Below are 43,982 nucleotides of genomic sequence, written 5' to 3' on the forward strand. Positions count from 1 at the left end.
TGCCCGCCCTACGGGACCGCGGCGCGGGCGGCGGCGGGGGGGAACAACCCTCCCTGGCGCCGCTGCTGCCGGTGGCGGCCCTCGTGGCGGCTTCGGCCGCGCTCGGCCCGGTGTGCCGCTACGAATCCGGGCTGTCCTGCATCGACGTGGCCCGGACCGGGGGCGCGGTGCATCTCTATTCCGACGGGGTCCGGCAGGCCGCCGAAGAGGTCGCGCGCGGCGGCGATGACGGGGACCGGCAACGGGGCCTGATCCTGCCCTACACCGAATGGATCTGGGCCCGGATGCAGGCCGATCTCGGCCCCGCGCCCGCGGTGCTGTTCATCGGGGGCGGCGGCTACACGCTGCCCACGCGGCTTCTGACCGCGCGCCCCGAGGCCGCCGCGCTGGCGGTCGAGATCGACCCGCTGATCACCGAGGTGGTCGAGCGCCACCTGCCCTGGGCGGCCGCGACGATCGCGCAGGCGGGCCATGCGGCCGCCCCCGGCACGCCGCCCCGGCCGGGCGGTCTGGGCATCCACCACGCGGATGGCCGGGTCTATCTGAACGAGGCGGGCGCGCGCTTCGATGCGGCGGTGCTGGATGCCTTCTCCTCGGCCTCGGTGCCTGCGCACCTGGTGACGCTGGAAAGCTTCGCGCAGGTCCGACGGATCGTGGACGGCCCGGTCTACGTGAACCTGATCGACCGCCCGGACGGCCCGCTGGCGCGGGGCACCCATGCGATCCTGACCGAGCTCTATCCGCATGTCCGCGCGGTGCAGGGGCCGCTGAACGCGGGCGGCACGGGCAATATCGTGATCGCGGCCTCGCCGCGCGCGCTGGAGCCGCTGGCCGATTTGCCGCGCGGCTTCGCCGAGACCCGGATCACGCCCGCACGCCCCTTCACCGACGACCGCGGCTGGGCCGGGTATCGCTGAGCGCGCCGCCGCCGGGCGGTCAGGCCGCGAGCTGCTCGGGCGTCATCGCGCCGGTCATCAGCGCCACCGCGTCGGACATGGTGATCGACTTGGGGTCCACCACGCAAAGCCGACGCCCGAGGCGGTGAATGTGGATGCGGTCGGCCACCTCGAAGACATGGGGCATGTTGTGGCTGATCAGCACGACCGGCGTCCCGCGGGCGCGCACGTCCTGGATCAGGTCCAGCACCTTGCGGCTTTCCTTGACGCCAAGCGCCGCCGTCGGCTCGTCGAGGATGATGACCTTCGACCCGAACGCCGCCGCACGGGCCACGGCGACGCCCTGGCGCTGGCCGCCCGAGAGCGTCTCGACCGCCTGGTTGATGTTCTGGATCGTCATCAGGCCCAGTTCCGACAGCTTCTGGCGGGCGAATTCCTCCATCGCCTTCTGGTCGAGCATGCCGAACCACTTGCCCATGATCCCCGGTTTGCGCAGCTCGCGCCCGCAGAACATGTTGTCGGTGATCGAGAGCGCCGGGCTGAGGGCGAGCGTCTGGTAAACGCATTCGATCCCCGCCTCGCGGGCCTGCAGGGGCGAGGCATAGCTGACCTCGCGCCCTTCCAGCGTGATGGTGCCCTCGTCGGGGACGGTCGCACCCGAGATCGCCTTGATGAGCGAGGATTTGCCCGCCCCGTTGTCGCCGATCACGGCCAGGATCTCGCCCGGCATCAGGTCGAAATCGGCATTGTCCAGCGCCGTGACGCGGCCGTAGCGCTTGACGAGGCCACGGGCCTTGAGAAGGGGCTCAGTCATGCCGACACCTTTCTGATCCATTGGTCGATGGCGACCGCGATGATGATGAGCCAGCCGATGGCGAAGACCTGCCAGAGCACGTCCACCCCCGCGAGCCGCAGGCCCGACTGGAAGACCCCCACGATCAGCGCCCCGAACAGCGCCCCCATGATCGAGCCGCGCCCGCCGAAGAGCGAGATGCCCCCGATCACCACGGCGGTGATGCTTTCCAGGTTGCCCTCGTAGAAGCTTTGCGGCGAGATCGAGCCGACCCGCCCGATCGAGGCCCAAGCCGCCAGCGCGCAGATGAAGCCTGCCAGCATGTAGACCTGTCTCAGCGTGCGGTCGGTGCGGATGCCGGCCAGTTCCGCCGCCTCCTTGTCGTCGCCGATCATGTAGACATGGCGGCCCCATGCGGTCTTGTTCAGGACATACCACAGCGCGATGAAGATCACGATCATCAGGACCGTGCCATAGGTCAGCCGGGCCGAGCCTATGGCGATGCTCTGGCCGAAGAATTTCAGAAGCGGCGCCATCTCGTCGATGTCCGAACCGCGGATGGATTGCGCGCCGGACAGGTAGAGGTTCAGCGCGAAGAACACGTTCCACGTGCCCAGCGTGGCGATGAAGGGCGGCAGCTTGACCCGGGTGACGAGCCAGCCGTTCAGGTAGCCCGCGCCGATGCCGCAGGCGAAACCGATCACGAGGGCGACGGGGGCGGGAACGCCCAGCTCGACCGAGAGTTTGCCCGAGATCACGCTGATCAGCACCATGATCGCGGCGACCGACAGGTCGATGCCCGCGGTCAGGATGATGAGCGTCTGCGCCGCGGCAAGGATGCCGATGATCGAGACCTGCTGCATGATGAGCGACAGGTTGAAGGGCGAGAAGAAGCGTTCGCCCGCGATGACGCCGAAGACGGCGATGGAGGCGACAAGTACGATGACGGGCACGAAGGTCGGGTTGGCGTGCAGCACGTGCTGGATCGTGCCCAGCATGCCGCGCGGCGCGTGCTCGAACTCTGCCACGGCAGCGGTGCTGTCCTTCAGACGGGCCTCGTAATCCTGGCCACCGGGGGTTGGGCTGTCAGACATGACGTGCTCTCCGGGCAAAAGGGTGCCATGGCGCAGCCCCGGAGGGCAATGCCGATCACCGCGATGGGAATGGAAAAGGGGTTTTGGGGGGCAGTGGCGGCATGCAGCGCGGGGTGCGCCGCATGCCGCCTTGCATCAGCAGACGATCAGCGGGGGATCAGCCCCAGCACAGCTCCAGCGCCTCTTCCGAGGTGATCGACTCGATCCCGTCGACCGGCTGGTCGGTGACCAGCATCACGCCGGTGTTGTAGAACTCCAGACCGTCGGAGTTGGACGGCATGGTTCCGTCTGCGGCATGGGCGATGATCGCCTCGATCCCCAGCGACGCCATGCGCAGCGGGAACTGCATCGAGGTCGCGCCGATCACGCCGGCCGCCACGTCACGCACGCCGGGGCAACCGCCGTCGACCGACACGATCAGCGCCTGGTCGACAAGGCCGAAGGCGTTGAGCGCCTCGTAGGCGCCTGCGGCGGCGGGCTCGTTGATCGTGTAGACGACATTGATGCCCGAGTTGATCTGGAGAAGGTTCTCCATCGCGGTCCGGCCGCCTTCGGCGTTGCCGTTGGTCACGTCGCTGCCGACGATGCGCGGATCATCCTCGTCGCCGATGTCGGTGGGGTCGTTCACCTCGATGCCGAAGCCGGTCAGGAAGCCCTGGTTGCGCAGGTAATCGACCGAGATTTCCGAGGCGTTCAGATCCAGCGTGGCGATCAGCGCGTCATCGGCGGCATCGCCCAGCGTCGCGGCGGCCCATGCGCCGATCAGGCGGCCGGCCTCGAAGTTGTCGGTGGCAAAGGTCGCGTCTGCGGTGTCGGCGGGCTCGAACGGCGTGTCGAGCGCGATCACCAGAAGGCCCGCGTCGCGCGCCTGGGTGATGACCGGTTCGAGCGCGCGGCTGTCCGACGGCGTGATCAGGATGCCCGAGGCACCGGCAGCGATGCAGGTCTCGACCGCGGCGACCTGGCTTTCGACGTCACCGTCGATGGCGCCGGCATAGGTCTGCAGGGTGATGCCCGCGGCCTCGGCGGCTTCGGTCGCGCCTTCGCGCATCTTGACGAAAAACGGGTTGGTGTCGGTCTTCGTGATCAGGCACGCGGTCACGCCGGCGAGGGCGTCGGCCTGCGCCATGCCGGTGAATGCAACGGCGGCAGCGCCGCCCAGCATGAGCGTCTTGAGGGTCTTGGTCATGGTTTCCTCCCAGAAATACGGTCAGGCGACGAAAGCGCCCTCGCCCCGAAATCATGCGCCTCTCGCCATGGCGCTGTCAATAAATAAATCACTCTTATTTATTAATTGACAGGAAGGTCTGTTCGGGGATGATGTCCGGCGGGGAGGACCGACATGAAGGACGGCTCAGACAGCTTGCGCACCGGGGGGCAGTCCGATGCGCTCGGCACGAACCAATCGGGCATGCGGGCGCAGAACGAACGCCTTGTGCTCACGCTGATCCGACGCCATGGCGCGCTGTCGAAATCCGAGATCGCCCGCCTGACCGGCCTGTCGGTGCAGACCGTGTCGGTGATCATGCGCGCGCTCGAGGACGAGCGCCTGATCCTGCGCGGCGAACCGCAGAGGGGGCGCGTGGGGCAACCCTCGGTTCCGATGCAGCTAAACCCGCGGGGCGCGTTCTTTCACGGGCTCAAGATCGGTCGCCGCTCGGTCGAGATGGTGCTGACAGACTTCCTCGGAAAGATCCTTGCCCGTCGGGTGCGCCAGCACGACTACCCCGATTACGACGCGGTCCTCGCTTTCGCGCTGGACACCGCCGAGGCGCTGGCCGCCTCGCTCTCGGCCGAGGAACGCGGGCGCGTCGCGGGGTTGGGCATCGCCATGCCCTTCGAGATCTGGGGGTGGGCCACGATGATCGGCGTCGATCCCGAGGCCATGACGCCCTGGCGGCAACGCGACATCCAGGCCGAGCTGTCGCAGGGCTTGCACCTGCCCGTGTTCCTGCAGAACGACGCCACCGCCGCCTGCAGCGCGGAACTGGTGTTCGGCACGCAGGAGCAGCCGTCGGATTTCCTGCATGTCTATGTCGCCTTCTTCATCGGCGGCGGTGTCGTGCTGGACGGCCGCCTGTTCCAGGGGCCGACCGGCAACGCGGGCGCGATCGGCTCGATGCCGGTGCCCGACCGGTCGGGCCGGATGCGGCAGCTGATCGACCTCGCCTCGCTGGTGACCCTCGAGCGCCGGCTGAAGGCCGCGGGCGTCGATGCGTCGGACCTCTGGGCTTCGTCCGAGCGGTGGGAGCTGCCGGGCGAGATCGTCGCGGATTGGCTGGACGAGGCCGCCGAGGCCATTGCCCATGCCGTCCACGGGGCGCTTGCCGTGCTGGATGTCTCGGCCGTCAGGATCGACGGCTGGATCCCGCCCGAGGTGCGCCGGGAGCTGACCGACCGGGTCGCGGCCTGCCTGCAGCGGCATGATCTGACCGGGCTCACCCTGCCCGAGATCCAGCAAGGCAGCATCGGGGCCGACGCCCGCGCGCTTGGCGCGGCAAGCCAGCCGCTGCTGGCGCGGTTCCTGGTGGCCTACCTGCGCTGAGCGGGCGGCGGGCGCGGTCAGTTCACCGTGGCCCGGATCGTGATCGTGGCGGTGTTGTTGGGCTCCGTCCCGATGATGCCGTTTTCCACGCGAACAACCGGGGCGCTCGTGACGAAGGCAAACCCCGCTGCGCTTTCGTCCCAGCCCGCGCGCGTGGCGGCGACGAGCGTCAGCTGCGGCGGCAGACTGTCGGCGAGGTCGATGGCGGTCGCCGGAACGGGGCCGTCATTCACGACGGTGACGAGATACTCGATGCAGGCTCCCGGAATGGCGGCGGGATTGACCGGTTCGCTCGGGGGCGTGGCGTTGAAATCCGCGCAGCCCGACCCGTCCTCGGAGAACACCAGCGCGGTCTTGGTCGCGGTCAGCTCGGCCATGCCCTGCAGGGTGATCACCACCTCGTCGGTGGATTGCGCGCCGAAGGCATCGGTGACGGTCAGCCGGAAGGTCAGCGTCTCGGAGGTGCCGCTGGCGGGTTGGCCGGGGGTAAAGCTGGCCTGCGCGGTGGTCGCACCGGTCAGGGTCTGGGTCGTGCCGCCGGTCTGTTCCCAGAGATAGGCGGTGATGTTGTTTTCCGCATCGGTCGATCCGGTGCCGTTCAGGGTGAACTCCAACCCCGCGAAGGCATTGGCATCCGGCCCGGCATTGGCCACGGGCGGCGTGTTGACGACGTAGCGCAAGATCACCACGCCCGATCCGCCATTGCCGCCGGTCGATTGCGTGCCGTTTTCCGCCGCGCGCCCGCCGGCGCCGCCGCCCCCCGTGCCGGGGGTGCCGCTGCCTGCAACCGCGTCATTGGTCGAGGCCCCGCCGCCACCCGCACCGCCCACATTGGGCTGCACACGATCTCCGCGAATGTCGCCACCGCCCGCGCCGCCGCCTGCGTAGAACACCGGCGTGCCGGTGATCGAGGATTGCACACCATCGCCCCCGCGTCCGGCGAGCGTCGTGGACCCGTTGAAGCCCGCCTGCCCCGCGCCACCGCCGCCGCCGCCGGACGAATCCCCGAACCTCCCGGTGCCCGCGCCCCCGGCAAAGCCCTGTCCCAAAGGCGAAGGCTGGCCCACCGTTCCCCCGTGCGAGGCCCCGCCGCCCGAGCCGCCGTTCAACGCATCGCCCACATTCAAACCGGTGGTGTTGAAGGTTCCGCCGCCGCCACCGCCCGCGGCCTCCACGCCGAAGACCGAACTGGGCTCGCCGCTTTGCCCCGAGGAAAAGCTGCTCGGCCAATTCGTGCGACTGTCGCCCGCGCCGCCCAGGCCAACCGCCACGGGATAGTCCCCAGCGGCTTGCGTCACGGTGCCTTGCCGCAAGCCCCCTGCCCCGCCACCGCCGCCCGCGATGGCCCCGCCACCGCCGCCGCCGCCCACGATCAGGTAGTCGACCGTCCGCTCCTGATCGAGGGTGAAGGTGCCGCCCTGCTCGAAGACATGCACCCGGAAGGTCTGCTGCGTCGCCGGGTCGAGATAGTCGAACACGCTGTTGCCGCCCCCCGCAGCCGGGGGGGGTGGGTTGGAGGCCGCCAGAACCGTGACCGAGATGTCGTCGGTGGAGGTCAGGCCAAAGGCATCGGTAACGGTCAGGCGAAAGGTCAGGGTTTCCGAGCTGCCCACAGGGGCACCCGCGACAAAGCTTGCTTGCGCGGTGTTCGGGTTACTGAGCGTGACGTTTGTCCCGGTCACTTGGGTCCACGCATAGCTCTGGATATTGTTCTCGGGGTCGGTCGAGCCAAGGCCGTTCAGCGTGACCGTCGCGCCCTCGGTCACGGTCACGTCAGGCCCCGCATTGGCCGCAGGCGGAGCATTGGCGACATAGCGCAGGATCACGACACCCGCGCGGCCGGGGTTGCGCACCACGCTCGGGCGCGTGATCGCGCTCCCGCCACCGCCCGGATTGGCGGACCCGACGCCCGGCGTGCCATCGGCCAAGTCGCTGGCGGACGAGCCGCCACCGGCATAGGTGACCGCCGTTCCGGTGATCGAACTGACCCGTCCCGGCCCGCCGTTGGTGCCGCTTCCCGGCCCCCCGGCACCGCCACCGCCGCCCCCGGCGTTGATGCTGATGTCGTTTGCGGCACCGTCGAACCCCTGCCCCGCGATGCCGGCACCACCCGACGCGCTTCCCGCGGCCACCACGTTTTGCGATGCGCCACCGCCGCTGCCGCCGGGCAGGCCCTGGTTGAAGTTGTCCGCCCGCCCGCCGCCACCGCCGCCATTGGCCACGATCCCGAAGACCGAGGAATTGCCGCCTGTTACACCCGAATTGTTGAAGGCTGGCGTCGCCGCCCCGCCCGCGCCGACCGTGACCGCGTAGCTTGCCGCCGTGCGGGCAATGGTGCCCTCCAGCATCCCGCCCGCGCCGCCGCCGCCGGTGCCAGCCCCGCCGCCGCCGCCCACGATGAGGTAGTCCACATCGCGGGCCTGGTTCAGGGTGAAACTGCCGCTGCCGTCGAAGCGATGCACACAGAAAACCTGGTTGTTCTGGGTGATCTGGGTCACGGTCCCGCCCGTGGCGATGTTGAGCGTGGCGCAATCGGTTTGCGCCATAGCCGTGCCCCCGCCCAGCGCGCCCCAGATCAGCGCGGCGGACAGGGCGATGCGCCTGAGACCGCGCGGGATCATTGCACCAGTCCCCGCAGGCTGTCGGCGTCGAACTTGAGGCGGAACTGGATGAAGGGCCCCTGCGCCGTGTGGCCCAGCCCGGCAAAATCCGCGTCATGGAAGCCGGTGAAATTGTAGCCGAAGTTGAGCCAGCCATCCTCGAAGGGCGTCGCCCCGAGCGACAGGCCGAAGCTGTAGGACGTGTCCCGGCCTCCGGCGGCATGCAGCGCGGCAAGGTGCAGGCCGATGTCCATGCTCTCGGTCACGTCGCGGCGATATTCCACGCCCAGAAGCGTCAGCAGGTCGGAGACCTCGCCGCTGCTGAGGGTGGCGGAGGTGTGTTTCACCCCGTAGCGCATGTTCAGGAACTCGGTCGCCGACAGGTATTGCGACCGGTAGACCGACGCCAGCGCGGTCGAGCTGGCCACCCCGCCCTCGTCCTCTTGCGACAGGCTGGCCTGCACCAGGGTGATCGGATCGCGCGGGCCGCCCCGGTGGGCCGCGCTCAGGCGCAACTCGGCGCTGCGGCGGGTCTCCTGCCCGGTGGCGCGGGTCGCGCCGAGAAAGGCCTCGCCCCCCACGGCCCAGCTGTCGCCGATCAGCCCGTCGAGCCGCAGTGAAACGTTGCCCGTGGTCTCCCGGTCGGTCAGCCGGGTTTCCAGCGCCAGCCCCGCGCCCCATGTCTCGGTCTCGTGGCCGAGGCCCGCGCGCAGGGTGGTGAAGCTCTCGCCGATGAAGGGATTGCCGATCTCGGTTCCGAAGGGCTCGTAGCTGGGCCGGGCCATCGCCTCGCCCGGCGCGCCCATCGACCATTGCGCATCCACCCCGAGGGTCGCGGTGGTGCCTTGCCCAAGCCCGTAGGCATGATCGCCGCCGACGAACAGCGCCGCGCCGTCCGGGTCGCGCCCCGACGCGCCGAGGCCGTCACCGACCGCCCAGGACAGGCCCGTGCGATAGCTGCGCCCGTCGCGCGGGGTGAACTCGGCGCCGAAGGTCAGGCGATGCGCCTCGGCCTCGGGGCTGCGCATCCGGTCGATGTCGAGCAGGCCGAACATCGAGATCCGCTCGGTCAGCCGGTAGCCCATGCCCAACCGCATCAGGTCGCCCGCCGCCGCCCCCTCGCCCCGCAGGGAGCCCTCGATCCCGAGGGTCTGGGTCAGGCGGTCATCCTCGGAGGTCCATGTCCCGCGGTAGACGAGGCGCAGGTCGTCCTGTCGTTCGGTCGCGGTCCGTCCGGTGACCCGGCGCAGGCCGAGCGATTGGGTCAGGCGCGTGTCGCTGCGGGTCAGCAGGATCTCGGCATCGGTCCCCAGGCGATCGGCCAGCCGGTCCGCCTCGGCCAGGAGGCGCGCCTCGAGCGCGAGGGTCCGGTCGGGGGTCTCTGCATCCTGCCAGAGCCGGTGGCGCAACTCGACGCCCAGCACCGTCGTGTCGAGCGGCTGCTCCGAGGCGGTCAGCCCCACCTGCCCGCGCTGCTGGCGCAGGTAGGCGGAGAGCGTGGTGCCGTCGCGGTCGAGCTCGGCGCGCACTTCGCTGCGCTGCCCGGTCAGCGTGCGATCCGCGAAGCGGCGATGGGCAAGGAGCGTCTCGGCGCTCAGGCGCAGCGCGTCGGTCACCTGGTAGGTCAGGTCCACGCCCGCCAGCGTCACCGTCAGGTCGCGCCCTTCGACCCGCGTGGCCCGCAGCGCCGTGGCCCCCACGCGCAGATCCTGCGTCACCTGCCGTTCGGCGCGGATGCCGGCCATGCTGCCGTTGCGCAGCTCGTCGTCGACCTCGTAGTCGATGACCAGCACATGACGGTCCAGCGCGGGGGTGAAGGCCGGGATCGCGTTGCGCAGGAACAGCTGCCCCGAGGCATGGCTGATGACGTAATCGCGCCCCGCCTGCAGCGTCCGGCTGTCCAGCTCCTCGCTGGCATCGACACGCGACACGGTGACCAGCCGGACATGGGGCGAATGCGGCACGATGTTGCCCTGGCTCAACCGGTAGGGTCCGACCGTGCCGTTCAGCGCGATGCGGTCCTCGACCCGCCGGTTGCGGAGTTCGGCCCCGAAGACCATCACGCGCCAATCCTCGTTCTCGAAGATCGCGCGCGCCCCGGTGACCTGCTGGTTGATCGACACCCCCCCGGCAGTCAGGCCGGTGTTGAAATCGCCGACAAGGAGCTCCGCCCCCTCCCGGCGCAGCCGCAGGTAGAGCGGGAACCGGCTTTGCGCCGCGTTGCCCTGCGCCGAGCGGTCGCCGTAGACGATGTAATCGGCATCCGGGTCGATGCCGTAGAACGCCTCGCCCTGCTCGGCGCTGTCGTAGCGCAGCGTCAAGAGCCACTCGCCGCGGATCACCCCCTCGGCAAAGAGCGACACGCGCCCGGCCAGGGCATTCCCGATCTCGCCCTCGCGGCGCATGTGCCGGCGCACGCTCTCATGCGCCAGCGTGCCCTCGGCCAGCCCCACGAGGACCCAGGGCCGGTCCGGCACCGAGATCGGCACCGCCACGCTCAGCGCGCGCCCCGCAAGCGGGATCGTCAGCCGCGCGGTGCCGCCCTCCAGCGTCGGGGCCATCGGCAGGGTGAGCAGGCCGTTCTCCCCGACCGTGGCCGTGGTGCGCCCCGAAGCGTGCCGCAGCGAGGCGGGGGCAGAGGCGCGCGGCGCGACCTCGGGGACGAAGCCGAAGGGCGCGTCGACCGTGACGCCGACCTGCAGGCCGGGCCGGATCGGGATGCCCTGCGCATCGGTCAGGCGCAGCACGATCCGCGGCTGGCTGCGCCCGTCGCTTTCCAGCAGGCTGGAGCTGCGCACCAGCTCGACCCGGCCGGGCCGGACCCCGAACAGCACCTCGCGGCTGTCGTCCAGCAGGACCGCCCCGTCGGCACCGCGGATCACCAACTCCAGCGTGTTGCGCCCCGGACCGATCCGCACCGCACGGAAGCGCACCAGTTCGCGCCGCCCGTCCGAGGAGCGGATCATCGGCTCGCTGCGGATGGCGGGGACGGGCACGCCGTTGACGCTCAGCTCCGATTGCGCGCCGACGGGGCGCAGCACCACCACGTCGATCGCCTCGGACCGGGGCATGTGGGCGGGGCCCGGCGCCACGAACCCCACCGGGGCATCCGCCCCCGGCCCGTCGAGCCAGGCCAGGTCATAGCGCAGCAGCGGCGACAGGGACGCAGGATCGGGCGCGGCATCGCCCGCCGCATCGCCCGCCGCGGGCGCGGCATCGGGCGCGGCATCGGCCTCGGGCAGCGCGTCGAATTCGAGGTAGAATTCCACCCGCCCCATCATGCCGGGGCGCAGCTCGACGAATTGCGAGATCGCGCTGCCGGTGCTGCGGGTGTTGACGAAACAGGCCACAGGCCGCGCGCCGGGCGGAAGCGTGGTCACATCCATCTGCACCACGCGGGGGCGGCGGTAGATGTCGCGGAAGGTGAAGCGCCCATCGCTGTCGGTCAGGACATATTCCCCGTTTTCCAACAGCACGCGGATGCCCGAGAGATCGGGGGCCACGCCCCCCTCGGGCAGGCCGGAACAGCCGCCCGCGGCAACCTGGCCGAGGATCGCCACCTGCTCCAGCCCCAGCCGGTCGCGCAGGCGCAGGACATGCTCGGCGCTGGCGCGCCGCACGCCCGGCGTGGTGATCGTGCTGCGCGACACCAGCCGCGGCTCGCCCCCCGGCGTGGCCACGATCTGCACGCCGTAGGTGAGGACGCTGGCCTGCCCGGCGGGCCGCGGCGGCAACTCGAAGACCAGCGCGCCCCCGGCGCTGCCCGGACCGGGCGTCACCGGCTGGCCATCGAGGCGCAGGCTGCCCGGCAGGTAGGCCAGGCCCGGCGGCAGGCTGTCGGTGATCGTCAGCGCAAGGCTCTCGGTGCTGGTGACGGTGACGGTGAACTCGACGAACTCGCCGATGCCGGCCTCGGCATGGCTGCCCTCGCGCGTGATCTGCACCGCCGCCAGCGGATCGAGCGGCACATCGATCCGCAGCGGCGGCCCCGGAGCCACCTCGAACGCCTCCAGCCGCGAGCCCTCGGCGAGGGTGAAGGCCCCGCCGGCAAGCTGGGCCAGCGCGGCGTCGCTGCGCGCCGAGGGCCCGGCATGGGTGTCGGAGGGGCCGATCACGAAGCGATAGCGCCCCGGCGCGACATAGGGGAAGCGGAAGCCGCCCGGCTCCATCTGGTAGCTGCGGCCCGAGGCGTCGCTCACGCGGCTTCCGGTCAGGATGCGCGCCGGAAAGGCCGCCTGCATGTCGTCGCCGTAGACGGTGGCGGGCTGGCCCGTGGCATCGTCGACGAGGGTGATCTCGACCCCGTCGAGCGGCTGGCCGGTCACGCTGTCGAACACCACGCCGAACGGGTCGATCGGGCCGACATCCACGTCCACCGCCAGGTCGTTGCGCAGGTTGGTGGCGTCGTTGTACTCGGCCGTGATCACCGAAAGCGCGCGGGTCGCCAGAACCCCGTCCGGCCCGCCGCCCGCGCCATCGGCGGTGTTGATCCAGGCCGAGAACTCGCCCGTGTCCGGCCCGGTCTCGTAGAAGCGCAGCGTCTCGGTGTCGCCGGTGACGGCGTCGGTCAGCGTGACCTCGACGGTCTCGACCGCGGCGGGGTCGAAATTCAGCCCCGGATCGAGCAGGGTGAAGAACACCGGCACGCCCAGCCGGATGCGGTCCGAGCGGACCACCCGCAACGCCGCGCTGCGGTCGATGGGCGCGCCCGTGCCGGTCATGCTGGAGGTGTCGACCGGTTCGGGCAGGGGCACCCAGGTGCCGCCGAAATACTCGCCCTCGGCAAAGACGATGTCGCGGAACGGGCCGGGGCTTAAGCCGGTGTCCAGCTCCCAGGCGGTCAGGACGCCGTTCGAGGTCGGCCGCGCGACGGTGAAGCGCGCCTCGGCGTCCAGCTCGACCGCGCCGTTGCCCCAGGTGATGCGGGCGGTATTGACGATCTCGCTCCCCGGCCGCGCCCCCTGCGCATGCGCCACGGCTGCGCCCATCGCAACGGCACAGGCCACGATGATCGCAGAGAGGATGGCTGACAGGGCACTCCGGCGCATGATCGGCAAGATCCGGGACAGCGGAACGGACAAGACGGCCCCCGCAGTGCCGACCAAAGGCCAGCCGTGCGGGGGCCGTCAGATCAATCGACGGTGACGCGGATGGTGAAGGTCGCCGTTGTGCCCGCGGGCAAGGTGCCGATGGTGGCGGTGACGGTGCCAGACGTGTTTGCGGGTTGGGTGGTCGTGGTTGCCGACGCTGCACCGGTGCCGGTGTAGGCGATGTTGCTCACCCCGGCGAAGGTCACTCCGGAAGGAAGCACATCCTGCAGCTCAATATTCGTCGCCGCCGTAGACGCCACCGCCTCATTGGTCACGGTGATGGTGTATTCCAGACATGCACCGGGGATTGCGGCGAGTGTGGACACGGCAGTCGCCGGATCCGAGGCACACGTGAACGGCGCCGAGGGAAGATTTTCGCTCAAGACCCCCACCGTTTTGGTAGCGGTGATAATCGGCGCAGTGACAAGCAGGCGTGTCTCGTCCTTGTCAGCACCAGTTTCCGCGCCGTCAATTTCTGTATTGGAGAGGCTTGAGTTGGATGCCGCATCCGCGAAGACGGTGTTCACGCCATTCAAACCCTGCGTCCGATCCTCGGTCACAGCGTTCGCGCTACCCGCATCCGTCGCTGTCGCCGTGACCTCGAAGGTATCTTGCAGCCCGTCCATTGCGCTCAGGGGAACATTCGCAACGATCAGCACAAAGTAAGATCCGCCAGCGGCAAGATTCCCCGCATTTGCGGGGTTTGCCGTGTCATAGGGAGTGTCTGAACCCAGCGTAGCATCCGCGCTGATGACCACATAATATTGGCCAAGTGTCGTGGTCGCCGTGGCGCTGTAGGTCAGGCCGAGCGTGCCCCCTGCGGAGATCACGACATCGATATCAAACCCCTGCGTGTCGTTGCCAAGGTTCTCAACCTCGAACGGCAGGACAACCGTATCTTGCCCGGGAACCGCCGCTTGCTGACCCGACCCGGCTTGTGCCGTCACGGCAACGTCGATCTTGCGGTCGACTTGGAATGTCACGGTAGCAGCGTCATCTTGCGTGATGACCGGGGTTCCCGTGCCGCTCTGATAGGTCAGGTCAATGGTGTTGCGGACCTCTGTCCCCGGTGCTGTCTGCGCCGCGGCCATGCCGGTCGCGCCGAGGGTCAGCGCGAGGCCGAGGAGGAGGGATCGAAAGCCTGTCTTTACCACGGGGATACCCCTTCTTACTGGTTACTCTTGGGCGCTGGCGTCAGCGCAGTGTCACGGAATAGGCAATGGTTGCGGCCGCGGCGCTGGCGAGACGCGGCAAGGTGATGCGCAGCTGGCGGATCGTGTCCAGGTCGGCCAGCATCAGGGTTTCCCCCTCGACCACCTCGAAGACCGGGCGGAACAGCTCCGGTGCCTCGGCGTCGGACCAGGCCAGCGCCATGTCCTCGGGGCCGGTGATGGTGAAGGGATCGAGCAGGACCTCGGGCGCGATCTGCGCACCCAGCGACAGGTCGGTCGCGGCCTCGGGCGTGGGGTTGTCCAGCGTGATCTCGTAATGGATGCGGTCGCCCGGCACGATGACGCTGTCCTCCAGCGCGACGCGGGCCATCACCGGGTTGCCGTCCTCGTCCAGTTCGGGCGTGCCGTCCTCGGCCAGCACGGGTTCGAGGGTGAACCCCGTCAGGGTTACCGAAAGCGCGGGGGCGGTGGGTGCCGTCTCGGCCCCCTGCGTCGCGCCCCCCTGCGTCGCGGCCCCCTGCGTCGCGGCGGTCTCCTGCGCGAGGGCACCGCCCGTCAGCACGCCCGTCAGCATGCAGGCCAGCCCGCCCACAAGGCATGCCGCAAGGGCGCTGGGCGCACCCCGACCGCGTCGCGCCTTTTGGTTCTTCCCAAACCGGAGCATGTTCTTCCCTGCCGCGAAAGCCTGCCTCCGGGCGGGTGCATTGCCGGAGGCGCAGACTACATTGTATCCAATGACAAGCGCCTACATCAAAAGTTAACAAAGGTTAAGTGGAATTGAGACATTGCCCGGCCCCACATCTGCGCCCCGGCGGGCATGGCCGACGCGTCCGGTCCGCCGTTGCAGCGGTCATCGGCTGGCTCTGGCTGGGGGCCGCGGCCGCCATGGCGCAGGATGACGTTGCGTCACGACAGGCACCCGGCCTCAGTTTCGGGGCGAATGACGTCGCGTTCCTGAACCTGATGGGCAATCTCGAGGCGCCCCACGGCTTCGACGCGGTGTCGGGCTTTGCGCCCGCGCCCCCGCCAAGGCCCTTGACCGACATGACCCTGTCCGAGGTGATCGCCTACCAGGAACAGCTGCGCGCGATGGGCACGGTGTCTTCGGCGGTCGGGCGATACCAGTTCATCTACCTGACCCTGCGGGACCTGGTGGAGCGGCACGGCATCTCGGGCGAGCTGGTGTTCGACGGCGAGGTGCAGACCTATCTGGCGCGGTTCCTGATGCATGACTGCGGCTTCTACGACCCGCGGACGCCGCCCGCGCCGCTGGCCGATTGCCTTGCGACCATCTGGGCCGCCCTGCCGGTGGTCAGCGGGCCGCGGGCCGGACAGTCGTTTTACGGAGAAGACGGGATCAACCGCGCCCTGACGGAACCGGCGCTGGTGCTGCGGGTGCTGGAAGACCGGTTTCGCTGGTAGCCCGCCGGGGCCACGGCCTGCGGATCATCGGGCCGCAAGGCCCGCGCCCGCGCCCGCGCCCGCCCCCGCGATCCCGACACCGGCTCCCGGCCCCCTGCCCCTACACCAGGCGCGCCTCGGTCGCCGCGCGGAAGTCCTCTTCGGTGACGCCATCGGCCAGCTCGAGCAGCTTCAGCCCGCCGGGGACGACCTCCATCACGCCGAGGTTGGTGATGATCAGGTCCACCACGCCCTTGCCCGTCAGCGGCAGGGTGCATTCCTTCAGGACCTTTGATTCACCGTGCTTGTTGGTGTGGTCCATGACCACGATCACGCGGCCCACGCCTGCCACCAGGTCCATCGCGCCGCCCATGCCCTTCACCAGCTTGCCGGGGATCATCCAGTTGGCCAGATCGCCGTTCTCGGCCACTTCCATCGCGCCGAGGATCGCCATGGCGATCTTGCCGCCGCGGATCATGCCGAAGCTCTGCGCGCTGTCGAAATAGGCGGTGTGGGGCAGCTCGGTGATGGTCTGCTTGCCGGCGTTGATCAGGTCGGGGTCTTCCTCGCCCTCGTAGGGAAACGGCCCCATGCCGAGCATCCCGTTCTCGGATTGCAGCGTCACGGTCATCCCCTCGGGGATGTGGTTCGACACCAGCGTCGGGATGCCGATCCCGAGGTTCACGTACATGCCGTCCTGCAGCTCCCGTGCTGCGCGCGCGGCCATCTGGTTGCGGTCCCAGGGCATTCACACGGCCTCCTTCTGCCGAACGGTTCTTTGCTCGATCCGCTTCTCGTGCTGCCCTCGGATCAGGCGGTGGACATAGATCCCCGGCAGGTGGATCGCGTCGGGGTCGAGCGAGCCTGTCGGCACGATCTCCTCCACCTCCATGATGCAGACCTTCCCGCACATCGCCGCGGGCGGGTTGAAGTTGCGCGCAGTCTTGCGGAAGATCGCGTTGCCCGTCTCGTCCGCCTTCCACGCCTTGACGATGGAAAGGTCCGCGAAGATGCCGCGCTCGAGGATATACTCCTGCCCGTCGAACTCCTTCACCTCCTTGCCCTCGGCGATCACGGTGCCGACGCCGGTCTTGGTGTAGAAGCCCGGAATGCCCGCGCCGCCCGCGCGCATCCGCTCGGCGAGCGTGCCTTGCGGGATGAATTCCAGCTCCAGCTCGCCCGACAGGTATTGCCGCATGAACTCGGCGTTCTCGCCGACGTAGGAGGACATCATTTTCTTCACCTGGCGCGTCGCCAAGAGCTTGCCGAGGCCGAAATCGTCCACGCCTGCGTTGTTCGACGCGACGGTCAGGTCCTTCACGCCCGCCTCGACGATGCCGTCGATCAGAAGCTCGGGGATACCACACAGGCCGAAGCCACCCGATGCGATCAGCATCCCGTCGAACAGAACCCCGTCGAGCGCCTCGGCCGCCGAACCGTAGAGCTTCTTCATGCCGCAACCTCCGCTTCGGCGGGCAGGCGCAGCCCGAGGATCGCGCGCGCCTCTTGCCATGTTGCGACGGGGCGCGCGTTCTTCTCGCACATCTCCACCGCGCGGCGGACAAGCGCGGCATTGGACGGCGCGAGGCGGTCGCGGTCCAGCCGCACGTTGTCCTCGAGCCCCGTGCGCGCATGGCCGCCCGCGGCGATGGCCCATTCGTTGAGCGTGATCTGGTGCTTGCCGATGCCCGCCGCACACCATGGCGCGTCCGGGCCGAACAGGCGGTGAACCGTGCGGATGTAATAGTCGAACACGTCGCGGTCGACGGGCATCGCGTTCTTCACGCCCATGACGAATTGCACATAGGGCGTGCCCTTGAGCTGGCCGCGGTCGGCCATGTCCTTGGCTTTCAGGATATGGCTCAGGTCAAAGGCCTCGATCTCGGGCTTCACGTCATGGGCCAGCATCTCGGCTGCGAGCCAATCCACCAGCTCGGGCGGGTTCTCGTAGACGCGGGTGGGGAAGTTGTTGGAGCCGACAGACAGGGACGCCATGTCGGGGCGGAGCGGAAGCATCGCGCCGCGCGCCTGCCCTGCGCCGGACCGGCCACCGGTCGAGAACTGGACGATCATGCCGGGGCAGTGTTTTTCCAGCCCTTCCTTCAGCCGGGCGAATTTCTCGGGGTCCGAGGAGGGCGTTTCGTCGTCGTTGCGCACATGCGCGTGGACGATACTCGCCCCGGCCTCGAAGGCCTCGTGGGTGCTTTCCACCTGTTCCGACACGGTGATCGGCACGGCGGGGTTGTTCGCCTTGGTCGGCAGCGAGCCGGTGATGGCGACGCAGATGATGCAGGGTTTGGTCATGGCTCTGTGCCTCTCAGGCGGCTGCGGCGCGGGGCCGCGGCATCCGCGCCAGCGCGTCGAGGAAGAAGGGGCGGAACCCCTCGGGGTGTTCGCTCATCGGGAAATGGCCGAGCTCTTCCATCACGGCGAGCGTCGCGCCGGGGATCGCCTCGGCGGTGCGGCGCGCGTCCTCGGGCGTGCAGGTCAGGTCATAGGCCCCGACGAGCAGGTGAACGGGCGTCTTGCCGGTGTCGATCCGGCCCAGCCGGGCAATCAGGCTGTCGTCCCTGGTGTAGAAGCTCAGATCGCCGCGGAAGACGCCGGGGCCGCTTTGCATGAACATCCACAGCGTGTTCCAGCGTTCCACGGGCGGCGCATGGGGCGAGATATTGGCCGAGACCAGTGCCGCGCCCATCTCGCCGCCATGCGCGTCGGGGCGGTGGAACCAGTCGATGTCATACCAGGCGGGCTGGAAATCCGAGGCCTCGATGGCGATGAAGCCCGAGAAACGGTCGGGGTGGAGGGCTGCCAGTTGCAGCGCGATCCGCCCACCCATGGAGCAGCCCGCCAGCACGGGGCGGTCAAGGCCCATGCCCCCGACCACGGCGAGAACCGTCTCGATATAGGCCTCGGTGGTGAGCAGGTATTCCCGGCTTTCCCAGCCCTCGGGCGGGAGGGATTTGCCATGCCACGGCATGTCGAAGGCGATCAGGCGGTTGCCCTCGGTCACGGCGGCGTCGTTCATCAGGTGCCGCCATTGCCGCGTGTCCGCCCCCGCCGTATGCAGGCAGAGGACGGGGCGGCCTGCGCCTGCCTCCTCGATGTAGATGCGGCGCGGGGCGCCCGCGATGGTGACGGTCAGGTAACGACCGGTGATCGGTTCGAAGCTCATGCCGCGCCCTCCTGCCCGGCGCGGGGAAGCGCCATGATTTCCTTGAAGAACCGCAGGTTCTTGACGAGGCAGAGGATATCGCCGTCGATCCGCCCGCGGCCGATTTTCACCAGCCCGAAGATGTCGTGGAAGCCGGGCCGGGGCCGCGCCTGCCAGAACTCGGCCAGCGCCTCGGCATCGGTGCGCAGCGCGAAGCGCCAGGGCGTCTTGCGGCTGGGGCCCTCGGTCACCTCGGCAAGGCGGCCACGGTCGAAGGTCAGGTAGACCTCCTGCCCGTCGATCTCGATCAGCACGGTTTCCGAAAACAGCCGCCCGAGGCGGATCAGATGGGGCGTGGCGTTCAGGCGGTCCTGAACCCCCCGGAAGGTCGTGAGCATTCTGGCCTCCGTCCTTGCGAATTCTCCCGGCCCTGGTGCCACGGCGCGACGGGATGCGGCCATGCCGCCAGCGGTATGAGGCGATACCCGGACGCTGCGGGGCTTTCATTCTCATAATAAGATCATCTTGACATGATACGGTATCACCCGATACCGTGGAAGGCATGGGAAGAGGGGCGGCATCGGGCGCAGGATGTCGGGCAACGGGGGGCACACGGGCCTGTCCCGTGACCCGACGCAACCATGCCAGGAGGAGATTGAAGCCATGGGCATCGTCAACGAACAGAACATCACCGACGTCGTGATCGCGAGCCTCGGCAAGCACGGCGAGATCACCGAGCGCGAGCGCGAGATCGCCACCGCCCTGATCCGCCACCTGCATGGCTTCGTGAAGGATGTGAAGCTTCAGCACCACGAATTCCTCGCGGCTTGCGATTACCTCGCCCGCGCGGGCAAGCTGTGCAACGACAACCGGCAGGAGTTCATCCTGCTCGGCGACATCCTGGGCATCGAGGTGCTGGTCGACATGATGACCAACCCGGTCGAAGGCGGCGAGAGCGAGTCGACCGTGCTGGGGCCGTTCTACCGCGAGAACCCGCCGGTGCTGCCCAAGGGTGCCTCGACCATCCAGAAGCATTACGACAACGAGGAAACCGTGTATTTCGAGGGCTATGTCCGCGACGAGGCGGGCCGCGGCATCGCCGGTGTCACGATGGATGTCTGGGAAGATGCGCCCAACGGCATCTACGAGAACCTCGACCCCGACCAGCCGGAATACAATCTGCGCGGCCGTTTCGAGACGGATGAGACCGGCCATTACGCCTTTGTCGCCGTGCGCCCCGTGCCCTACCCGATCCCGGATGACGAGACCGCGGGCGAGCTGTTGCGCTTCATGGGCCACCACCCGAACCGCCCCGGCCACATGCATTTCATCATCTCGCGCGAGGGCTATCGCCCGCTGATCAGCCAGATCTACGACGCCGACAGCAAGTGGCTCGACGAAGACAGCGTCTTCGCCGTCAAGGAAAGCCTGATCGGCAAGTTCCACCCCGCCGCCAAGGAGCTGGGCACGGACCTGCATTTCACCTTCGACTTCGTCCTGAAGACGGCTGCCGCAGAGCAGGCCGTCGCGGCCGAGTGATCGCCGGAACTCTCCCTGAGACTGGCCCCCGGATTTCCGTCCGGGGGCCTTCTTTTTTGAACATGATGCCCGCAACCACCATGGAGGATGCGCGATGAACTTCCGTCAACTGACCTATTTCATCGCCGTGGCCGAAGAGCTGCATTTCGGCCGCGCCGCCGAGCGGCTGGACATGGCGCAACCCCCGCTCAGTCGCCAGATCAAGCAGCTGGAGGAGGAGCTGGGCGCGATCCTGTTCAACCGCGGCCGCAGCGCCATCACGCTGACGCAGGCGGGCGAGCGCCTGTTGGAGCGGGGAAAGTCGATCCTCGCGCAGTTGGAGGATACGCGGCTCGAGGTGCGCCGCCTGGGCCAGGGGGCCGAGGGGCGGCTCAGGATCGGGTTCGTGGGCTCCGCCACCTTCGGCATCCTGCCCAACATCATCCGGTCCTTCCGCGCGAATTACCCCGAGGTGAACCTGTCGCTGATCCCGATGAACAACGCGCAGCTGCACCGCGCGCTGGTCTCGCGCGAGATCGACGTGGCCTTTGCCCGGCCCGCGCTGAAGGATGCGGAATTCGTCACGCGGGAATTGCTGGAGGAAAAGCTGATCCTCGCCCTGCCCGACGTGGTCGATACCGGCGGTCGCACGGTGGCAAGGCTGGAGCGGCTGGAAACCCACAACCTGATCCTCTACCCGGAATATCCGCGCCCCAGCTACGCGGATTTCGTGCTGAACGCCTGCGAGGCGGCGGGCTTCACCGTTCCCATGCGGGTCTGGTGCATGGACCTGCAGACAGCCCTCAGCCTCGTGTCGGTCGGCGAAGGGGTCTGCATCGTGCCCGAGTCGGTCTCGAACGCGCCGCGCAAGGGGATGAAATTCCTCAAGATCGAGCCCGAGATCGCGCGCACCGCCCTGTCGGTCAGCTATCGGCTGGACGACCAGGGGGTGCATGTCCGCAACTTCGTGCAATTGGCGCAGAAGGTGGCGCGCAAGATCCTGTAGAAGAACGGGCGGCCGCGCGGGCCGCCCTGTGGCTCAGACGCCGAGCCAGCGGTGTTGCACCTCTTCGTCGGCGCGGATCTCGGCCGGGCTGCCGGTCCAGACGACCTGCCCCTTGCTGACCACGGCCACGTCATCGGCCAGCGAGGTGGCGAAGCCGAAATTCTGCTCCACCAGCACCATCGACAGGCCCGCGCGCTTCAGCTCCATCAGCTTGTCGTGGATCAGCTTGACGATGATGGGCGCAAGCCCCTCGGTCGGCTCGTCGAGGATCAGAAGCCGCGGGTTCATCAACAGGCCGCGGGCGATGGCCAGCATCTGCTGCTCGCCGCCCGACAGCTCCGCCCCGCCGTTCTTCATCCGCTCGCCCAGACGCGGGAACAGGTCGACCACGCGGTCGATCGTCCACTCCGCGCCCTTGCCCCCGAAGCGCGCGGCGGCGATCTCGAGGTTCTCGCGCACGGTGAGCGAGGGGAAGATGTCCCGCGTCTCGGGCACATAGGCGATGCCCGATTTCGCCACGTCGAAGGGGCGCGCGGGCATCGCGCGGCCGTCAAAGGTGATCGTGCCGCCCTTGGTCGGCAACAGCCCCATGATGGTCTTGAGCGTCGTCGACTTCCCCGCGCCGTTGCGGCCGAGGATGGCGAGAACCCGGCCCTGTTCGGCGCGCAGGCTCAACCCGTGCAGCACCTGTGTTTCGCCGTAGCCCGACGAGACGGCATCCAGATCAAGCATCTTCCCAACTCCCCAGATAGATGTCCTTGAGCAGCTTCGATCCCCGCGCCTCCTCGGGCAGGCCGTCGAAGACCACCTCGCCGTAATTCAGGACGGTGATCGTGTCGGCCACGGCAAAGGCCAGGTCCATGTCGTGCTCGATGATCAGAAGCGTCAGATCGCGCGGCAGGTTGTTCAGAAGGTCATGGAACCCCTTGGACATCTCGGGCCCCACCCCGCTGGTCGGCTCGTCCATCAGCAGGACAAGCGGACGGGTCGCCAGCGCCACGCCGACCTCGAGCTGGCGGCGCACGCCGTAGCTGATCTCCGACACCTTCGCATGCAGGTGGGGCATCAGGTTCACCTGTTCGGCCACCTCGGCCACGGTGTCCCGGATCTCGGGCTGGCGCAGGCTGTCGGACCAGAGCCGGGTTGCGTGGCCCGTGGGCACGGCGGCGGCCAGCGCGAGGTTCTCCTCGACCGTCAGCCCGTCGAAGAGCGTGTTCTTCTGGTAGCTCCGCGACAGGCCCCTGCGCGCGCGGCGCGGCACCGAAAGCGCCGTCACATCCTCGCCCGCCAGATGCACGCTGCCGCCGTCGGGCGTCAGCTCGCCCACCAGCAGGTTGAAGAGCGTGGTCTTGCCCGCCCCGTTGGGGCCAAGGATCACGCGGCGTTCGCCGCGTTCGAGCTTGAGCGAGACCGAGCGCGTGACATGCACCGCGCCGAAGCTCTTGGTGAGGGAACGCGTCTCAAGCATCGGTCGAAACCTCCTTTTGTGCGGGGCTGCGGGTGGCGTCGGTCAGGCGGCGTTCGATGCGGTCGCCCCAGCGCGCCTCGACCCAGCCGAAGATGCCGTTGGCGCGGCTCATCACGACGGCGATCAGGATGACGCCGACGACGAGGTGCCAATAGGTCGTGACCTCGCCCAGCTCGTGCTTCATCACGACGAAGGCCGCGGCGCCCACCAGCGGGCCGACCAGCGTGCCCAAGCCCCCGAGGATCACGACGACCAGCGCCTCGCCCGAGACGGTCCAGTTCATCAGGCCGGGCGAGATGAACATGATGTGCTGGGCGGCCAGCACCCCCGCGACGCCCGCGATGATGCCCGACAGGCCGAAGACATCAGCCTTGATCCGCCAGGTGTTCAGGCCCAGCGCCTTCATCCGCTTCTCGTTGTGCATGACGCCCGCCAGCGAGCGGCCAAGCCCCGAGCGCAGGATGGCGGTGGCGAAAAGATAGGCGGCGGCCAGGACGGCGAGGCAGAACAGCGCGAAGCTGCGGCTGTCGTTGAGGTCGAGGCCGATGGCGCTCAGGTCGAAGCGGTCGATCCCGCCCATCCCGTCATCGCCCCCGAAGAGTGGCGACTCGAAGACGTAGGAATAGGCCATCTGCCCGAAGGCCAGCGTCGCCATGATGAAGTAGATGCCATGGCTGCGCGCGCAGATTGCGCCGATGATCCAGGCGGCGGCGGCGGTGATCGCCACGGCTCCCAGCGCGGCGAGCCAGGGGTCGAGGTCCGCCAGCACGTTCAGCGCGACGAAGGCATAGGCCCCCACGCCCATCAGCGCGCCGTGGCAGAGCGAGACCATGCCGCCGAAGCCCGCGACAAGATCGAGCGCCAGCACGAGCAGGCAGAGGATCAGGATCTCGATCAGGATCTCGAGGCCGAAGTATCCGGCGGTGAAGGCCTGCATCAGCGCGGCAATGGCGAGGATCGCAAGCACCGCGTAGCGAAGGGGGGTGTGACGGAACATGCGGTTATCCTTTCGCGGGAAACAGGCCCACCGGCTTGATCACGAGGACCGCCGCCAGAAGGGCGTAGATAAGGACCGAGGCGAGTTGCGGGGCCAGCACCGCGCCGAAGGTCTGCACGAAGCCGTAGATCAGCGAGCCCGCGATGGCCCCTTTCAGCGAGCCAAGCCCGCCGATCACGATGACGATCAGCGTGGGGATCAGGATCTGAAGGCCCATGCCCGGCGTCACGCTCAGTAGCGGGGCCGCGACCGCGCCCGCCAGCCCCGCCAGCGCGCAGCCGACGCAGAAGACCACGAAGAACAGCCGTTCCACGTTGATGCCGAGGCAGGCCGCCATCGCGTCATTGTCGACGCCCGCGCGGATCATCGCGCCGATCTGGGTGCGCGCCAGAACAAGCGCCAGCGCGCCAAAGATCGCGGCCCCCAACAGGATGATGAAGAGGCGATAGGCGGGGTAGGACACGCCGAGCAGCTCGACCTGCCCCGACAGCGCGGCAGGCGTGGCAATGGCCAGCGCAAGATCGCCCCAGAGGATGCGGGTGAGATCGAGCAGCGCGAAGATCAGGCCGAAGGTCACGAGAACCTGCGCCATCGGCCCGGATTTCCGCATCCGCTGTATGAGCCCGCCATAGAGGACGACACCGACCAGCGCGACGCCGATGGGCGCGGCAAGGATCGCCACCCAGAACCCCGCCGTGCCCGCGATGGAGGCCGCGATATAGGCCCCCAGCGCGTACAGCGCGCCATGGGCGAGGTTCACGAAATGCATCAGCCCGAAGATGACCGTCAGGCCGATGGAGAGCAGGAAGAGAAGCATGGACAGTTGCAACGCGTTGAGCGTCTGCAAGGTCCAGAACGACAGGTCTTGGGTCATTGGTTCGCCTCGCGTTGCGAATGGGAAAAGGGCCGCCCGGCAGGGATGCGGGCGGCCCTCGGTCCTCAGTTGGTGGGCAGCGACGGCATCACGCAGCCGTTCACCGGGTCCGCCTCGGCGGGCAGTTGCGCCAGAACGGTCTGGGTCATGCCATTGGCACCCTGCACCGTCTCGTAGACGTAGATCGGCTGGACCACGTTGTTGGTGGCCGGGTCGATCGAGAGCGCGCCGCGCGGCCCGTCGAAGCTGACCTGGCGCAGCGCCGCGCCCAGGGTCTCGCGGTCGCGCGCGCCGGTTTCCAGCGCCTCGACCAGCGCGCGGGCCGCGTCATAGCCCTGCACCGCGTATTCCGAGGGCACCCGCCCCATGGCCTCGCGGAAGGCCGCGACGAAGCTTGCGTTCTCCGGGTTGTCGATGGTCGGCACGTAGTGCAGCGCGGTGACGACGCCCTCGGCCGACGCGCCCTGCGCATCGACGTAGAGCTGCGAGGTCAGGAAGCCCGAGCCGTAAAGCGGTAGATCCTCGGCCGCGCCGAAGCTGGCGTATTGGTTGACAAAGGAAATCGCCTCGCCACCCGCGTAGAAGACGAAGAGCGCATCCGCGCCGGAGGCCTGCGCCTGCGCGATATAGGGGCCGAAATCCTGCGTCTGCTGGAAGGGGGTGTAGTCGCTGCCGATGATGGTGCCACCGGCTTCGGTGAAGGCCCCGGTGAAGCCCTCGATCATCTGGCGGCCCGCGGCGTAGTCGGGGGCGAGCGTGTAGACCGTTTCGATCCCCTGCTCGGCCATCCAGCGACCCATCGGGCGGTTCACCTGGCTGTTCGAAAAGGACACGCGGGTGATCCACGGGCTGCACTCCGCGCCGGTGGCGGCGTCATTGCCGGCGTTGGCCACGATCAGCGGCACGCCCGCGCCGTCGACCATGTCGCGCACGGCCCCCAGAACACCCGAGGAGACGACGCCGACGATGGCATCGACGTCATCCTGCAGGATCAGCTTGCGGGTACGGGCAAGGCCGGTCGCGGGCGTCACCTCGGTATCCTCGCGGTGCAGGATGATCTCGACGTCGAGGTCGTTGCCATAGGTCTCGAGGCCGAGGGCAAAGCCCGCCTCGATCTCGTTGCCGAGCGCGGCATAGACGCCCGAAAAGGGCAGAAGCACGCCGATATCGACCTCGTCGGCGAGGGCGGCGGCAGGCAAAGCGAGGGTGGTGGCGGCCGCGAGGGTCGCCAGATTAGCGCGTTTCATTGTGGTGGTTCCTCCGGTTGAATTAGGTGGTCGGCCCCTCCTCCGGGCCTAGCCGAGATCGCCTCCGCCCACCGGCAGGGTCACGCCGGTGATGTAGGAGGCGTCGTCCGACGCCAGGAACAGGATCGGGCCTGCCTGCTCGTCGAGCGTTCCGTATCGTTTCATCAGCGACGACTGGATCGTCTGGTCGACGATGGTGCGATACCAATCCTCGCGCTGTTCCTCTGCCGCGTTGGGGTTGCGCGGCGTGACGCGCGGGGGCGCCTCGGTTCCGCCCGGCGCGGTGGCCACGACGCGGATGCCGCGTTCGGCCACTTCCCAGGCGAGCGACGCGGTGATCGCGTTCACCCCGCCCTTGGCCGCCGCATAGGGCACGCGGTTCAGGCCGCGGGTGGCGATGGACGAGACGTTGACGATCACGCCCTGTTCGCGCGGCAGCATGTGGTCGAGTGCCGCCCTGCAGCAGTAGAGCGTCGGGAAGAGCGAGCGGCGCAGCTCGGCCTCGATCTGCTGCGGCTCGTACTGCTCATAGGGCTTGGCCCAGATCGTGCCGCCGACGTTGTTGACCAAAATGTCGATCCGGCCCCAGTGGCGCACCGCCTCGGCCATGGCCGCTTCGCAGCCCTCCCATGTTTCCAGATCGGCGGCAAAGGCATGGGCCACGCCCCCCTCGGCGCGGATCGCCGCGACCACCTCGTCGCGGTGCTCCGAGCGGTCGACGACCAGCACGGCCGCGCCCTCGGCGGCGGCGCGCTCGGCGACGCGGCGGCCGATGCCTTGGGCGGCACCGGTCACGACCATCACCTTGTCGGCGAAGCGCGTCATGCCGCCGCCGCCTCGGCTTCGGTGGGGTTGAACTTCTCGTAGAAGAAGTTGGCGGGCTCGATCCCCAGCGTTCCGAAATGGGCGCGCACGGCATCGACCATCGGCGGCGGGCCGCAGAGGTAGACATCGACATCGCCGCCCTTCAGATCCTCGGCGGTCAGATGGTCGGTGACGAAGCCCTTCTTGGGGTGGTCATCCTCGGGCGCGCCAAGGATCGTGATGACCTCGACCCCGCCGATGCGGTCGGCCAAGGCCTGCACGCGGTCCAGCTCCACCAGGTCAGCGGCGCGGGTGACGGCGTAGTAAAGCGTCACGGGATGGTCGCTGCCTTGCTCGGCCAGTTGCTCCAGCATCGACAGGAAGGGGGCAAGGCCCGTCCCACCCGCCAGCCACAGCTGGGGCCGCGTGACGGGGCGCAGGTAGAAGGCCCCCATCGGGCCGGTCAGCGTGACCGCATTGCCGGGTGCCGCGCGCTCGGACAGGTAGCCGCTCATCACGCCGCCGGGCAGGTTGCGGATGAGGAAGCTCGCCTCGTCGCTGCCGGGGGCGGAGGAGAAGGAATAGGACCGGTGCGCGCACGTGCCGGGCACGGTGACGTTGACGTATTGGCCGGGCAGAAAGCCCAAGGGCCGCGCCAGTTTCACCCGCAGGCCGAAGGACGTGTCCGACAGGCGGTCCACCCCCAGAACCTCGCCCGCCACCGCCTCGGGCGCGGTCTTGCAGACGGCGGAGGAGGCGGGAACCCGCACCACGCAATCGCTTTGCGGGACCATCTGGCAGGTCAGGACGTAGCCCTCGGCGGCCTCCTCGTCGGACATCGACTCGTCCATGTAGAATTCCAGCTCGTAGTCGCCCTTTTCGGCGAAGCACTTGCAGGTGCCGCAGACCCCGTCGCGGCAATCCATCGGCAGGTTGATCTTTTGCCGGAACGCGGCGTCGCTCACCTTTTCATCATCGTCACAGGTGATGACGCGGGTCACGCCATCCTCGAAGTTGAGCGCGATGGTGTAGCTGGTCATTTGGCAAATTCCTCCCTTGGCCGCGCGGCCCCTCCTCGGGCACACGCGGCGCGGTCAGCCCCGGCAAACGGGGATCAGATGTGGTAGACGTCGATCACGTGATGGATGCGGTCGTTCTTCAGCACCACCTTCTTGTCGGTGATGAGCGGGCGCCCCTCGGACGTGTCGATGGTGTAGAAGGACGTGCCCCAATGCTGGTCCGTCTCGCCGTAGCGGTAGGAGAGCGTCAGCCAGTTGAAGCGCAGCCGGATCGTGGTGCCGTCCCGCTCCAGAACCTCGATGTTCGAGAGGTTGTGGTTCGTCCGCGGCTCGGGCAGCGAGGTGGCCGAGGACCGGTCGGTCTTGATGCGGAAGACGCGGTCCTCGATCCCCTGCCGGTTGGGGTAATACATCAGCGACATCTCGTTCGCCGGGTCTTCGGTCAGCTGGTCCTCGTCATCCCAGGCGGGCATCCAGAAGGGGCAATCCTGGTGGTAGAAGGCCAGCCATGTGTCCCAGTCGCGGTCGTCGAGCGCGCGGGCCTCGGCGTGCAGGAAGGCCTGGATCTCGTCGAAGGACAGATCGGCACGGATGGGGGTGGTGATGGTCATGGTCTGATCCTCCTTCATTCCGCCGCGACGGCGGCGGCAAGGCTGCGTTCGCGGGCGATGGCCTCCGCCATGCGCTCGGTCCACTGGCCGTGCTGGATGACGAAAAGGCCCTCGTCCTCGGTGCGCGCGCCCGACAGGATCGGGTTGACGCCAAGGGCTTTCGCGTCCTCGTCGGGGCCTTCGATCCACTGGGTCGCGCCGCGGGTCAGGTCGTTCCACTTGGCATGCGCCGCGCCGGCATAGCCCCGCTGGGTGGCGCGGAATTCCTCGGTGTCGTCGGGCGTCGCCATGCCCGACGCGTTGAAGAAATCCTCGTACTGGCGGATGCGCCGCGTGCGGGCCTCCTGCGGTTCGCCCTTGGGGGCGATGCAGTAGATCGTCACCTCGGTCTGATCCACGCTGATCGGGCGGAACACCCGGATCTGGCTGGAAAACTGGTCCATCAGGAAGACGTTGGGATACAGGCAGAGGTTGCGCAGGACGCCCACCATCCAGTCGGCCTTGGTCTTCCCGTGCGTCTCGGCCCATTCGGCAAGGCGCGGATAATTCGGGCGGTTGGTCGGGTCGGCCCATTGCGTCCAGAGCAGAAGGTGCCCGTTCTCGTAGGAATGGAACCCGCCGCGCTGCTTGGACCATTTCGAGGCATCGGTCGCCTTGATCTGGTCCTCCTTGCCGTCCTCGGTCCGGTGGGCGGTGGTGGCGACGTAGTTCCAGTGGACCGACGACACGTGATAGCCGTCCGCGCCATTCTCGGCCTGAAGCTTCCAGTTGCCGTCATAGGTGTAGGTGGACGATCCGCGCAGAACCTCCAGCCCCTCGTCGGCCTGGTCCACGATCATGTCGATCATGTGCCGCGCCTCGCCGAGGTAGTCCTCGAGCGGCTGCACATCGGCGTTGAGCGAGCCGAACAGGAACCCGCGGTAGTTCTCGAAGCGCGCCACCTTGGTCAGGTCATGGCTGCCGTCCTTGTTGAACTGCTCGGGATAGCCCGCGCCATTGGCGTCCTTCACCTTCAGGAGCTTGCCGGTGTTGGAGAAGGTCCAGCCGTGGAAGGGGCAGGTGAAGGTCTTCTGGTTGCGCCGCTTGAACCGGCACAGCTGCGCACCGCGGTGCGAGCAGGCATTGACCAGCGCGTTCAGCTTGCCGTCCTTGTCGCGGGTGATGACCACCGGCGTGCGGCCCATGTGCAGCGTGAAGTAATCGCCGGGGTTCGGGATCTGGCTTTCATGGGCCATGTAGATCCAGTTGCCCTCGAAGATGTGCTTCATCTCCAGCTCGAACAGCTCGGGGTCGGTGAACATGTCCCGGCGGGCACGGAAGATGCCGTTTTCGGGATCGTCCTGCACCATGCCGCTGACGCGGGTGGCAAGATCGTCGAGAGAGCTTTGGGTGAACATGGCGGGTCTCCTCCTTGCGTGTCCGGTGTCCGGGCTATGCGCCCGCTGCCGCAACGCGGGTGGTGCGGTCGCGGCGGTAAAACTCGATCTTGTCGGGGTCGAGCGTGGCCCCGATGCCGGGGCCCTGCGGCACCTCGACATGGAAATCGCGGTAGATGATGGGCTGGGCCAGGATGTCGGCCGTCAGCAGGAGCGGGCCGAACAGCTCGGTGCCCCAGTCCAGCCGCTCGACCGTTGAAAAGAGCTGCAGCGCGGCTGCCGTGCTGAGGCCGGTTTCAAGCATCGTGCCGCCGTAAAGGCCAAGCCCCGCCGCCTGCCCGATCGCCACGACCTCGGCCGCGCGCTTCAGGCCACCCGATTGCGCGATCTTGACGGCGAAGACATCGGCGGCCCCGCGGGTGGCCACGGCAAGCGCATCCTCGGGGCCGTTCAGCGCCTCGTCGGCCATCACGGCGATCTCGTGGGCGCGGGTCAGCTCGGCCATGGCGTTGAGATAGCGGGCGGCGACGGGCTGCTCGACCAGCTCGCACCCGGCATCCTGCAGCGCGGGCAGACCGCGGCGGGCATCGGCCAGGGTCCAGGTCTGGTTCACGTCCACGCGGATGCTGGCGGCATCGCCGAGCGCCGCCTTGATCCGGGCGACATGGGCCACGTCCTCGGCGACAGTGCGCTTGCCGATCTTCAGCTTGAAGATGTCGTGCCGGCCCGCGGCGATCATCGCCTCGGCCTCGGCGATGTCGGTGTCGGAAGAGCCCGAGGCCAGCGTCCAGGCCACCGGCAGGCGGGCATGGACGGCACCGCCGAACAGTTGCGCGACCGAAACACCTAGCCGCTTGCCCAGCCCGTCCCAGAGCGCGATTTCAACGGCGGTCTTGGCGATGCGGTTGCCGCGCGCGACATGGTCCATCAGCTGGATCGCGCCGTTCACGTCATCGGCGGCGCGGCCCGTCAGGGCAGGCGCAAGATAGGTGTCGATGGCCGAGCGGATGCTTTCGGGGCTTTCGGGGCCATAGCTCAGGCCGCCGATGGTGGTGCCTTCGCCCAGGCCCTCGGAGCCGTCGGAAAACCGGATGCGCACCAGAACCGCGGTCTGGGTCCGCATCGTCGCCATCGACAGGACATGCCCACGGATCGTGGGGATATCGAGGATGAGGGTGTCGATACGGTCGATGGTGGTCACTTGGGTCACCGTTCTTGGCGTTGCGTTGAGCCGGACCATGCTTGCGGGGGGTGCGATCTGTCGATGATGCGCCGGGTCTTGGGCGATACCCTCGGGCGACATGCGCCGCAGACCCCCGGCGGAGCCTGCGGCGCGGGCGGTCATTCCGCCGCCATCCGCAGGGAGTGGGGGCGCGCGGGCGCAAGGGCGGGGTCGGCGCTGACGGCCTCGGCCAGCATCTCGGCGGTGGCCGCCGACAGCGTCCAGCCCAGGTGCCCGTGCCCGGTGTTGTAGAAGACGCGCGGGCGGCGGCCCGGTCCGACCTTGGGCATCATGTCGGGCATCATGGGGCGCAGGCCGGCCCAGGGGATCGCATGTTCGGTGCTGACGCCCGGAAAGAACCGCTCGCACCATGTGACCAGCGGGCGGATGCGGTCATCGCGGATGTCGAGGTTGGTGCCGTTGAACTCCGCCGTGCCCGCGATGCGGAACCGGTCGCGGCCCAGGCGGCTGGTCACGATCTTGGCCTCGTCATCGAGCAGGCTGACCCAGGGCGCGGCCTGCTGGCTCGCCGGATCGTCAAGGCGGACGGTGATCGAGTAGCCCTTGACCGGATAGACATTCACCCGGTCACCCAGCATGGCGGCGAAGCGGCGGCTTTCGACGCCGGCACAGATCACCACGGCATCGAACTGCTCGACCTGCCGGTCATCGCCGCAGGCCCATGTCACGCGCACCCCGTCGGGGCCATGGGCCAGCGCCTCGATCTCGGTGCCGAAGCGCAGCTCGGCCCCCTCGCCCGCGATGCCCTGGGCAAGGCCCATGGTGTAGCGGTGGATGTCGCCGGTGAAATCGCTCTCCGTGTAATAGCCGCCGAGGAAATCGCCCGTGATCGCGGGCTCGATCGCCCGGATCTCCTCGGGCGTCACGGCGCGGCGCGCCAGCCCCGCCTCGGCCAGTAGCGCGGTGACACGGCCCGCGTGGTCGAACTCGGCCCGGTCGGTGTAGATATGCAGGATGCCACGATCCTCGGCGTCGAAGCCGAAGCCGTAGCGCGCGGCCTTCTCGCGCAGCAGCCCGCGTGCGGCAATCGCCATGCGGGCCGTTGCGATGGTGTTCTCCCGATAGCGGGGAATGGCGGCGACGAATTCGGCCATCCAGCTGTACTTGTGCCAGCTGGGCGTCGGGTTGACCAACAGCGGCGCGCCGCGCGTCAGCATCCAGCGCATGCCCTTGAAGACGGTCGCCCAGCGGTTCCACGTCTCGGCATTCGAGGCCGAAAGCTGCCCGCCATTGGCAAAGGACGTCTGCATCGCCGCGTAGCGGTTGCGGTCGAAAAGCGTGACGTCATGGCCCCGGTCCATCAGGCTCGAGGCAGTGGAGACGCCGGTGATGCCGGCGCCGATAACGGCTATCTTGGTCATGTGAACCTCCCGCGACCAAAGGGTTTCATGCCCGCCTTTCGGCGGGTCGGTCCCCTCTGTTGCGGGTGTTCTCGGGCCCGCTTCAGATCGCCCTGCGCGTCCCGGTCCTTTTGCCTGAGAGGTTCCGGGGGGTTGCTCCTTCGGCGCCGATCATGTCGGCCTCTCGCGGGACGGCTGGTATGGCGGGTGTGGTCTAGCGGAATTAAATTCTCAAATCAAGATTATCTTGATATGAGAATTATTCCTCCGACAGGCGATCTCGGTATTCGTCCGAACTGACCCAGGCGGCCAGACGCTCCAGCACCGCGTTCAGCGCATCGAGCTCGGGCCGCGACAGGGGCTCGGTCAGGATCGCCTCCAACAGGTCCGACACGCCGCGCGCGATGCGGCGGACCTCCTGCCCCTTTTGGGTGGTGTGCAGCTCGAAGACGCGGGCGTCATCGGGCGCGTTCCTGCGTTCGATCAGCCCAGCGCCGATCAGCGACTGGATCAGGCGCGAGGTCAGGCTGCGTTCGAATCCCGTCACGCGCGCAATGTCCCGAAAGCTGGTGCCGGGCGTGTCGTCGATCAGCCGCAGCACGCGCAATTCGCGGATGCTGCACCCGGTCTCGCGCAGGAAAATCTGGTCGTTCGCCGCGATGGCCTGATCCGCGACGATGTTGAGCTTGTAGGTAAGTCGCTCGTTCCGAAAGGTTTTCTGACCACTCATCCTGCCCCACCCCGCGCTGCACATGCTTTCGGTATCGCCCGATACCTTGGGCATCATCGCCGCCTTGATCTCAGCATGCAACAGTCTCATGACGTTATTCTCAAACTGCAACCATCGCAACGCCGAAACCGACCCGCACGGAGGAGCGCCGGCAAGGCCGCGATGAGGGCCACACCCAAGGGAGATCCAACCATGACCCGCACGCTTTACCGCAGCACCGCGCTTGCCACGGCGCTTGCGCTGATGACGGGTGCCGCAAGCGCCCAGACCCTGACGATGTCGTCCTGGGTGCCGCCGACCCATTTCCTGCACACCGATTTCTTCGTGCCCTTCGCCGAACAGATCGCCGAGGTGACCGAGGGCCGCGTGACCGTCACGATCCTGCCCGCGCCGCTGGGTGGCCCGGCGCAGCACTGGGAACTGGCGCGCACGGGCGTGGCGGACATCACCTGGGGCAATTTCACCTATGAACCCGAGCGTTTCGTCTCGATGTGGTTCGCGGAATTCCCCAACGCCGGCACGGATGCCGAGGCGCAGAGCGTCGCGCTCTGGCGGACCTACGAGGCGCACCTGGCGGATCTCCCGGTCTTCGACGGGGTCGAGATGCTGGCCGTGGGCCTGTTCGGCGGCGGCCAGCTGCACCATGGCAGCGCGCCGATGCTGACGCCCGCCGATATCGCCGGGCAGAAATTCCGCATGGGCGGCCCGATCCAGGAGCGGCTCCTGACCGAACTGGGCGCGGTGCCTGTCGCGGCGCCGGCCACGCGCGCCTACGAGATGCTGGAAAGCGGCGTGATCGACGGCTCGCTGCACACGATGGAATCGGTCGTGAACTTCCGCCTCGAGGAGGCGCTGACCCACCATACGATCTTCCCCGAAGGCTTCTACGACGCCGCCTTTTTCGTGGTGATGAACTCCGCCCGCTGGGACAGCATCGCCCCCGCCGACCAGGCCGCCATCGAGGCCATCGCGGGCGAGGCGCTCTCGGCCACCTGGGGTCGCCAGTTCGACGCCCAGAACCCCGCCGCGGCCGAGGCGCTGGCCGCCGCCGGTCACACCATCTCCGAGGCCTCGCCCGAGCTGATCGGCGCCGTCGCCACGATCCGCGACGCGATGGTCGCCGACTGGGTCGTCGCCGCGCGCGAAGCGGGCCTTGCCGACCCCGAGTCCGCGATGGGCTTCTACATGGAGACCTACGAGGCGCAGGCCGCCGAATAAGGCGTCCGGTGCATCGGGGCGGGGGCTGCCCCCGTCCCGTTTTCGGGGAGGATACCCAAATGCTTTCAATCGCCTGGGCGCTGCGGCGCACGGTCGAGACGGTCATGGCCATCGTCCTGATGTCCATGGTCGCGCTGACCTTTGCCGATGTGATCGGTCGCCGCCTCTTCGGCGCGCCGATCTACGGCGCACATGACATCACCGAGCACCTGATGGCGCTGGTCGTCTTCAGCGGTCTGCCGCTGGTGACGGTGGCGGGCGCGCATCTGACCGTGGACCTGTTCGACCGGCTGATCGGACAGGCCTGGATGGGGTGGTGGCGGGCGCTGACCGCCGTGCTGGTGGTCGGCACACTGTGCCTTCTGGCGTGGCTCTTCGTGCGCCACGGCCTGAACGCCGCCCGCATCTCGGAAGTCAGCCAGGCGCTGCGCATTCCGCGCGAGCCGCTTTACCTGTTCATCGGGGCGAGTTTCGCCCTTTCCGCCGTTGCGGCCGCCGCCATCGCCCTGACGGGCCCGATGGTCGACGCGGACGACACCCACGAGGAGGATCCGCTGTGATCGTCGGTGCCCTGTCCATGCTGGCCGCCATCGGGCTGGCCTTTCTGCGCGTTCCCCTCGGCTTTGCGCTTCTGGCCGTCTCCGTCGCGGGGATCGGGCTGGCGGTGAACTGGAACGTCGCCTTGCAGCTCTTGCCCTTCACCATCTCGGATGCGGTGCTCAACTACGACCTGGCGGTCGTGCCGATGTTCATCCTGATGGGCAACATCATCGCCAAGACCGGCATCGCGCAGGACCTGTTCCGCGCCGCCCATGCCTTCGTCGGCCATGTGCGCGGGGGCCTCGCGCTCTCGACGATGATGTCCTGCGCGGGGTTCTCGGCCGTGTGCGGCTCGAGCTACGCCACGGCGGCCACCATGGCCAAGGTCGCCTATCCCAGCATGAAGCACTACGGCTATTCGCAGTCGCTGGCGGCGGGCACCATCGCGGCGGGCGGCACGCTGGGCATCCTGATCCCGCCGTCGATCATCATGGTCATATACGGCATCCTGACCCAGACCAATATCGGCGACCTCTTCGTCGCGGGCGTGGTGCCGGGGTTGATCGGGCTTGCGCTCTACCTCGCCGCGATCCGGCTCATCGCCGCGCGCTCTCCGTCCGAGGCCCCGAAGGGCGCGGCAAGCAGCTGGGCGGATCGCTGGCGCGCGCTGGCAGGCGTATGGCCCTTCGTGCTGATCTTCGGGCTGATCATCGGGGGGCTTTACGCCAAGCTTTTCACCCCGACCGAGGCCGCCGGAATGGGCGCGGGCCTTGCGCTGGTCGTGGCGGGCTTCAGCGGGAGGATGTCATGGCGGATGCTGCGCCGGGTCATCGTGGACACGGCCTATACCTCGATCTCGCTCTACACGGTGCTGTTCGGTGCGCTGATGCTGTCCAAGCTGCTCACCCTCTCGGGCCTTGCCGCGGGCGTTCTCGGGCTGATCGAGGCGACCGGGCTGGAAGGGATGTGGCTGATCCTCGCCATTCTCGCCGTCTTCCTCGTGCTGGGCTGCGTCATGGACTCGATGGCGATCATCCTGATCTTCGTCCCCCTGTTCGCGCCCATCGTGGTGGCACAGGGCTTTGACCTCGTGTGGTTCGGGATCCTGGTCATCGTGGTCACGGAAATCGCGCTGATCACGCCGCCCGTGGGGATGAATGTCTTTGTCCTGAAGGCGGTGCTGCCGGATGTCCCCGTCGCACGCATCTTTCGGGGGCTCGTGCCCTTCGTGGGGGTCGACCTTGTGCGGCTCGTGCTCCTGCTGGCCTTTCCGGCCCTGACGCTCTGGCTGGGAACGACCGTGGCCTGAACCGCGCCCGCCCCGACCACGGGGCGGGTGTTTTCGCAAGGCCCCGCCTCTGCGGAGGCCCGGCCTGCCGCCGCCCCTCCGCCTCTCTCATCCGCGCCCCCGCGCCCGTGACCCGCACCGCTCGAGCCGGACTGTCCGGCGGCGCGGTCCCGGCCGGACGGGCCGTCACCCGGCGTGCAAGGCGGCGTGCGACCCTTTTCGCCAAGCCCATGGGCAGGCCCGAAACCGTCGCAAATCCCGAGGGATGCGTGAACCGAACCGCAGGGAGCGTGGTGCGGGTGAAGGGACTCGAACCCCCACGCCTCGCGGCGCCAGAACCTAAATCTGGTGCGTCTACCAGTTCCGCCACACCCGCATGCGCCGGGGTTTAGCAAAGCTCACCCGCCGGGGCGAGAGGCAAAAGCGGCGGCTTTACCGGATCGAAACCCGGCCCGGCGCAGGCTGACGGCATGACCGCCTGCCCCGATGCCACACCCCCACCTTTCCCGGCCCGACGTGCCGGATTTTTCTGTGCAAGCCGATTCGAACAGGCTACGATTCGGTCACAAGCAAAAAACGGTGCAAAGCGCCGAGAACCGAGCAGGTTTCGACATGACCGACATGACCCCTATCGCAGCGGCGCTGCGCGTGGAGGACGTGGCACTGGCCGAAGGCACACATGCCCTCGCGCCCTGCAGCCTTGTCCTGACACTCGACGGCGCATTGCCGGCCGAGCATCTCTACCCCGGCGACAGGATCATCACCCGCCACGGCGCACGCACGCTGATGGCCGCCGACCGGGTCCTCCTGCCCGCGGGCACCCCGATCGTGATGGTGACGCGCAATGCCTTCGGCGGCCGCCCGGACCGTGACATGTGGCTGCCCGCCGCGCAGCGCATCCTGATCCGTGACTGGCGCGCCAAGGCGCTCTACGGGCAGGCGCAGGCCTGCGTTCCCGCGGGGCAGCTGGCCGATGGCGATTACGTCCGCCTGTCCACCCTCGAGCAGGACGAGAGCTGTGTCGCGCTGCGCTTCGGCAGGCCCGAGGTGCTCTATGCCGACGGGCTGGAACTGGCCTCGGCCGATCCGCTGCGGGTGCCCGCGTAACGCCCGAGACGCTCCGCGGCGCCCGGTCGCGCCACGATGACAGGCGTCGTCATGCGCCGAGGCCGCGCAGGACATGCGGCAGCCGTTCGGGCAGATCCTCGGCGATCAGGCCGGGACCGTAGCGCCGCGCGGCCTCGACATGGAGCCAGGCCGCGGCCCCTGTCGCCGCCATGGCGGGCAGGCCTCGCGCCATCAGCCCGGCGATGATCCCGGCCAGCACATCCCCCGCGCCCGCGGTCGCAAGCCAGGGCACCGCGCGCGGACCGGTCGCCGCGTGAACGCGGCAGTCGCCCGAGGGGTCGGCGATGACCGTGTCCCGCCCCTTGAGCAGCACGACACACCCGGCCCGGTCCGCCGCCGCCCGCACCGCATCGGCCCGCGAAAAGGCCGGACCGCTCACCGCCGCGGCCCCCAGGCGCGCCGCGAGGTCGGGAAAGAGCCGCCCGAATTCGCCGTCATGCGGCGTCAGGACGACGCCCGGATGCAGCCCCCGGAACAGCGCATCGGGCGCATCGGCGAAGGCCGTCAGCGCATCGGCATCGAGCACCGTCGCACGCCGCGCGGCAAGCGCCGCGGGCACAAGCGCGCGCGCCTGCGCCAGCCCGAGCCCTGGACCAAGGCACAACGCGGTCAGCCGCGCATCCTCGAGCATGGCGGCAAGATCCGCCTCGCCCGCGACCTCGCGCAGCATGATCGCGGTCAGCTGCGCCGCGCATTCGGCCATCGCCTCGGGCGGGGCGGCCACGGTGACAAGCCCCGCCCCGATCCTGAGCGCGGCCCGTGCCGCAAGCCGCGCGGCCCCCGAGCGCCCGCGCCCCCCGGACAGGACCAGCGCGTGACCGTGGTCGAACTTGTGCCCGCCCTGTTTGCGCAGGACCGACGCGTCGGGCGCATCGACCAGCGACAGCGCGCCGTCAGCTGCGTGCGTGCGCAGTCCGATGTCGCATACAATCACACGGCCGCACAGGTCGGGGCCGGGGCCGAGCAGGTGGCCGGGTTTCGCCGCATGGAAGGTGACCGTCAGATCGGCGCGAAAGGCCGGTCCGCGCCCGGCCTTGTCCGTCAGGATGCGACCTGAGTCGGCGCACAGGCCCGAGGGCACATCGACGGCGACGCGCCGCCAATCGAGATAGGCGGCACCGTCAAACGGCATCAGCGCCCCCTGCGCCAGATCCGGCCCGATCCCGCGCGAAAGACCGATGCCGAAGAGGGCGTCCACGATCAGCCCGGTGCCGCCCGCAAGCTCGGGGCGCGCCGACATCGGCAAGGGCTTGACCGCCCCCATCGCGGCCCAGCGGGCATGGTTGGTGGCGGCATCCGGCGGCAGGCGGGCGGGATCGCCAAGCAAGAACACCTCGAGCTCCCACCCCAGCGCCTTCAGCCGCCGCGCCACCACGAACCCGTCACCGCCGTTGTTGCCCGGACCGCACAGCACGATCGCCCTGTGCGGGGTCGCCGCCAGCTCCGGCCAGTGCGCCAGGACCGCATCGACGACGCCCTGCCCCGCGCGCTCCATCAGGTCGAGGCCGCTCACCTGCCCGCTGGCGATGGCATCGCGCTCGATCCCGCGCATTTCGGCGGCTGTCGGAAGGCCGGTCATCGCGCCGGAGCCGTCGATTTCACGAGTGATGCATTTTTGGGCACTATGCTCAATTCCTGATCGGCCATCGGGATTCGCCCGCCCCGCGGCGGCTATCCCGACGCTACCGCATGGACGCCCCCCGCCGAAAGTGATGTCACGGGGTCCGAGAACTGGCGAGGAGGCACAGGCCCGAGATGAAGAAGATCGAAGCGATCATCAAACCCTTCAAGCTCGACGAGGTGAAGGAAGCCCTGCAGGAGATCGGCATCCAGGGCCTGAGCGTCACCGAGGTCAAGGGCTTCGGCCGCCAGAAGGGCCATACCGAGCTCTACCGGGGCGCGGAATATGTCGTGGATTTCCTGCCCAAGGTGAAGATCGAGGTGGTGCTGGCCGACGACATGGCCGAGGCCGCCATCGAGGCGATCATCGACGCCGCCAAGACCGACAAGATCGGCGACGGCAAGATCTTCGTCTCCGACATCAGCCAGGCGATCCGCATCCGCACCGGGGAATCGGGCGAAGACGCGCTCTGAGCGCGGCATCCATCACACGGGCCACGCGCTGCGCGCGGCACGGACCACAGGACCACTACGTCAAGGGAAGGTCACGATGAGCAAAGAATCATTCCTGAAACTTATGAAGGACGAAGGCGCGGAATACGTCGACATCCGCTTCACCGATCCGCGCGGCAAGCTGCAGCACGTTACGGTGATGGCGGACCTCGTCGACGAGGATTTCCTTGACGAAGGCTTCATGTTCGACGGCTCCTCGATCGCGGGCTGGAAGGGCATCGAGGCATCGGACATGAAGCTGATGCCCGACACCGACAGCGCCTATGTCGATCCGTTCTACGCGGAAAAGACGATCTGCGTTCACTGCACCGTGGTCGAGCCCGACACCGGCGAGCCCTACAACCGCGACCCGCGCGGCACCGCGCTGCTGGCCGAGGCCTACCTGAAATCCTCGGGCATCGGTGACGTGTTCTACTGCGGCCCCGAGGCGGAATTCTTCGTCTTCGACGACGTCCGCTATGCCGTGAGCATGAACAAGGTCGCCTTCGAGGTCGACGCGGTCGACGGTGCCTGGAACACCGACACCGAGTACGAGATGGGCAACATGGGCCACCGCCCGGGCATCAAGGGCGGCTACTTCCCCGTGAACCCGATCGACCCCGGCCAGGACCTGCGCTCGGAAATGCTCTCCACGATGAAGCGGATGGGCATGAAGGTCGACAAGCACCACCACGAGGTCGCGTCGAACCAGCACGAGCTGGGCTTGATCTTCGACAGCCTGACCAAGCAGGCCGACGAACTGCAGAAGTACAAGTACGTCATTCACAACGTGGCGCATGCCTACGGCAAGTCGGCGACCTTCATGCCCAAGCCGATGGCCGGCGACAACGGCACCGGCATGCACGTCAACATGTCGATCTGGAAGGACGGCAAGCCGCTGTTCGCGGGCGACAAGTATGCCGACCTGTCGGACGAGGCGCTGTATTTCATCGGCGGCATCCTGAAGCATGCCAAGACGCTGAACGCCTTCACCAACCCGTCGACGAACTCCTACAAGCGCCTGATCCCCGGCTTCGAAGCCCCGGTTCTGCGCGCCTACTCGGCCCGGAACCGCTCGGGCTGCGTGCGTATCCCGTGGACGGAAAGCCCCAAGGCCAAGCGCGTCGAGGCCCGCTTCCCCGACCCGTCGGCGAACCCCTACCTGTGCTTTGCCGCGCTGCTGATGGCCGGCCTCGACGGCATCCAGAACAAGATCCACCCCGGCGATCCGTCGGACAAGGATCTCTACGACCTGCCGCCCGAGGAACTGGCCGGCATCCCGACCGTCTGCGCAAGCCTGCGCGAGGCGCTGGAGAGCCTGGAAGCCGATCACGACTTCCTGCTCAAGGGCGACGTGTTCACCAAGGACCAGATCGAGGGCTACATGGCGCTCAAGTGGGACGAGGTCTATGCCTTCGAGCACACGCCGCACCCGGTCGAATACAAGATGTACTACAGCTGCTGATCGCCGCTGCAAGGAACGGGAAACGGGCGCCTTCGGGTGCCCGTTTTTCGTTGTGATCCGCTTTTTCGTTGAGATCCGCGAGCCTGAGAACCGCCCGATACGGCGGGTGCCCCTCAGAACCGCCCGATACGGCGGGCGAGCTTGAGCGCCTGTTTGCTGCGCTGCGCGCTTTGGCGGGCCTGCGCCTGCTGCTCGGGCGTGGCATCCGCCCGACCGCGGGTCGCCCGCGCGATACCGGCGTCCACGCCGCGGCCGATCAATCGCCCGATGACGCGGCGGATCAGCATGTTCAGAATTCGGTCCATGTCTCTGCCCCGGAATTGCCCCCGGCCTTCACCGGGGGACGCCTTGCCGTCACGGTGGGATATACCACGATCGTGGCGAAAATCAGGAGCGTCTCAAAGATCGTCTTCGCCGGTGCCCGGTTCGTCGTCGGGCAGCTGCGCCTCGGCGTCGTCCTCGAACATGTCGCCCGTATCCTCGTCGCGCGGCAACTCGGCCTCGCCCCCCTCGGGCGGGCGGCTTTCCAGAAGGCCCGCCTCGCGCAACTCTTTCAGACCCGGCAAGTCGCGGGCGCTTTCCAGGCCGAAATGGTCGAGGAAGCTTTGCGTCACCACGTAGGTGACAGGCCGCCCCGGCGTCATGCGACGGCGCCCGAAGCGGACCCATTCCAACTCGATCAGCTGATCGACGGTGCCGCGCGAGACCGAGACTCCGCGGATCTCCTCGATCTCGGCGCGGGTGACGGGCTGGTGATAGGCGATGATCGCCAAGGTCTCGATCGCGGCGCGACTGAGCTTGCGGGTCTCGACCGTCTCGCGCGCCATGAGAAACCCGAGGTCGGCGGCGGTGCGGATCGCCCAGGCATCGCCCACGCGGGCGACGGTCACGCCGCGCCCCTCGTAGCGTTTGCGCAGAAGCTGCAGCGCCTCGGCCGGGTCACAGCCATGGGGCATCCGCGCCTCCATCTCGGCCAGCGTCAAGGGGGCGGCGGCGGCAAACAGCATCGCTTCGACCATGCGCTCCTGCTCGGGGAGCGGGGGGGCGCGAAACAGGCTTTTCTCCCTGCCGTCAGGCTGTTGGGCGGTGTCGTTCATCTAGTCGTCCCTGCGGCGCAGCTGGATCGGCGCGAAAGTCTCGGACTGCCGGATGCGGACCTTGCCCGCCTTGGCCAGTTCCAGCGCCGCCGCGAAACTGGCCGCGGTGGCCGAGCGGCGGCGCTTGGGGTCCATCGTCCAGCCCTCCGGCAGGTAGCTGATCAGGTCGGTCCACTCGCCCGCGTAGCCGATCATGCCGCGCATGCGGTCCAGCGCCTCTTCCATGGTCAGGATCGCCTCGCGGTCCAGCACGAAGGGGCGGAACTCGTCGCGGGTGCGGATGCGGGCATAGGCCTGCATCAGGTCCAGAAGCCCCGCGGTCCAGGTGACGCGGCGGGCGGTGGTCATTTCCTGAACTTCGCCGCGCGCGAAACGGTCCTGCCCCAGCCGGTCGCGCGCCATCAGCTTGGCCGCGCAATCGCGCATCGCCGCAAGGCGCTCGAGCTGGAAGGCGAGATAGGCGGCCATCTCCTCGCCGCTTGGCCCCTCTTCGGTTGGGTCGGGCGGCAGCAGCAGACGGGATTTCAGGAAGGCGAGCCAGGCCGCCATGACGAGGTAATCGGCGGCCAGCTCGATGCGCAGCGTGCGCGCCTCTTCGATGAAGGCGAGATATTGCTCGGTCAGTTGCAGGATGGACACCTTGCGCAGGTCCACCTTCTGCGAGCGCGACAGCGTCAAGAGCAGATCGAGCGGCCCCTCGAACCCGTCCACGTCGACGATCAGCGCCTCGGCCGCGCGGCGCGTGGCGACGGCGTCCCATTCGGCATCCGTGTCGTTGGCGGCGATGGGCCGGTCAGCCATAAACCTCTCCGTCCAGAAGGTCGGCAAGGTCGGCCTCGGCGACCTCGATGTCAAGCGGCTCGGGGCTTTGGCGGGCGGCCAGCGCGCGGTCGCAGCGGATGAGCGAGGCACCGTCGAGCGCGCCCGCCTCGGCGACGACCAGCTCCATCTCGGCACGCTCGCCGTTGCAATGCAGGATCAGGTCGCAGCCTGCCGCCCGCGCCCGCGCGGCGCGCTGGCCGATGGGGCCGGGAAGCGCGCCCATCGACAGGTCGTCGGTCATCAATGCACCGTCGAAGCCGATCTCGCCCCGGATCATGGCGATCAGGCCGGGCGAGAAGGTGGCGGGCAGCTCGTCTTCCACCGCCTCGTAGACGATATGCGCGGTCATCCCCAGCGGCAGGTGGGCCAGCGGCTTGAAGGCGGCGAAATCGACGGCCTGCAACTCCGCCAAGGGCGCGGTGACGCGCGGCAGGGTCAGGTGGCTGTCCACTTCGCCCAGCCCGTAGCCCGGCAGGTGCTTGAGCACCGGCAGCACGCCGCCCGCCATCAGCCCCGAGGCCACGGCGCGGCCCGCGCCGATCACCGTGTCGGGCTCGGTGCCGTAGAGGCGGTTCTTCAGGATCGGATGCGTCGTCTCGCGGGCGACATCGGCCAGCGGCATGCAGTTCACGTCGATCCCCACCGCGCGCAGCTCATGCGCGATCAGCCGCGCGCGCAGGTGCATGGCGCGCGCCGCGCGGCCGGGGCCGGCCTGCGCCATCTGGTCGAGCGCGGGGCGCCACTGCCGCCAATGCGGCGGGCGCATGCGCTGGACGCGCCCCCCCTCCTGGTCGATCAGGATCGGCGCGTCCCGCCCCACCGCGGCCCGCAGGTCCGAGGTCAGCGCCAGAAGCTGCGTCGGATCGGCGATGTTGCGTGCAAACAGGATGAAGCCCCAGGGCTGCGCCGCCGCGAAAAAGCGCGCTTCGTCGGGGGACAGGTGCGGGCCCTCGCAGCCGAGGATCGTGGCCGAGAGGGGGGCCATGGTCTCAGCGCACGGTCACGGGGATGCAGGGCGCGTTCTGCGCCATGAGCGCCGCGCAGAACCGGCGCGAGGCGGCGAGATCGTCGAAGCCATGGGCACGCAGCCGGTAGAACGCCGCCCCGCCCGAGCTTGCCTCCTGGATCACGCGGGCGCGGCCGTCGAAGAAATCGGGGAAGCGTGCGGTGAGCCGCTCCCATTCCGACCGGGCGATCTCGGGCGTGTCGAAGGCACCCAGCTGCACGAGGCGCGTGCCCTCGGGCAGGCCTGCGGCGTCGATCTCGCGCACGTTTTGCGGCGCGGCCTCGGCGGCCGGGGCAGCGGCCCGCACGCGGGTGACGATCTCGGCCGG

At 68.5% G+C, this 43,982-nt stretch carries 40 protein-coding genes, 1 tRNA gene, 1 pseudogene and 1 riboswitch; of the genes and pseudogenes, 11 read left to right on the forward strand and 31 right to left on the reverse strand.

Annotation, left to right across the window (positions count from 1 at the left end; all coding sequences use genetic code 11):
• A partial coding sequence (locus tag QQK83_RS11020) for a spermidine synthase (RefSeq protein ID WP_284264235.1) occupies positions 1 to 917 on the forward strand: 917 nt, incomplete at its 5' end.
• A 19-nt stretch (positions 918 to 936) separates the two neighbouring features.
• Here QQK83_RS11020 and QQK83_RS11025 read toward each other — a convergent pair.
• From QQK83_RS11025 to QQK83_RS11035, 3 genes are all read right to left on the reverse strand, one after another.
• Positions 937 to 1,710: an ATP-binding cassette domain-containing protein gene (locus tag QQK83_RS11025; RefSeq protein WP_284264236.1), complete on the reverse strand. Its 774-nt coding sequence runs from the start codon at positions 1,708 to 1,710 to the stop codon at positions 937 to 939.
• On the reverse strand, positions 1,707 to 2,783 hold the full coding sequence (locus QQK83_RS11030; protein WP_284264238.1) for an ABC transporter permease: 1,077 nt from the start codon (positions 2,781 to 2,783) through the stop codon (positions 1,707 to 1,709). Before QQK83_RS11030 ends, QQK83_RS11025 begins: the two co-directional genes overlap by 4 nt.
• Positions 2,784 to 2,940: 157 nt before the next feature.
• On the reverse strand, positions 2,941 to 3,972 hold the full coding sequence (locus QQK83_RS11035; RefSeq protein ID WP_284264240.1) for a substrate-binding domain-containing protein: 1,032 nt from the start codon (positions 3,970 to 3,972) through the stop codon (positions 2,941 to 2,943).
• A 153-nt stretch (positions 3,973 to 4,125) separates the two neighbouring features.
• On the opposite strand from QQK83_RS11035, the gene QQK83_RS11040 reads away from it, so the two are divergent.
• The gene (locus QQK83_RS11040; RefSeq protein WP_284264242.1) at positions 4,126 to 5,328 is read left to right on the forward strand and encodes an ROK family transcriptional regulator; all 1,203 of its coding nucleotides are present in this window, start codon (positions 4,126 to 4,128) and stop codon (positions 5,326 to 5,328) included.
• Between the two features lie 17 nt (positions 5,329 to 5,345).
• On the opposite strand, the gene QQK83_RS11045 is transcribed toward QQK83_RS11040, so the two are convergent.
• The 4 genes from QQK83_RS11045 to QQK83_RS11060 all read right to left on the reverse strand — a co-directional run bounded on the left by QQK83_RS11045 (position 5,346) and on the right by QQK83_RS11060 (position 14,764).
• Positions 5,346 to 7,949 (reverse strand): glycine-rich domain-containing protein, encoded by a 2,604-nt coding sequence (locus QQK83_RS11045; protein WP_284264244.1) that lies wholly within the window; start codon positions 7,947 to 7,949, stop codon positions 5,346 to 5,348.
• A complete protein-coding gene (locus QQK83_RS11050; RefSeq protein WP_284264246.1) occupies positions 7,946 to 12,976 on the reverse strand; it encodes a hypothetical protein in 5,031 nt (1,676 codons plus the stop codon). The genes QQK83_RS11045 and QQK83_RS11050 overlap by 4 nt, the downstream gene beginning before the upstream one ends.
• An 83-nt stretch (positions 12,977 to 13,059) precedes the next feature.
• Positions 13,060 to 14,172 carry a hypothetical protein gene (locus QQK83_RS11055; protein ID WP_284264248.1) on the reverse strand — a complete coding sequence of 371 codons (1,113 nt, stop codon included), beginning with the start codon at positions 14,170 to 14,172 and terminating at the stop codon, positions 13,060 to 13,062.
• A gap of 40 nt (positions 14,173 to 14,212) precedes the next feature.
• Positions 14,213 to 14,764, reverse strand: coding sequence for a hypothetical protein (locus QQK83_RS11060; protein ID WP_284264249.1), 552 nt, complete (start codon positions 14,762 to 14,764; stop codon positions 14,213 to 14,215).
• 197 nt (positions 14,765 to 14,961) lie between these two features.
• On the opposite strand from QQK83_RS11060, the gene QQK83_RS11065 reads away from it, so the two are divergent.
• The gene (locus QQK83_RS11065) at positions 14,962 to 15,612 is read left to right on the forward strand and encodes a lysozyme family protein (protein ID WP_284264251.1); all 651 of its coding nucleotides are present in this window, start codon (positions 14,962 to 14,964) and stop codon (positions 15,610 to 15,612) included.
• 100 nt (positions 15,613 to 15,712) lie between these two features.
• Here QQK83_RS11065 and QQK83_RS11070 read toward each other — a convergent pair whose 3' ends face one another.
• From QQK83_RS11070 to QQK83_RS11090, 5 genes are read right to left on the reverse strand one after another with little or no spacing between them, the layout of a single operon-like run.
• Positions 15,713 to 16,339 (reverse strand): CoA transferase subunit B, encoded by a 627-nt coding sequence (locus tag QQK83_RS11070; protein WP_284264252.1) that lies wholly within the window; start codon positions 16,337 to 16,339, stop codon positions 15,713 to 15,715.
• Positions 16,340 to 17,044, reverse strand: coding sequence for a CoA transferase subunit A (locus QQK83_RS11075; RefSeq protein WP_284264253.1), 705 nt, complete (start codon positions 17,042 to 17,044; stop codon positions 16,340 to 16,342).
• Positions 17,041 to 17,895 carry a 3-oxoadipate:acetyl-CoA acetyltransferase gene (locus QQK83_RS11080; protein WP_284264255.1) on the reverse strand — a complete coding sequence of 285 codons (855 nt, stop codon included), beginning with the start codon at positions 17,893 to 17,895 and terminating at the stop codon, positions 17,041 to 17,043. The genes QQK83_RS11075 and QQK83_RS11080 overlap by 4 nt, the downstream gene beginning before the upstream one ends.
• Positions 17,896 to 17,908: 13 nt before the next feature.
• A complete protein-coding gene (locus QQK83_RS11085; protein WP_284264257.1) occupies positions 17,909 to 18,766 on the reverse strand; it encodes an alpha/beta fold hydrolase in 858 nt (285 codons plus the stop codon).
• On the reverse strand, positions 18,763 to 19,143 hold the full coding sequence (locus QQK83_RS11090) for a hypothetical protein (RefSeq protein WP_284264259.1): 381 nt from the start codon (positions 19,141 to 19,143) through the stop codon (positions 18,763 to 18,765). Before QQK83_RS11090 ends, QQK83_RS11085 begins: the two co-directional genes overlap by 4 nt.
• 265 nt (positions 19,144 to 19,408) lie before the next feature.
• On the opposite strand from QQK83_RS11090, the gene QQK83_RS11095 reads away from it, so the two are divergent.
• On the forward strand, positions 19,409 to 20,284 hold the full coding sequence (locus tag QQK83_RS11095) for a dioxygenase family protein (protein WP_284264260.1): 876 nt from the start codon (positions 19,409 to 19,411) through the stop codon (positions 20,282 to 20,284).
• 94 nt (positions 20,285 to 20,378) lie between these two features.
• The gene (locus QQK83_RS11100; RefSeq protein WP_284264262.1) at positions 20,379 to 21,269 is read left to right on the forward strand and encodes a LysR family transcriptional regulator; all 891 of its coding nucleotides are present in this window, start codon (positions 20,379 to 20,381) and stop codon (positions 21,267 to 21,269) included.
• A gap of 33 nt (positions 21,270 to 21,302) precedes the next feature.
• On the opposite strand, the gene QQK83_RS11105 is transcribed toward QQK83_RS11100, so the two are convergent.
• From QQK83_RS11105 to QQK83_RS11160, 12 genes and pseudogenes are all read right to left on the reverse strand, one after another.
• Complete coding sequence (locus QQK83_RS11105) at positions 21,303 to 22,001, reverse strand: ABC transporter ATP-binding protein (RefSeq protein WP_284264264.1); 699 nt, start codon at positions 21,999 to 22,001, stop codon at positions 21,303 to 21,305.
• Positions 21,994 to 22,677: pseudogene (locus QQK83_RS11110) on the reverse strand (ABC transporter ATP-binding protein); the annotation flags it as partial. The gene QQK83_RS11105 and the pseudogene QQK83_RS11110, both read right to left, overlap by 8 nt.
• A 52-nt stretch (positions 22,678 to 22,729) precedes the next feature.
• A complete protein-coding gene (locus QQK83_RS11115) occupies positions 22,730 to 23,734 on the reverse strand; it encodes a branched-chain amino acid ABC transporter permease (RefSeq protein ID WP_284264268.1) in 1,005 nt (334 codons plus the stop codon).
• Positions 23,735 to 23,738: 4 nt separating this feature from the next.
• Entirely contained in the window at positions 23,739 to 24,608 is an 870-nt protein-coding gene (locus QQK83_RS11120; RefSeq protein ID WP_284264271.1) for a branched-chain amino acid ABC transporter permease, read from the reverse strand.
• Between the two features lie 65 nt (positions 24,609 to 24,673).
• Positions 24,674 to 25,855 (reverse strand): ABC transporter substrate-binding protein, encoded by a 1,182-nt coding sequence (locus QQK83_RS11125; protein ID WP_284264273.1) that lies wholly within the window; start codon positions 25,853 to 25,855, stop codon positions 24,674 to 24,676.
• A gap of 48 nt (positions 25,856 to 25,903) precedes the next feature.
• A complete protein-coding gene (gene benD / locus QQK83_RS11130) occupies positions 25,904 to 26,680 on the reverse strand; it encodes a benzoate diol dehydrogenase BenD (protein ID WP_284264275.1) in 777 nt (258 codons plus the stop codon).
• Complete coding sequence (gene benC / locus QQK83_RS11135) at positions 26,677 to 27,699, reverse strand: benzoate 1,2-dioxygenase electron transfer component BenC (protein WP_284264277.1); 1,023 nt, start codon at positions 27,697 to 27,699, stop codon at positions 26,677 to 26,679. The genes benD and benC overlap by 4 nt, the downstream gene beginning before the upstream one ends.
• 74 nt (positions 27,700 to 27,773) lie before the next feature.
• Positions 27,774 to 28,289, reverse strand: a complete 516-nt coding sequence (gene benB, locus QQK83_RS11140; protein WP_284264279.1) for a benzoate 1,2-dioxygenase small subunit — start codon at positions 28,287 to 28,289, stop codon at positions 27,774 to 27,776.
• A 14-nt stretch (positions 28,290 to 28,303) separates the two neighbouring features.
• Positions 28,304 to 29,686 (reverse strand): benzoate 1,2-dioxygenase large subunit, encoded by a 1,383-nt coding sequence (benA, locus tag QQK83_RS11145; protein ID WP_284264281.1) that lies wholly within the window; start codon positions 29,684 to 29,686, stop codon positions 28,304 to 28,306.
• A 34-nt stretch (positions 29,687 to 29,720) separates the two neighbouring features.
• The gene (locus QQK83_RS11150; RefSeq protein WP_284264282.1) at positions 29,721 to 30,866 is read right to left on the reverse strand and encodes a muconate cycloisomerase family protein; all 1,146 of its coding nucleotides are present in this window, start codon (positions 30,864 to 30,866) and stop codon (positions 29,721 to 29,723) included.
• A gap of 140 nt (positions 30,867 to 31,006) precedes the next feature.
• A complete protein-coding gene (locus tag QQK83_RS11155) occupies positions 31,007 to 32,269 on the reverse strand; it encodes a D-amino acid dehydrogenase (RefSeq protein ID WP_284264283.1) in 1,263 nt (420 codons plus the stop codon).
• A 92-nt stretch (positions 32,270 to 32,361) separates the two neighbouring features.
• A riboswitch (glycine riboswitch) is annotated at positions 32,362 to 32,447 on the reverse strand.
• 60 nt (positions 32,448 to 32,507) lie between these two features.
• Positions 32,508 to 33,068: a MarR family winged helix-turn-helix transcriptional regulator gene (locus QQK83_RS11160; protein ID WP_284264284.1), complete on the reverse strand. Its 561-nt coding sequence runs from the start codon at positions 33,066 to 33,068 to the stop codon at positions 32,508 to 32,510.
• A 102-nt stretch (positions 33,069 to 33,170) separates the two neighbouring features.
• On the opposite strand from QQK83_RS11160, the gene QQK83_RS11165 reads away from it, so the two are divergent.
• Genes QQK83_RS11165 through QQK83_RS11175 form a run of 3 tightly spaced genes read left to right on the forward strand, consistent with a single transcriptional unit; the run spans position 33,171 to position 36,045 of the window.
• The gene (locus QQK83_RS11165) at positions 33,171 to 34,196 is read left to right on the forward strand and encodes a TRAP transporter substrate-binding protein (protein WP_284264285.1); all 1,026 of its coding nucleotides are present in this window, start codon (positions 33,171 to 33,173) and stop codon (positions 34,194 to 34,196) included.
• Positions 34,197 to 34,255: 59 nt separating this feature from the next.
• On the forward strand, positions 34,256 to 34,756 hold the full coding sequence (locus QQK83_RS11170) for a TRAP transporter small permease (protein WP_284264286.1): 501 nt from the start codon (positions 34,256 to 34,258) through the stop codon (positions 34,754 to 34,756).
• Complete coding sequence (locus tag QQK83_RS11175; RefSeq protein ID WP_284264287.1) at positions 34,753 to 36,045, forward strand: TRAP transporter large permease; 1,293 nt, start codon at positions 34,753 to 34,755, stop codon at positions 36,043 to 36,045. Before QQK83_RS11170 ends, QQK83_RS11175 begins: the two co-directional genes overlap by 4 nt.
• 270 nt (positions 36,046 to 36,315) lie before the next feature.
• On the opposite strand, the gene QQK83_RS11180 is transcribed toward QQK83_RS11175, so the two are convergent.
• Positions 36,316 to 36,400: transfer RNA gene (locus tag QQK83_RS11180), tRNA-Leu, on the reverse strand.
• Positions 36,401 to 36,636: 236 nt separating this feature from the next.
• On the opposite strand from QQK83_RS11180, the gene QQK83_RS11185 reads away from it, so the two are divergent.
• Positions 36,637 to 37,131, forward strand: a complete 495-nt coding sequence (locus QQK83_RS11185; RefSeq protein WP_284264288.1) for a Hint domain-containing protein — start codon at positions 36,637 to 36,639, stop codon at positions 37,129 to 37,131.
• Positions 37,132 to 37,180: 49 nt separating this feature from the next.
• Here the strand turns inward: QQK83_RS11185 and QQK83_RS11190 are convergent, their stop codons facing one another.
• Positions 37,181 to 38,731 (reverse strand): NAD(P)H-hydrate dehydratase, encoded by a 1,551-nt coding sequence (locus QQK83_RS11190; protein ID WP_284264289.1) that lies wholly within the window; start codon positions 38,729 to 38,731, stop codon positions 37,181 to 37,183.
• 176 nt (positions 38,732 to 38,907) lie between these two features.
• Here QQK83_RS11190 and QQK83_RS11195 point away from each other — a divergent pair, with 176 nt between their 5' ends.
• Both QQK83_RS11195 and glnA read left to right on the forward strand, forming a co-directional pair.
• Positions 38,908 to 39,246 carry a P-II family nitrogen regulator gene (locus QQK83_RS11195; RefSeq protein WP_284264290.1) on the forward strand — a complete coding sequence of 113 codons (339 nt, stop codon included), beginning with the start codon at positions 38,908 to 38,910 and terminating at the stop codon, positions 39,244 to 39,246.
• A 76-nt stretch (positions 39,247 to 39,322) separates the two neighbouring features.
• Positions 39,323 to 40,729, forward strand: a complete 1,407-nt coding sequence (gene glnA, locus QQK83_RS11200; protein ID WP_284264291.1) for a type I glutamate--ammonia ligase — start codon at positions 39,323 to 39,325, stop codon at positions 40,727 to 40,729.
• A 113-nt stretch (positions 40,730 to 40,842) separates the two neighbouring features.
• Here the strand turns inward: glnA and QQK83_RS11205 are convergent, their stop codons facing one another.
• The 5 genes from QQK83_RS11205 to QQK83_RS11225 all read right to left on the reverse strand — a co-directional run.
• Complete coding sequence (locus QQK83_RS11205) at positions 40,843 to 41,034, reverse strand: hypothetical protein (protein WP_284264292.1); 192 nt, start codon at positions 41,032 to 41,034, stop codon at positions 40,843 to 40,845.
• Between the two features lie 93 nt (positions 41,035 to 41,127).
• Positions 41,128 to 41,826, reverse strand: a complete 699-nt coding sequence (gene scpB / locus QQK83_RS11210) for an SMC-Scp complex subunit ScpB (protein ID WP_284264293.1) — start codon at positions 41,824 to 41,826, stop codon at positions 41,128 to 41,130.
• Positions 41,827 to 42,627, reverse strand: coding sequence for a segregation and condensation protein A (locus tag QQK83_RS11215; protein WP_284264294.1), 801 nt, complete (start codon positions 42,625 to 42,627; stop codon positions 41,827 to 41,829). It abuts the gene before it with no gap.
• Positions 42,620 to 43,633 (reverse strand): glycoside hydrolase family 3 N-terminal domain-containing protein, encoded by a 1,014-nt coding sequence (locus tag QQK83_RS11220; RefSeq protein WP_284264295.1) that lies wholly within the window; start codon positions 43,631 to 43,633, stop codon positions 42,620 to 42,622. Before QQK83_RS11220 ends, QQK83_RS11215 begins: the two co-directional genes overlap by 8 nt.
• A 4-nt stretch (positions 43,634 to 43,637) precedes the next feature.
• The coding region (locus tag QQK83_RS11225; RefSeq protein ID WP_284264296.1) for an SPOR domain-containing protein at positions 43,638 to 43,982 on the reverse strand (345 nt) is incomplete at its 5' end.

The organism is Roseicyclus amphidinii (genome assembly GCF_030163755.1).
Lineage (GTDB): Bacteria > Pseudomonadota > Alphaproteobacteria > Rhodobacterales > Rhodobacteraceae > Roseicyclus > Roseicyclus amphidinii.

Bases quoted from the DNA above. Each gene is read 5' to 3' on its own strand.
- QQK83_RS11025 (WP_284264236.1), bottom strand. From the start codon at position 1,710: ATGACTGAGCCCCTTCTCAAGGCCCGTGGCCTCGTCAAGCGCTACGGC.
- QQK83_RS11030 (WP_284264238.1), bottom strand. From the start codon at position 2,783: ATGTCTGACAGCCCAACCCCCGGTGGCCAGGATTACGAGGCCCGTCTG.
- QQK83_RS11035 (WP_284264240.1), bottom strand. From the start codon at position 3,972: ATGACCAAGACCCTCAAGACGCTCATGCTGGGCGGCGCTGCCGCCGTT.
- QQK83_RS11040 (WP_284264242.1), top strand. From the start codon at position 4,126: ATGAAGGACGGCTCAGACAGCTTGCGCACCGGGGGGCAGTCCGATGCG.
- QQK83_RS11045 (WP_284264244.1), bottom strand. From the start codon at position 7,949: ATGATCCCGCGCGGTCTCAGGCGCATCGCCCTGTCCGCCGCGCTGATC.
- QQK83_RS11050 (WP_284264246.1), bottom strand. From the start codon at position 12,976: ATGCGCCGGAGTGCCCTGTCAGCCATCCTCTCTGCGATCATCGTGGCC.
- QQK83_RS11060 (WP_284264249.1), bottom strand. From the start codon at position 14,764: ATGCTGACGGGCGTGCTGACGGGCGGTGCCCTCGCGCAGGAGACCGCC.
- QQK83_RS11070 (WP_284264252.1), bottom strand. From the start codon at position 16,339: ATGCCCTGGGACCGCAACCAGATGGCCGCGCGCGCAGCACGGGAGCTG.
- QQK83_RS11075 (WP_284264253.1), bottom strand. From the start codon at position 17,044: ATGAAGAAGCTCTACGGTTCGGCGGCCGAGGCGCTCGACGGGGTTCTG.
- QQK83_RS11080 (WP_284264255.1), bottom strand. From the start codon at position 17,895: ATGACCAAACCCTGCATCATCTGCGTCGCCATCACCGGCTCGCTGCCG.
- QQK83_RS11085 (WP_284264257.1), bottom strand. From the start codon at position 18,766: ATGAGCTTCGAACCGATCACCGGTCGTTACCTGACCGTCACCATCGCG.
- QQK83_RS11090 (WP_284264259.1), bottom strand. From the start codon at position 19,143: ATGCTCACGACCTTCCGGGGGGTTCAGGACCGCCTGAACGCCACGCCC.
- QQK83_RS11095 (WP_284264260.1), top strand. From the start codon at position 19,409: ATGGGCATCGTCAACGAACAGAACATCACCGACGTCGTGATCGCGAGC.
- QQK83_RS11100 (WP_284264262.1), top strand. From the start codon at position 20,379: ATGAACTTCCGTCAACTGACCTATTTCATCGCCGTGGCCGAAGAGCTG.
- QQK83_RS11105 (WP_284264264.1), bottom strand. From the start codon at position 22,001: ATGCTTGATCTGGATGCCGTCTCGTCGGGCTACGGCGAAACACAGGTG.
- QQK83_RS11115 (WP_284264268.1), bottom strand. From the start codon at position 23,734: ATGTTCCGTCACACCCCCCTTCGCTACGCGGTGCTTGCGATCCTCGCC.
- QQK83_RS11120 (WP_284264271.1), bottom strand. From the start codon at position 24,608: ATGACCCAAGACCTGTCGTTCTGGACCTTGCAGACGCTCAACGCGTTG.
- QQK83_RS11125 (WP_284264273.1), bottom strand. From the start codon at position 25,855: ATGAAACGCGCTAATCTGGCGACCCTCGCGGCCGCCACCACCCTCGCT.
- benD (WP_284264275.1), bottom strand. From the start codon at position 26,680: ATGACGCGCTTCGCCGACAAGGTGATGGTCGTGACCGGTGCCGCCCAA.
- benC (WP_284264277.1), bottom strand. From the start codon at position 27,699: ATGACCAGCTACACCATCGCGCTCAACTTCGAGGATGGCGTGACCCGC.
- benB (WP_284264279.1), bottom strand. From the start codon at position 28,289: ATGACCATCACCACCCCCATCCGTGCCGATCTGTCCTTCGACGAGATC.
- benA (WP_284264281.1), bottom strand. From the start codon at position 29,686: ATGTTCACCCAAAGCTCTCTCGACGATCTTGCCACCCGCGTCAGCGGC.
- QQK83_RS11155 (WP_284264283.1), bottom strand. From the start codon at position 32,269: ATGACCAAGATAGCCGTTATCGGCGCCGGCATCACCGGCGTCTCCACT.
- QQK83_RS11160 (WP_284264284.1), bottom strand. From the start codon at position 33,068: ATGAGACTGTTGCATGCTGAGATCAAGGCGGCGATGATGCCCAAGGTA.
- QQK83_RS11165 (WP_284264285.1), top strand. From the start codon at position 33,171: ATGACCCGCACGCTTTACCGCAGCACCGCGCTTGCCACGGCGCTTGCG.
- QQK83_RS11170 (WP_284264286.1), top strand. From the start codon at position 34,256: ATGCTTTCAATCGCCTGGGCGCTGCGGCGCACGGTCGAGACGGTCATG.
- QQK83_RS11185 (WP_284264288.1), top strand. From the start codon at position 36,637: ATGACCGACATGACCCCTATCGCAGCGGCGCTGCGCGTGGAGGACGTG.
- QQK83_RS11190 (WP_284264289.1), bottom strand. From the start codon at position 38,731: ATGACCGGCCTTCCGACAGCCGCCGAAATGCGCGGGATCGAGCGCGAT.
- QQK83_RS11195 (WP_284264290.1), top strand. From the start codon at position 38,908: ATGAAGAAGATCGAAGCGATCATCAAACCCTTCAAGCTCGACGAGGTG.
- glnA (WP_284264291.1), top strand. From the start codon at position 39,323: ATGAGCAAAGAATCATTCCTGAAACTTATGAAGGACGAAGGCGCGGAA.
- QQK83_RS11205 (WP_284264292.1), bottom strand. From the start codon at position 41,034: ATGGACCGAATTCTGAACATGCTGATCCGCCGCGTCATCGGGCGATTG.
- scpB (WP_284264293.1), bottom strand. From the start codon at position 41,826: ATGAACGACACCGCCCAACAGCCTGACGGCAGGGAGAAAAGCCTGTTT.
- QQK83_RS11215 (WP_284264294.1), bottom strand. From the start codon at position 42,627: ATGGCTGACCGGCCCATCGCCGCCAACGACACGGATGCCGAATGGGAC.
- QQK83_RS11220 (WP_284264295.1), bottom strand. From the start codon at position 43,633: ATGGCCCCCCTCTCGGCCACGATCCTCGGCTGCGAGGGCCCGCACCTG.